Source organism: Stenotrophomonas rhizophila, assembly GCF_007667275.1.
GTDB classification, from domain to species: Bacteria; Pseudomonadota; Gammaproteobacteria; order Xanthomonadales; family Xanthomonadaceae; genus Stenotrophomonas; species Stenotrophomonas maltophilia_AE.
The window spans coordinates 170530-228200 of the sequence record NZ_VDQT01000004.1 but is presented as its reverse complement, the minus strand read 5'-3'; the positions used below and the strand labels follow the sequence as shown (position 1 = coordinate 228200).

53 protein-coding genes (2 of these 53 only partly in view) are annotated in these 57671 nt (G+C 66.4%); 20 read left to right on the top strand and 33 right to left on the bottom strand.

Annotation, left to right across the window (positions count from 1 at the left end; translation table 11 throughout):
- The 3 genes from FSZ13_RS14020 to FSZ13_RS14010 form a co-directional block, all read right to left on the bottom strand.
- A protein-coding gene (locus FSZ13_RS14020; protein WP_145480741.1) for a superoxide dismutase family protein crosses the window boundary here: on the bottom strand, positions 1–228 show its 5' portion. The gene continues 342 nt to the left of window position 1, outside the view; only the first 228 of its 570 coding nucleotides appear in the window; its start codon is at positions 226–228; its stop codon lies beyond the left edge, outside the window.
- 70 nt (positions 229–298) lie between these two features.
- A complete protein-coding gene (gene ntrC / locus FSZ13_RS14015; protein ID WP_145480739.1) occupies positions 299–1747 on the bottom strand; it encodes a nitrogen regulation protein NR(I) in 1449 nt (482 codons plus the stop codon).
- Entirely contained in the window at positions 1737–2798 is a 1062-nt protein-coding gene (locus FSZ13_RS14010) for a two-component system sensor histidine kinase NtrB (RefSeq protein ID WP_145480737.1), read from the bottom strand. The genes ntrC and FSZ13_RS14010 overlap by 11 nt, the downstream gene beginning before the upstream one ends.
- A gap of 100 nt (positions 2799–2898) precedes the next feature.
- Here FSZ13_RS14010 and FSZ13_RS18500 point away from each other — a divergent pair, with 100 nt between their 5' ends.
- Positions 2899–3993, top strand: a complete 1095-nt coding sequence (locus tag FSZ13_RS18500) for a hypothetical protein (protein WP_186308950.1) — start codon at positions 2899–2901, stop codon at positions 3991–3993.
- 163 nt (positions 3994–4156) lie between these two features.
- Positions 4157–5086 (top strand): polysaccharide deacetylase family protein, encoded by a 930-nt coding sequence (locus FSZ13_RS13995; RefSeq protein WP_145480732.1) that lies wholly within the window; start codon positions 4157–4159, stop codon positions 5084–5086.
- 5 nt (positions 5087–5091) lie between these two features.
- Here FSZ13_RS13995 and FSZ13_RS13990 read toward each other — a convergent pair whose 3' ends face one another.
- The 17 genes from FSZ13_RS13990 to glnA all read right to left on the bottom strand — a co-directional run bounded on the left by FSZ13_RS13990 (position 5092) and on the right by glnA (position 19318).
- Positions 5092–6027 (bottom strand): HAD family hydrolase, encoded by a 936-nt coding sequence (locus tag FSZ13_RS13990; protein WP_222116619.1) that lies wholly within the window; start codon positions 6025–6027, stop codon positions 5092–5094.
- 211 nt (positions 6028–6238) lie between these two features.
- Positions 6239–6778, bottom strand: a complete 540-nt coding sequence (locus tag FSZ13_RS13985; RefSeq protein WP_145480730.1) for a hypothetical protein — start codon at positions 6776–6778, stop codon at positions 6239–6241.
- 10 nt (positions 6779–6788) lie between these two features.
- Positions 6789–7937, bottom strand: coding sequence for a murein transglycosylase A (mltA, locus tag FSZ13_RS13980; RefSeq protein ID WP_145480728.1), 1149 nt, complete (start codon positions 7935–7937; stop codon positions 6789–6791).
- Position 7938: 1 nt separating this feature from the next.
- Positions 7939–8679 (bottom strand): N-acetylmuramoyl-L-alanine amidase, encoded by a 741-nt coding sequence (locus FSZ13_RS13975; protein ID WP_260844188.1) that lies wholly within the window; start codon positions 8677–8679, stop codon positions 7939–7941.
- A gap of 39 nt (positions 8680–8718) precedes the next feature.
- The gene (locus tag FSZ13_RS13970; protein WP_145480724.1) at positions 8719–9168 is read right to left on the bottom strand and encodes a hypothetical protein; all 450 of its coding nucleotides are present in this window, start codon (positions 9166–9168) and stop codon (positions 8719–8721) included.
- Positions 9169–9353: 185 nt separating this feature from the next.
- On the bottom strand, positions 9354–9701 hold the full coding sequence (locus FSZ13_RS13965) for an immunity 8 family protein (RefSeq protein WP_145480722.1): 348 nt from the start codon (positions 9699–9701) through the stop codon (positions 9354–9356).
- A 229-nt stretch (positions 9702–9930) separates the two neighbouring features.
- The gene (locus FSZ13_RS13960; protein WP_145480720.1) at positions 9931–10467 is read right to left on the bottom strand and encodes an immunity 42 family protein; all 537 of its coding nucleotides are present in this window, start codon (positions 10465–10467) and stop codon (positions 9931–9933) included.
- A 582-nt stretch (positions 10468–11049) separates the two neighbouring features.
- Positions 11050–11499 (bottom strand): hypothetical protein, encoded by a 450-nt coding sequence (locus FSZ13_RS13955; RefSeq protein ID WP_145480718.1) that lies wholly within the window; start codon positions 11497–11499, stop codon positions 11050–11052.
- Between the two features lie 1138 nt (positions 11500–12637).
- Complete coding sequence (locus tag FSZ13_RS18895) at positions 12638–13060, bottom strand: DUF6911 family protein (RefSeq protein WP_429000003.1); 423 nt, start codon at positions 13058–13060, stop codon at positions 12638–12640.
- Positions 13057–13269 carry a cytidine deaminase-like fold-containing protein gene (locus FSZ13_RS18890; protein WP_429000002.1) on the bottom strand — a complete coding sequence of 71 codons (213 nt, stop codon included), beginning with the start codon at positions 13267–13269 and terminating at the stop codon, positions 13057–13059. The genes FSZ13_RS18895 and FSZ13_RS18890 overlap by 4 nt, the downstream gene beginning before the upstream one ends.
- A gap of 57 nt (positions 13270–13326) precedes the next feature.
- Complete coding sequence (locus FSZ13_RS13940; protein WP_145480712.1) at positions 13327–13698, bottom strand: hypothetical protein; 372 nt, start codon at positions 13696–13698, stop codon at positions 13327–13329.
- 3 nt (positions 13699–13701) lie between these two features.
- Positions 13702–13836 carry a hemagglutinin repeat-containing protein gene (locus FSZ13_RS18885; RefSeq protein WP_145480710.1) on the bottom strand — a complete coding sequence of 45 codons (135 nt, stop codon included), beginning with the start codon at positions 13834–13836 and terminating at the stop codon, positions 13702–13704.
- A gap of 75 nt (positions 13837–13911) precedes the next feature.
- Positions 13912–14295, bottom strand: a complete 384-nt coding sequence (locus FSZ13_RS13930) for a hypothetical protein (protein WP_145480708.1) — start codon at positions 14293–14295, stop codon at positions 13912–13914.
- A 133-nt stretch (positions 14296–14428) separates the two neighbouring features.
- Positions 14429–15001, bottom strand: coding sequence for a hypothetical protein (locus tag FSZ13_RS13925; protein WP_145480706.1), 573 nt, complete (start codon positions 14999–15001; stop codon positions 14429–14431).
- Positions 15002–15775: 774 nt separating this feature from the next.
- The gene (gene amt / locus FSZ13_RS13920) at positions 15776–17209 is read right to left on the bottom strand and encodes an ammonium transporter (protein ID WP_145480704.1); all 1434 of its coding nucleotides are present in this window, start codon (positions 17207–17209) and stop codon (positions 15776–15778) included.
- Between the two features lie 19 nt (positions 17210–17228).
- A complete protein-coding gene (locus FSZ13_RS13915; protein WP_145480702.1) occupies positions 17229–17567 on the bottom strand; it encodes a P-II family nitrogen regulator in 339 nt (112 codons plus the stop codon).
- Positions 17568–17908: 341 nt separating this feature from the next.
- Complete coding sequence (gene glnA, locus FSZ13_RS13910; RefSeq protein WP_145480700.1) at positions 17909–19318, bottom strand: type I glutamate--ammonia ligase; 1410 nt, start codon at positions 19316–19318, stop codon at positions 17909–17911.
- A gap of 254 nt (positions 19319–19572) precedes the next feature.
- On the opposite strand from glnA, the gene FSZ13_RS13905 reads away from it, so the two are divergent.
- Both FSZ13_RS13905 and FSZ13_RS13900 read left to right on the top strand, forming a co-directional pair.
- Positions 19573–20367, top strand: coding sequence for an undecaprenyl-diphosphate phosphatase (locus FSZ13_RS13905; RefSeq protein WP_145480699.1), 795 nt, complete (start codon positions 19573–19575; stop codon positions 20365–20367).
- A gap of 71 nt (positions 20368–20438) precedes the next feature.
- Positions 20439–21275: an META and DUF4377 domain-containing protein gene (locus FSZ13_RS13900; RefSeq protein WP_145480697.1), complete on the top strand. Its 837-nt coding sequence runs from the start codon at positions 20439–20441 to the stop codon at positions 21273–21275.
- Between the two features lie 110 nt (positions 21276–21385).
- On the opposite strand, the gene FSZ13_RS13895 is transcribed toward FSZ13_RS13900, so the two are convergent.
- From FSZ13_RS13895 to FSZ13_RS13855, 9 genes are all read right to left on the bottom strand, one after another.
- Entirely contained in the window at positions 21386–21997 is a 612-nt protein-coding gene (locus FSZ13_RS13895; RefSeq protein ID WP_145480695.1) for a YbhB/YbcL family Raf kinase inhibitor-like protein, read from the bottom strand.
- A gap of 13 nt (positions 21998–22010) precedes the next feature.
- Complete coding sequence (locus tag FSZ13_RS13890; protein WP_145480692.1) at positions 22011–24080, bottom strand: tetratricopeptide repeat protein; 2070 nt, start codon at positions 24078–24080, stop codon at positions 22011–22013.
- Positions 24081–24144: 64 nt separating this feature from the next.
- A complete protein-coding gene (locus FSZ13_RS13885; protein WP_145480690.1) occupies positions 24145–25137 on the bottom strand; it encodes a YheT family hydrolase in 993 nt (330 codons plus the stop codon).
- Positions 25138–25141: 4 nt separating this feature from the next.
- Positions 25142–25933, bottom strand: coding sequence for a lysophospholipid acyltransferase family protein (locus tag FSZ13_RS13880; protein ID WP_145480688.1), 792 nt, complete (start codon positions 25931–25933; stop codon positions 25142–25144).
- 85 nt (positions 25934–26018) lie between these two features.
- Complete coding sequence (locus FSZ13_RS13875) at positions 26019–26453, bottom strand: hotdog fold thioesterase (RefSeq protein WP_145480686.1); 435 nt, start codon at positions 26451–26453, stop codon at positions 26019–26021.
- A gap of 26 nt (positions 26454–26479) precedes the next feature.
- Positions 26480–28582 carry a phospholipase D family protein gene (locus tag FSZ13_RS13870; RefSeq protein WP_145480684.1) on the bottom strand — a complete coding sequence of 701 codons (2103 nt, stop codon included), beginning with the start codon at positions 28580–28582 and terminating at the stop codon, positions 26480–26482.
- Positions 28579–29133 carry a YceI family protein gene (locus tag FSZ13_RS13865; RefSeq protein ID WP_145481187.1) on the bottom strand — a complete coding sequence of 185 codons (555 nt, stop codon included), beginning with the start codon at positions 29131–29133 and terminating at the stop codon, positions 28579–28581. The genes FSZ13_RS13870 and FSZ13_RS13865 overlap by 4 nt, the downstream gene beginning before the upstream one ends.
- Positions 29134–29208: 75 nt before the next feature.
- Positions 29209–29685 carry a SixA phosphatase family protein gene (locus FSZ13_RS13860; protein WP_145480682.1) on the bottom strand — a complete coding sequence of 159 codons (477 nt, stop codon included), beginning with the start codon at positions 29683–29685 and terminating at the stop codon, positions 29209–29211.
- Between the two features lie 16 nt (positions 29686–29701).
- Positions 29702–30331, bottom strand: a complete 630-nt coding sequence (locus FSZ13_RS13855) for a ParA family protein (RefSeq protein WP_145480680.1) — start codon at positions 30329–30331, stop codon at positions 29702–29704.
- Between the two features lie 130 nt (positions 30332–30461).
- Between FSZ13_RS13855 and FSZ13_RS13850 the strand changes: the two genes are divergently transcribed.
- On the top strand, positions 30462–31946 hold the full coding sequence (locus tag FSZ13_RS13850) for an AAA family ATPase (RefSeq protein WP_145480678.1): 1485 nt from the start codon (positions 30462–30464) through the stop codon (positions 31944–31946).
- A 21-nt stretch (positions 31947–31967) separates the two neighbouring features.
- On the opposite strand, the gene FSZ13_RS13845 is transcribed toward FSZ13_RS13850, so the two are convergent.
- Positions 31968–32888, bottom strand: a complete 921-nt coding sequence (locus FSZ13_RS13845) for an AEC family transporter (RefSeq protein ID WP_145480676.1) — start codon at positions 32886–32888, stop codon at positions 31968–31970.
- 73 nt (positions 32889–32961) lie between these two features.
- Entirely contained in the window at positions 32962–33600 is a 639-nt protein-coding gene (locus tag FSZ13_RS13840; RefSeq protein WP_145480674.1) for a tetratricopeptide repeat protein, read from the bottom strand.
- 161 nt (positions 33601–33761) lie between these two features.
- Between FSZ13_RS13840 and FSZ13_RS13835 the strand changes: the two genes are divergently transcribed.
- The 5 genes from FSZ13_RS13835 to FSZ13_RS13815 all read left to right on the top strand — a co-directional run bounded on the left by FSZ13_RS13835 (position 33762) and on the right by FSZ13_RS13815 (position 42134).
- Entirely contained in the window at positions 33762–37460 is a 3699-nt protein-coding gene (locus FSZ13_RS13835; protein WP_145480672.1) for an indolepyruvate ferredoxin oxidoreductase family protein, read from the top strand.
- A gap of 259 nt (positions 37461–37719) precedes the next feature.
- Positions 37720–38157, top strand: coding sequence for a helix-turn-helix transcriptional regulator (locus tag FSZ13_RS13830; RefSeq protein ID WP_260844187.1), 438 nt, complete (start codon positions 37720–37722; stop codon positions 38155–38157).
- Positions 38154–39431, top strand: a complete 1278-nt coding sequence (locus FSZ13_RS13825; protein WP_145480668.1) for a type II toxin-antitoxin system HipA family toxin — start codon at positions 38154–38156, stop codon at positions 39429–39431. The genes FSZ13_RS13830 and FSZ13_RS13825 overlap by 4 nt, the downstream gene beginning before the upstream one ends.
- A 136-nt stretch (positions 39432–39567) precedes the next feature.
- Positions 39568–40485 carry a hypothetical protein gene (locus FSZ13_RS18760; protein WP_260844186.1) on the top strand — a complete coding sequence of 306 codons (918 nt, stop codon included), beginning with the start codon at positions 39568–39570 and terminating at the stop codon, positions 40483–40485.
- A 17-nt stretch (positions 40486–40502) separates the two neighbouring features.
- Positions 40503–42134 carry a phospholipase effector Tle1 domain-containing protein gene (locus FSZ13_RS13815; RefSeq protein WP_145480666.1) on the top strand — a complete coding sequence of 544 codons (1632 nt, stop codon included), beginning with the start codon at positions 40503–40505 and terminating at the stop codon, positions 42132–42134.
- A 48-nt stretch (positions 42135–42182) separates the two neighbouring features.
- Here the strand turns inward: FSZ13_RS13815 and FSZ13_RS13810 are convergent, their stop codons facing one another.
- Positions 42183–42800: a DUF938 domain-containing protein gene (locus tag FSZ13_RS13810; RefSeq protein ID WP_145480664.1), complete on the bottom strand. Its 618-nt coding sequence runs from the start codon at positions 42798–42800 to the stop codon at positions 42183–42185.
- Between the two features lie 113 nt (positions 42801–42913).
- Between FSZ13_RS13810 and FSZ13_RS13805 the strand changes: the two genes are divergently transcribed.
- The 9 genes from FSZ13_RS13805 (at position 42914) to FSZ13_RS13765 (ending at position 55443) form a co-directional block, all read left to right on the top strand.
- Positions 42914–44542 (top strand): TldD/PmbA family protein, encoded by a 1629-nt coding sequence (locus tag FSZ13_RS13805; protein WP_186308949.1) that lies wholly within the window; start codon positions 42914–42916, stop codon positions 44540–44542.
- Positions 44543–44672: 130 nt separating this feature from the next.
- Positions 44673–46307 (top strand): TldD/PmbA family protein, encoded by a 1635-nt coding sequence (locus FSZ13_RS13800; RefSeq protein ID WP_145480662.1) that lies wholly within the window; start codon positions 44673–44675, stop codon positions 46305–46307.
- Between the two features lie 21 nt (positions 46308–46328).
- Positions 46329–47663, top strand: a complete 1335-nt coding sequence (locus FSZ13_RS13795) for a TldD/PmbA family protein (protein WP_145480660.1) — start codon at positions 46329–46331, stop codon at positions 47661–47663.
- Between the two features lie 43 nt (positions 47664–47706).
- Entirely contained in the window at positions 47707–48408 is a 702-nt protein-coding gene (locus FSZ13_RS13790; RefSeq protein ID WP_145480658.1) for a DUF4159 domain-containing protein, read from the top strand.
- Positions 48409–48473: 65 nt separating this feature from the next.
- Positions 48474–49460, top strand: coding sequence for an AAA family ATPase (locus FSZ13_RS13785; protein ID WP_145480656.1), 987 nt, complete (start codon positions 48474–48476; stop codon positions 49458–49460).
- Between the two features lie 7 nt (positions 49461–49467).
- Complete coding sequence (locus FSZ13_RS13780; RefSeq protein WP_145480654.1) at positions 49468–50358, top strand: DUF58 domain-containing protein; 891 nt, start codon at positions 49468–49470, stop codon at positions 50356–50358.
- The gene (locus FSZ13_RS13775; RefSeq protein WP_145480652.1) at positions 50355–51458 is read left to right on the top strand and encodes a BatA domain-containing protein; all 1104 of its coding nucleotides are present in this window, start codon (positions 50355–50357) and stop codon (positions 51456–51458) included. Before FSZ13_RS13780 ends, FSZ13_RS13775 begins: the two co-directional genes overlap by 4 nt.
- The gene (locus FSZ13_RS13770) at positions 51455–53617 is read left to right on the top strand and encodes a DUF4175 domain-containing protein (protein ID WP_145480650.1); all 2163 of its coding nucleotides are present in this window, start codon (positions 51455–51457) and stop codon (positions 53615–53617) included. The genes FSZ13_RS13775 and FSZ13_RS13770 overlap by 4 nt, the downstream gene beginning before the upstream one ends.
- Positions 53614–55443, top strand: a complete 1830-nt coding sequence (locus tag FSZ13_RS13765; RefSeq protein ID WP_145480648.1) for a hypothetical protein — start codon at positions 53614–53616, stop codon at positions 55441–55443. The genes FSZ13_RS13770 and FSZ13_RS13765 overlap by 4 nt, the downstream gene beginning before the upstream one ends.
- A 21-nt stretch (positions 55444–55464) precedes the next feature.
- Here FSZ13_RS13765 and FSZ13_RS13760 read toward each other — a convergent pair whose 3' ends face one another.
- Positions 55465–55905 (bottom strand): hypothetical protein, encoded by a 441-nt coding sequence (locus FSZ13_RS13760; RefSeq protein WP_145480646.1) that lies wholly within the window; start codon positions 55903–55905, stop codon positions 55465–55467.
- 179 nt (positions 55906–56084) lie between these two features.
- On the opposite strand from FSZ13_RS13760, the gene FSZ13_RS13755 reads away from it, so the two are divergent.
- On the top strand, positions 56085–57671 hold the 5' portion of the coding sequence (locus tag FSZ13_RS13755) for a DEAD/DEAH box helicase (RefSeq protein WP_145480644.1). Its footprint extends 891 nt past the window's final position; 1587 of the gene's 2478 nt are visible here — the first part of the coding sequence; its start codon is at positions 56085–56087; its stop codon lies off the right edge, out of view.

Here is a 57671-nt window from a genome sequence, read left to right as displayed (position 1 = left end):
CAGTCCACCGATGGTGCCGGTGATGTGCACGCCGCTCGCGTCCGGCACCATCACCAGGCGCCCGCTGACGATGCTGGCCGACGCCGGCGCCAGATTCGCTTCAGCTTGTTTGGCAGTGCTCACCACCGGCACGCTGGGTGCCGGCGCAGGCGCCTTCTGCGGGGCGCTGCCACAGGCGGCAAGCACCAGCAGGGTCGGCGTGAGCAGGGCGATGTGGGAACGGCGCATGGGTACTCCTTGGATCTGCAAACTAGCGTTGGGGTCGTCCACACACCATGAAAGGCGGTGAACGCGGGGTTCATCCGCCGCGTCGGCGCCCGGCGCCGAGCTTGCGGGTCAGGGTATTGCGGCCCATGCCCAGCCGTGCGGCGGCTTCGGCACGTCGGCCGTGGGTGATCTGCAGCGCCGCTTCCAGCAGCGCCTGGTCCACCCGTTCACGCACCTGGGCATGCAGGCCCTCGGCGCCTTCGGCCAGGCGTTGCCGGGCCCAGGCCGAGAGCAGGGCTTCCCATTGGCCGGGATCGCCCTGCGCGCGGGTGCGCGGGCCGGGGCCGCGGTGCAGCGCGCTGTCCACGTCGGCCACGCCGATGGTGTCGGATGCGGCCAGTGCGGCCATGCGCCAGCACACGTTCTCCAGCTCGCGCACATTGCCCGGCCAGTCGTGCTCGCGCAGCGCCTGCAGCGCCGCGGCGGTGAGCCGCTTCGGTGGCGTGTCCAGCTTGTGCGCGGCGGCGGCCAGGAACGTCTCGGCCAGCTGCGCGATGTCGTCGCGGCGCTCGCGCAGTGGCGGCAGCCGCAGCCGCACCACGTCCAGCCGGTGCAGCAGGTCGGCGCGGAAGCGGCCCTGGGCCACCAGCGTTTCCAGGTCCTGGTGGGTGGCGGCGATGACCCGCACATCGACCCGGATCAGCTCGCGGCCGCCGACGCGGAAGAACTCGCCTTCGGCCAGCACGCGCAGCAGCCGGGTCTGCAGCGGCAACGGCATGTCACCGATTTCGTCCAGGAACAGCGTGCCGCCATCGGCCTGCTCGAAGCGGCCCACGTGCCGCCGTTGCGCACCGGTGAACGCACCGGCCTCATGACCGAACAGTTCGCTTTCCAGCAGCTCGGAAGGAATGGCCGCCGTATTGAGCGCCACGAAAGGCCCCTGCGCACGCGGCGATTCATGGTGCAGCGCGTGCGCCACCAGTTCCTTGCCGGTGCCGGTTTCACCATTGATCAGCACCGACAGCGGCGCCTGCGCCAGCCGCCCGATGGCACGGAACAACGCCCGCATCGCCGGGGTGTCGCCCACCAGCTGCGGGCGCTGGTCGGGGGCCGCGTCCACCGCAGCGGCGCTGCGCTCGGCCACGGCGGTATCCGGGGCCGGCAGCACGCGCTGGGCCAGCGCCACCGCATCGTCCAGGTCGAACGGCTTGGACAGGAATTCCTGCGCACCACCGCGGAAGGCGCCAGCGGTGCTGGCCACGTCGGTATAGGCCGACATGACGATCACCGGCAGTTGCGGGTGCGCGGCTTTCAGCTTGTCCAGCAGGACCAGCCCGTCATCGCCGGGCATGCGCACGTCGGTGAACAACAGGTCGGGCGGGGGCTGGCTGCCCAGCATGTCCAGCGCAGCGGCGGCGCCGTCGAAGCCTTCCACCGCATAACCGGCGTCGCGCAGCGCCGTGCACAGCACGAAGCGCACCGCGCGGTCGTCGTCCACCACCCACACGCGCTGGGCGCTGCTCGGGTTGTCATCCGCCATGCGCGGTTTCCTCCATGGCAGGGGTGCCGTGCCCGATCGGCAGTTGCACAGTGAATACGGTATGGCCCGGGCGCGAGCGGTAGGTCAGCGTGCCGCGGTGTTCGCGCGCCACCTGCTGGGCCAGTGCCAGGCCGAGCCCGGTGCCTTCGGCGCGGCCGCTGACCAGCGGCAGGAACAGGTGTTCGGCCAGCGCCTCGGGCACGCCGCGCCCGTCATCGGCGATTTCCAGGCGCAGCGCCATCGGCTGCAGCTGGTCGCCGATGCGCACCCCATGTTCCACCCGGGTGCGCAGGGTGACGGTGCCGGCGCCGGCCTGGATCGCATTGCGCACCAGGTTCCACACCGCCTGGGTAAGGCGGTCGGCGTCGCCGTCGAATTCGGGAATGCTGGGGTCGTAATCGCGCTGCAGCCGCACCGCCCAGCCACCTTCGCTTTCCGCCAGGCGCAGCACGCGCTCCAGCGACGCGTGGATGTTGAGCGGCGCGTGCGGGGCCGCCGGCGCCGGCGACAGCAGCTGTTCGAGCAGGCCGTTCAGGCGTTCGATCTCCGAGCCGATCAGCTCGATCAGTTCGCGTTCTTCCGGGTCGCGCTGGCTGCTGCGCCGGGCCAGCAGCTGGGCCGCACCCTTCAGGCCGGCCAGCGGATTGCGCAGCTCATGCGCCAGCCCTTTCAGCGCCGCGCTCAGCGCGCTGGGCAGGGCTTGCGTAGGGTCCAGCCCGGGGAACTCGTCCACCGGGTGCGCCTCCAGCAGCCAGCCATCTTCGTCATGCCGGCTCAACCAGCCTTCGGCGAAGCGCGGGGCCTCGCCGGGCAGGGCAAGGGCCAGCCGATGCAGGCGCAGGGTGTCGCGTTCGCCGCGCGCCAGGAAGTGCGCCAGCGCCTCGCCCTGTACCTCCAGCGAGGCCAGCGGCTGACCGAGCAGGCGCCGCACGCTTACTCCCAGCCAGCGTGCGAAGGCCGGGTTGCAGCCGGCCACGCGGCCTTCAGCGTCGGCCCAGGCGACCGGAGTGCCAAGGACTTCAAGGGACGGAGACGGTGGTGCGGGGGTCATTGCACCAATGTAGTGCAAATGGGGGGGCGTGGCACGCTAAAGAACACCTCGCACAGGCCGTTGTATCTTGCTTGCCTTTGCTCTCCGAATGGACTCGCTGATGCCCTCACTCTGCCTCGTTCCTCACGGCCGACTTTCCTACCGCCTTGGCCTGCTCGCCGCCATGCTGCCAGGCTTCTCTGCCCCGGCCATTGCCCAAGCACCGGTTGAGGGGCTGGAAATGCATCGCATGGGGGCCGGCACGTTGGGGCCGGACGGCTGGACCACGGCAACGTCCACGAACGGCGGCTACTCGGTTCGACTGCCGTGCCTGTTCAATGACTTCACGTTCCGGTCCAGAACTGAGAGCGTGACGCAGGCCGACATGCTGGGCTGCGGCCACGACGGCATGAAGTTCATGGCCATGCGAGGTCAGGACCGCGACGCCGCAACAGGACAAATGAATTTCGAGCGGCCTGTCCCGGGCGCGACTTCCAGCCGCATTACTTATCGAGGGCTGCCTGGGGTCGCCCACGACATACAGACCCCGACCTCCTGCGCGGCGAGCCAGAGCGTCCGCACGAAGGCGGGCACCATTCTGCTTTCGATTGAGACCTCCCTGTCGAAATGCGAGGCAATGAAACAGGCGGCCGCCACCTTCTTCGGCTCGCTTGAGCCGGATGCGCACCCTGTGGTCGCCGTGCCGCTTGCGGACTTGCCCGTCCTACCGGAGTGCCCCTTGGCCGCGGAGCTCTCGAAGGTCCAGCTGGTTGCGGCCTTCAATGCGCTGCCGCGTGATGCCGAGGACCTGATGCCGGCCGACACGTGCCTTCCCGCGACATCCACCCACTTATTGTCCGCGCGCGAGGGTGTCTGCATGATCGGCACAACGCGCATGAAGGTTGCGAGCCTCTCGACCCTGGCCACGAGTGGCGAGCCCATTGCTACATCTTTTATGGGAACGTACGCAGAAGCCACGCATTCGGCGTTGAAGACGCTGCTCGAAGCGCGCTATCCGAGGCAACCGCTTGCGGCGTACGGGCCGCACGCTTCCCACACCTGGGACGTCACCACGGTGGTCGCCCATCCAGGTGGCCCACTGGTGATTCTCTCGAAGCCTTCGGAAGGCTCGAACGGGGCGGCGCTTTCCCTGGTCCGCCAGTACCGGGCAGAGCACACCAGACTGGTCAATCGTAATCTCAACGATTGCCGGTAGCGTCTTACCTTCGACCCGGTAGCTTGGCGTGATTCTTGCCGGTCGGGGCGATCACCAGCACCGGCATCCGCGAAGCGATGCGCCCTATACTTCACGATCATCGCGACGGAGGTGGAGCGTGGGTAAGGGAATACTTCGGTGGGGCGTCCTGGCCTTGTTCTGCGTGGCAGGAATTGCACAGGCCAGCGAGCCGGACCGACGCATCGCGCTCACCATCGACGACCTGCCCTGGCAGCGGCTCGGCGAACGCGCCGAGGCCGACCTGCACGCCCAGCACGCGCGCCTGATCGGCGCCCTCAAGCAGACCGGCGTGCCCATCGTGGGCTTCGTCAACGAAGGCAAGCTGGAGGTCGACGGGCAGGTGCAGCCGGATCGGGTGCAGATGCTTCGCGACTGGCGCGACGCCGGCTTCGAGCTGGGCAACCACACCTTCAGCCATGTCTCCATGCATGCGGTGCCGCTGGACACCTACCAGCAGGACATCCTGCGCGGCGAAGTCGTCCTGCGCCCCCTGCTCGCCGAGAGCGGGCAGACCCTGCGCTGGTTCCGGCACCCCTACCTGCAGGCAGGAAGATCGCCAGAAGCACGCGCCAAACTGGCGACATTCCTGCAGCAACACCAGTACCGTATCGCACCGGTGACCGTGGACAACGCGGAATGGATCTGGGCATTCGCGTACGACCAGGTGCGCGATACCGAAACCGACCCTGCCGTGCGTGAGGCGCGCCTGCGCCAGCTACGGCGCGGCTACATCCCCTACATGCTCAACAAGCTGGACTACTACGAGCAGCGCTCGCAGCAGTTGCTGGGCAGGCTGCCCGCACAGGTGTGGCTGATGCATGCCAACGCGCTGAATGCAGACAGCGTGGAGGAACTGGTGGCGGCGACCCGCCGCCGGGGGTACCGCTTCATCACCCTTGAAACCGCGATGGAAGACCCGGCTTACCTGCGCGCCGAAGGCTACAACGGCGGGGCGGGCATCAGCTGGATCCAGCGCTGGGCCATGGCCGACAAGATGCCGAAGACGTTCTACCAGGGCGAGCCGGCCGTGCCTGCTTGGGTGATGCAGCTGGCGGGCCAGGAGTCGGAGTAAGCGCGTCAGTCGACGAACACGCGCGACCAGTCCTCGCGCACGCTCACCAGCGGCCAACCGTGTTCGGCGGCCATCGCCACCGACGTCTGCGCGCCGGAGGTGTAGGCGATATCGCGCTGGTCATCGTCATGGGTGACCAGCAGTGCCAGCGAGGCGCGCTTGCCCTGGGTGGCGAACTGCAGCATCTGGATGTCGCCGTTGGAGTTGCCGGCGGCAAAGATCGGGCGCGCGCCGATGCGGCTCCATATGCGCACTACTTTGTTCGGGCCGTCGTCGAACACCTCCAGTTTCGAGGTGTGGACCAGCGTGCCGATGCCCTGTTCTTCGCGGTACTGCAGCGCGACGCTGGAGCCGACCACGCGCTCGGGCGGAACGCCGTACAGCTCCTGGGTGATCGGCCGCATGAAATCGCGCCCGCCGCCGGACACGATGTAGTTGGTGAACTGGTTGGCTTCCAGGTAGTGCAGCAGCTCGCGCATGGGCGCGTAGGCCGTCTTCAGGTAGGGGCGTTTCAGCACCGGATTCTGCGCGCTGCGCAGGAACTGCTCTGCCTTGCCGGCAAAGTCTTCCACCTCGTCCTCGGCATAGGCCGAAAGCAGGCCGGCGGCCATTTCCTTGAGCGTGCTGTCGTCGCCCTCGTAGTGCCGGGTGATCACGTCGCCCAGCCACGCCTGGTCCTTTTCATGCACGGCCTTCCAGGGCTGCCGGTCGCGTAGCGCCGGGTCTGCTTCGGCCTGTTCGGCGATACGGCGCAGCAGGAAGTCGGCCTGGATCGGCATGGGCTTTTCGCACCACAGGCAGCCGTCGTTGTCGAACACCGCGATCCGTGCGGCCGGCGGCACGTAGTCGGGGCCGTCCTCCAAGGTGACCCGTGCAACGAAGGCGATGATGGCCTGGCGCGTGGCGCCGGCGTTCCAGCTTTTGAGCAGTCCTTCGTGCATGGGTATGACTCGACAGGGCTTGAAGCTGGAATGCTAGCCCGGGCGCGCGGCCCCTACCTGCGCAGAATCACTGCGTTGGGCGCAGTAGTTTTACTGGGTGCGGGCTGCCACGCAGGGCGTGGCACTACGGCTTGCGCGTGGAAGCCATTTCGAGCCACGGCGTATGACCCAGGCGTAGTGCCACGCCCTGCGTGGCAACCTCAGCGCAGGGTCACCTGGCACGCCTCAACGTCATGATCGCTTCCGGCAGCTCCACGCGCATCTGTTCGCGCAGCGCTTCAGCCACGCCGTGGTAGCGCCGACGCTGGAAGAGGTAGCAGCCGACAAACAGCCCCAGCATCATCAGCATCGGCCAGGCGGCCGTAACCACCAGGGGCATCGCCACGCACAGCCCGCCAATGGCCAGGGTCATCCAGTTGCAGATGCCTTCCACGCGGACCTGGTTGCGCTTGGCATCGACTACTACCAGCCCACGCATCACCGGGTAGTAGCGCCCGGTGAAGTTGATGCCGAAGCTCTCGCGGAAGGCCATGCGGCCGTCGGGAAGCGCGCGGAATACCAGCGGCAGCCACCTCTGGGTGGCTACATCGCGCTCCAGGCAGTTCAACACCAGCCTCTCGCGCATGGCGGCGTTGGCGGGAATGCGCTCGTTGAACAGGCGGATGCCGGTTACGAAGTAAAGCGGATTCCAGGTCAGCTCCAGGATGATCTCCAGCACCATCACGCCGACCACTACGTAGAAGATCGCCATGGGTGTGTCCTCAACCGCCCGTAGTGTTGCTGGGCAGGGCCGCACCCTTGGGCCACAGCAGCCACAGGTTGCCCTTCTGCTTCATGTCCCCCGCCAGCTTGCCGGCGGCGTCGCCGGTGCCCCAGTACAGGTCGGCACGCACTTCGCCGGCAATGGCGCCGCCGGTGTCCTGCGCGGCCACCGGGCGCACCACCGCGCTGCCGTCCGGGCGCGTGGTGGACAGCCACAACAGGCTGCCCAGCGGCACCACGGTGCGGTCCACCGCCACGCTGTAGCCGGGGGTGAGTGGCACGTTCAATGAACCGCGCGGGCCTTCGTCGCCGTCCGGGCCTTTGCTGAAGAACACGTAGCTGGGGTTGCTGGCCAGCAGCTCGGGAATGCGGGCCGGGTGCGCGTTGGCCCAGCTGCGGATGGCGTCCATGGTGACGTCTTCCTTCTTCAGCTCGCCCTGCTCCACCAGCCAGCGGCCGATCGGGCGGTACGGGTGGCCGTTCTGGTCGGCGTAGGCGATACGCAGCTGGCGGCCGTCGTCCAGGCGGATGCGGCCCGAGCCCTGGATCTGCAGGAACTGCAGGTCCATCGGGTGGGTGAGCCAGGCCAGCACCGGTGCGTTGACGCCCTTGGTGCTGATCGTCGCGGCGTCGTCGTACGGGCGAAGCACGCGCCCTTCCACGCGGCCGCGCAGGCGCTTGCCCTTGAGTTCGGGGTACAGGCTATCGAGCTGCACGCTGACCATGTCGGTCGGCACGCCGTAGACCGGCACGGTGGCCTTGGCGGTGCGGGTGAGGCTGCCGGGGTAGACCGGCTCGTAATAGCCGGTGATGAGGCCATCGGCACGATGGCCCCCGGCGCGCAGGGCATACACCTGCAGGGTGTCCTGCAGGAACTGGCGGATGGCCGTGGGGGTGGTCGCCACACCCGCCGCAGCCGCGCAGGGCGCTGCCCACACCGCGTCGCTCTTCAGGCGGGGGCAGGCGCTGCGCCAGGCGCCGAAACCGGCCTGCAGGTCGCTGTCGCTGACGGCAGGAAGTGCGGCCCAGTCGGACTTCGCGTAGGTGGTGGTTACGCTGGCGGCCGGGGCGTCGGGCTTCGGCGGGCTGACGCTGCAGGCGGTCAGGAAGGAAAGGCCCAGGAGGGCGAACGCAGAGTGTCGGGTCATGTCACCGGGTCTGTTGCAGCAGCGAATACAGGATGCGGGCGTCTTCGGCATCGAGCGTGGGCGGCAGGTCGTCGCGGCCGCGGAAGCGACGGTGGAAGGCACCCACGGCAGCGGTGCGGTCCTCCAGCGCGTACCCGAACGCCTGCAGGCTCAGCCATGGGTCGAAGCCTTCCGGCGCGGGGCCGTCGCTGGCACGCGGCCACAGGCCGAATCCCGCGTCGGCAAGCTGCTGCCACGGGAAGTAGCGGCTGGGATCCTGCTTGCGCGACGGGGCCAGGTCGGCGTGCGCGATGATCTGGCTGCGCGGGATATCCAGCCGGGTACACAGGTCGCCCAGCAGCCGGATCAGCGCGGCAATCTGCGCCGGGGCGAACGGGCTGCTGCCGTTGTTGTCGATCTCGATGCCGATCGACGCCGAATTGAGGTCGGTAATGGTGCCCCAACGGCCGCCACCGGCATGCCAGGCACGGCGGTTGTCGGCCACCAGCTGATAGATATGGCCATCCGCGCCCACCAGGTAATGCGAACTGACCCGCCCGCCGCTGTTGGCGGTGCGCAGCGTCTGCAGGCTCTGCTGCACGCTGTCCTGGTCGGTGTGGTGCAGCACGATGATGACCGGGCTGCGCACGTTGTGGTTCGGCGACGGTACCCAGGTGGCCAGCGGGCTGCGTACGTCCGTGCTGGCGCAGGCGGCGAGCAGGAGGGTGGCGAGCAGCACGAGCGGGTGGCGGAATCGGCGCATGGCTCGATTGTGCGTCATTCGGCCCCGCCGTGCGTAGCTCTACCAGCGCTCGCGGGGTATGGCGCGATCAATGAGCGAGACCATACCCATGTAGAGCAGACCACTCAGAAGGCCGATTATCGAGAAGACCGCGATCCTTCTGGGTGCCCAGGTCATCCAGAACGTCCGGCTCGTCCAGATGGCGTCCCACGCGCCACTGGCGAATGCTCCCTCCATCAGGAGCCAGCCCAATACGGCGCCGACAGCGCCAAAAATCACATGTCGAAACCGCCAGCGCTCGAACATTCCATCGATCAGGCACACCAGTGGGCATCCCACGATCAGACCGATCACGGCGCCTATGATGAGGAAGAGTGGCAGCGCCTTGAACGCGTCATCCAGCGGGATGTTCGCGGCATGGAGCCACAGTGCCAGAAAGACAACGCTTCCGGCGACAGCCGTGCTGACGGGCACCGCAATCATTCTTGCGGCCCAGTTCCAGGTACTCATTTGCATACCTGACCTTCCTTGAGCGGGTGGTTCATGGCCAAGTTCTGCATGCCTGATGGTCCGCATGAAGCGTCGTGCTCGAGACCCTTGATACGCCTTCCTCCCAGACGGATGGACGCTCGGCTTGCCAACAGCCTGTCACGCGCGTCGCCTATAGCAGTCCTCCCCCCAAGCAACTGCCCAGGTTACTGAACGTAGTCTTCGAACTCCCACATCAAGGTCCGGGAGAGTTTGACTGCAATTTCGATCCAAGTGTCACCCTGACAAGCGGCAACATGCGCCGATATCTCCTTCTCAATTGCAGCGAAATCGTACTCTGCAACGATCAGCAAGCCACGTCCCCACCGGAAGCTCCACGACGTCTGCGCCAACCAGCTGGGGCTGCACACTTTCAAATCAAAGTTATCGGCGCCATCAGACCCCTCCGCGCCAATCTTCAGCAGGAGGTCAAGCGCGAAGCATTCTGCATCTTCCGGACTCCATGTCCGGATATTGAACGTGTCGCTTGAAATACTTCGAAGTATGGCTTTCATAGGGTTTCCTGGTCGGTGTTGCAGAAGTGTCGGCTGCAGTGCGCCTTTGCGCATCCGCGAACATAAGCTCACTGTGACTGCATCTGTCATGGCAATGGCGCCGCACTGGGAGACATCTATCGCCTTTCCCTGCGAATCCGAGTCAAGGCGCCACCAGAGGCTTCGCCACGATCCAGGAAACCCAAGACCGACCACTCGGTCGCAGGGATCGCGCAACTGCTGGAGGCAGCTAGAGTCTTCGATTCTTGAAGGCTTCTTTCGCAAGATCAATAATTTCCGCGAGCTCCTTCACATCGATCCACGCCTCGGATACATCCAACAAGCGCTTACCACCAGCAAGGGGGTCCAGCACGATCTCCGCTGCGAGCACCCTGACCTGATGGCCAACCTTCATTGCAAAGGCGAAGCAATTCTCATCCTCCAAATTGTTCGTCGAGGCTTGGTAGGTATAGTCAGTCTGGAAGTTATCGGGGATCTCATCTTCATCCATAAGGATGTAGGGAAGCATTCCATTCAGCAGAAAGCGGAATGCATCATCCGCACCAAGACTTGACACATCGGGATTCTCTGGAAGATCCACAAGAGCATTACCGGGCGACAAGCTACCGATGTCTGCCGAGAGCGCTGAAACCCTCGCTCGTCGTGGGAATAGCCGACCATCTACAACGAAGTGAAAAATGCCATTCCCCAGGCCAGGCCTTTCGTTCCAGGATTGGACGCTCGCGGCAATGAGTGCGAAATTGTTTGGGTCGCCAAAGACAGTCATGTACGGTCAGTAATTTAGGCAAGAATGATCATCGGGAACTCGACGATTGGAGATGATTAGGCGTTGGGAACTAAGACCTTATGAAAGACATGTTGTATAGGAATAGGGTAACGACAACGATCGCCAGGAAGACCTCCAGGAGCCTAGTCCATTTCCAGTGCCGCAAACGAGCGACGAGAACGCAGAGAAGGACTGGAAGAGACAGGCATGACACGACGACGGCGAGCCGGACCCAGTCCCCGTAAGGTCCCAAAAGAAGTTGAGGCATCAATCTCAAGCCCCTATTCCAATGGGAATAGGCAGAAAGTAGCTCGACCAGCGCACATAGCGCCCAGAGGCAAAAGTACGCAAGGTGAATCAGGTTGTACTTCGCTCCTGCCATGATCACGCTCCTGACTCATGCAATCCATTCACCACGATCTAGACACAATTTTACTCCAGTCAATTATTGCAGCCGCCCGCACAGCCGGGGTCTCACGAGGCTTCAGGACATCCCCTGATCAGCGGTGGTGCCGTCCGCGGCACCAACTCGCCACCCGCCACGCTAGTCTCGAAATACTTACTGTCACTCGACCAGCCCTTCTACCTGTCCTTGGCCGCTGTCAGCTTTCGTAGCAAGCTGGGCCAGATGAAAGAGTAAAGGATGCCCGCGAGCAGACCTATGATCGCAAACACTGCAAGTCGCCTGGGCGCCCATTCAATCCAGAAGGTGCTGCTTGCCCAGATGTTGTTCCAGGCGTCACGCGCAAAGGCGCCCTCTACTATGAGCCAAGCGAGCACCGCACAGAACGCGCCCAACGCGACATGGCGGAACTTCGCGTGAGGTAGTACAGCATCAACAATGAGAATCGCTGGGAAGCCAACCACCACGCCGAAGATAGCTGCCACCATGCCTATGATCGAAGAGAAGTAGACCGTCTCAATTGCTGTCCCTGCGTTGACGCTCAGTGGTAGGCCGATCAGAAGCAACCCGCAGACGCCGGCGCTGAGCGCAACCGCAAGAATCTTAGAAAGCGCAAGACGTTGGTTCACTGGCAGACCTCTATCGATTTTCCCTGCGAATCGCGAATGGTCATGCACTTTTGCCTTGATTGGAAGTCACTCCACCGCCACTGAAGCTTGTGGACCTGCTCACCTATGTCGCGAGCATTGGGCACCACACAAAGTCATCAAGCCAGATACTAGAACTACTGAACGGGCTGCTGACTGTACCCCAACCCCTTGGTACACACGGAAAGCCCACCGTACACATTCGCCCAAACCTATCCAAGGAATCGAAACGCGACATGGGAACCATGCGCGCGGACTGCGCGGCTAGCTACGGCGTCAAGGACGTCCATATCCTCTCGATTTGAAAACTCCATTGTCCCTAGCGCGGTGTAGAGGGCCTTGCTGCAGGCCGCGTCCCTCAAGAACGCAGACTCAACCAGCACACAGAGAACCCATAGGCACAAGCAAGAGAGCCGAAGGATGTTCTGCTTGGTCGCTTTCATCGTCTCCCGAGTTCAGCGCCAATGGCTGCAGTTCGTTGGAACCAAGATGCTCACGTCACGCACTACTCCACACCTGGCTCAGAACTCCCAGCAAGGCAGTTGGACAGGCAAGGTCTGGCCGGAGGAGCCTCTTCGATTGGGCCGAAGCGGCATTCAATCTTCCTGCCGCTCCGTTCGATCGCCATCACGCACTCGGCTTAGAACCCCCAGCGAGGCAAAAGAGAATGCACTTTCCTCCGTCATTGCCGACGAGACTGATCGGAAAGCTCTCTTCGCCTGGCCCAAACGCAATCTCAACCTTCAAGTCTTGATTCTCGAAAGTGCGAAGCTCCTCAATCAAACCTCGGACCGTCTTCCCCCTGCTCTCCCATCCATGCACTGACATTATTAGCTGTCTCCGATCTTGTTCCGATTTGGCTCATCTCGAGCGGACGCCACGCCGCGACCAACACGTGCGGCCGGTCTGCGCGGCTGGGCCGTCGCGGCGGCCGTGGTTGCCGTGGTCACGACCGGTGGCTGGTGGAGCTACGACCGGCAGCGCCCGGCCGCCCAGGTGCGTACGCTGGTAACGGCGCTTGCCAATCGACGAGCTTGCAGTGCACTTCGCAGCGCCGCAAGTTCACCCATGCTGACCACGGCATTCGTTGGCCTGACCTTGACCGATCAAGTAGCCGAAGTTATGGGGAGCCGGCACCCTCGTGAAGTTTCAGCGACGCCGATTGGACGTTTCCAGTAGAGGCGAATTCATGAAAGCACCTTCTTACCGGCTCGATGTCACGTGTCGTCATGCATCGCTGATACAGGTCCCCAAGGATTTCAATCTCCCCTTCGCCCGCAGTGGGATTTGTGATGGTATCTACCTCGTGATCTCCGCCGTCGGTGCAGCGACTAAGCATGAGCATGAAGTTTCCGCTGTCTGCATATAGTGCCAGTTCGTAGACTCCGACCTCAGGCACGGGATCTTCACTCAGGCTAACAATTCCGCTCATTGCCGAGAATAGCTGCAGCGCAGCGTCAATCTCTTCATTGGAAGGATCATTCCGAACTGCCAGCTGCGTGCGCGCAGTATCCGAACTTACGTAGAATCCGGCTAGCTTCACGATTTCTTCTCTCTGATTGAGCGCATACCCTGGGTCCAATAGTAGGTCTTTGGTAGACCGGTCTTGTTGTCAACCGCTCTGACACTAAGGGAATTCAAGCCAGCAGCCTGGGCCGCCGCAGCGATGTCGCCCTTACAGAATCCGCAGACGTCTTTTCCGGAGACAGAGATGCTCATGTCCGCACCGACCGCAAGCCAAGCATCATGCACCTTCTGGATATCCTGCTCGCCGGGACAGACTTCGCCACGATCCGAAATTTGGATTAGTCACGATGATTTCGGTCGCCATAGGCCCAGGATCTTCAAGTCGCAAAGAAGCTCAGATGCCCCGTCGGCATCAAGGAGTTGATGGATCCCGTTCCCTCCAACACGATCGAGAAGCTGCGCAGCGCGAGACAGCTGAAGCTCGCGTATTTTTGGCGGCTCTCGTCCGGCTGCAGAGATAAGGCAAACAACTTCGAGCATTAGGTTCTCAATGTCGGAGTCGAATACCCCGTCAAGCTGGTCACGTGCAAAGCCTGCCGACGTCTCGCCTTCAATCCAACCACGAGTTCCCATTGCTTTGACCCTGCAATACTCATACGCCAATCCCAAGAACTCATCTCGCAACTGGGCGTATCGATAACGATTACTTTCCACGCTCTAGTTCCTCGGGGGACAGTCTTCTGCAACGTCCTGCAGCGATTCAATGGTGAGGGTGCCACCGGTCTTGATGTCGATCCGGTCGGCGGTTGCGGTGGCGCCGCGCAGGGTGGTGTCACCCTCCGTAATGCGCATAGCGTGAAGACACACAGCAGTGCCAGTTCAGTTGCTCACGTTGCAATTTCCACCATCTGACCGCCTTGTTGGAATTCAGCCTTCAGGCATTGGACCTACGAACCTTAGTCCATGCTCGTCCCTGACTGCATAAAGAGTCTCGAACTGGAATGACAAGATGAACTTGAATGGATGTGACGCCGCATAGCAACGGACAAATTCAGAGATGTCCTCCCAACTCTCATGAAGGCTATCTGCTCGGTAGTGAAAGGACCCCCGGACGCCGACGCGCCAATCCACTTCCACTACGTCGACCAGCACTTCTTCAGGTGAAGCGTCATATCGGAACATGAACTGGCAATGAGATCTGTTGAAGAAGCCAGAAGCGCCATGGTCGATGGGCTCCATCTGGATGTCCATGGGCACTAAAGTGCTTGAGATGCCTTGAATGCTCGCACCAATCTCGATCTCAATCCACATTGTAAGACTCACTGGCCGACCCTTATCACGTTGATCTCTCCATTTTTCATGATGTAGACCGCGCTAAGGCTTGGGACCGCACTGGCGCCTTGGCGACGCTCAGGTCAACCTGCAGCAGCTGCCATTGATAACCTTAGAGCGGCAACCCGCGAGTGATGTCCTGGTGGATCGCCCTTGCCCTGAGACTTGCCCATGCATCGGTACGTAAACGAGTCACAGCGATATCTGCAATGTCATGATATTGACGCGCCGCTTCAATTGAGGCGCACGATTGCGGGTCCCTAAGGAACGCATCCAGAGATCCAGCATCACTTTTTCCTTCAGGATCCTGAGCGGCGTCAACCGCATTTGCGAGCTCGACTGCGATCATCAGAACTCTCTCCGGCGGGATGGTTTGCTCACCCAGCGCTTCCTTTGTCATCAGAATCGAATCTGTCGCCATGACTACCAGCTCATCAGCCAGAGACTCCAGTTCGAACTCGTCTGGGACGGATAACTGCATGGGTTCCATAGGCTTGCGGTCCCACATGGCGTCCAGCAAGTCTCTCAGGCGAGATGGATCACAAGCGTCGCGAGTATCGGAGCGAGAAATCACAAAAAACATCCGCTCGCACGCAGACAGCATTACTGCGACCCCGGAATCTTGATCCAGGGACGCAAGGTTTTTGGTCAGATTTTCAATGTATTGATCATACAAATCGATCATTCGGATGTTTTCTTTCGTGGGCGCTGATGGAGCCTTGAGGGCGTTTCTGGAGGATTGATCGGGCGGGTCACTTTCCCTCCGTTCTGGGAAGCAGCGCCGGTCGCGCTGCGAACTCCAGCTCCGGCTTGCGCTCCCTCACAACTTCCGCAAGCGTAGTGACTCGATGCCTGTACGGTTCCCGCCGGGTTCTCAATTGCCTGCATGCCTCGACGTTCGGCGTGGTTACCCTTCTCGCCTGGTGCATTTGTCCGTGTTGTCCCTCTGACAAATACGACGCTGTCTCCAAAGATCTCCCGAGCCAGCTTCTGCTGTGCGATCGACGGAACGGAATTGTTGTTGGATATGACCGAGACGATCGTCACCTTCCTCGCGCGTACAGATGGAGACCCGAGAACTGCGTGGAGAGCGTCGACCGCATCCTGCAACTGTCGATTGGTGAATTCTCCCGCGACAGGGTGGAGCGTGCGGACGCCCTCTCCAGAACCGGGGATCCCCTTCAGTCCGCCTCGCGAGATGGACTGCATGCCGCCGCGCCCACCGACTACAGAACGGCCGGCGTTCGGGCGGGATACTTTAAAGGAATAAAGGGGATCGGGAACAGGCGGAATTCTCTTACCTCGTCGTAGGTAAGGTCTGAGGTGCGCACGAAAGTGTGACGTCGCCCTACACACTTCAGGCATAAAAAAACCGGCGGTCCGAAGACCGCCGGTCGCAACGTCAATGATCAACGCGCGTTACCGCAATGGTGTAGCCCCGAAGAAACTGTGAAGTCGATCAGACCTCGTAGGCAGACTCGCCGTGCGAGGTGACATCCAGGCCGGTGCGTTCGGCTTCCTCGGTCACCCGCAGGCCGAAGACCAGGCGTACCACCAGCAGGATCACCACGGTCACCACGGCGCACCAGGCGATGGTGAAGCCCACGCTGACCAGCTGCACCCAGACCTGGTGGCCGATGTCGAGATCGGCCTTGGTGCCGCCCAGCGACTGCGCACTGAATACACCGGTGAGCAGCGCGCCAACGATGCCGCCCACGCCATGCACGCCGAACACGTCGGCGGTGTCATCCACCTTGAGCAGGCGCTTGAGACCGGTGACGCCCCACACGCAGACCACGCCACTGACCAGGCCAATCACGATCGCACCCAGCGGGCCGACGGTGCCGCAGGCCGGGGTGACACCCACCAGCCCGGCCACCGCACCGGACGCTGCACCGAGCGCGGAAGGCTTGCCCTTGCTGACGGCTTCGACCAGGGTCCAGCCCAGCACCGCGGCGGCGGTGGCGAGGATGGTGTTGATGAAGGCCAGCGAGGCGACGGTGTCGGCGGCAGCGGCCGAGCCGGCGTTGAAGCCGAACCAGCCCACCCACAGCAGCATCGCGCCGATGTAGGTGAACGGTACGTTGTGCGGCTTCAGTGCGGTCTGGCCATAGCCGATGCGCTTGCCTACGAAGTACGCCGCGACCAGGCCGGCCACGCCGGCGTTGATGTGCACCACGGTGCCACCGGCGAAGTCGATCGCGCCCATCGCACCCAGGTAACCGCCGCCCCACACGATGTGGGCCATCGGGATGTAGCTCAGGGTGAACCACAATGCCGAGAACAGCAGCACCGCCTTGAACTTGATGCGCTCGGCGAACGCACCGACGATCAGCGCGGTGGTGATGCCGGCGAAGGTGGACTGGAACGCTACGAACAGGTAGTCGGGCAGGCCCTTGATCGGCGTGTTGCCCACCGAGTCCGGGGTGAAGCCCTTGAGGAAGGCGAACTGGGTGAACGAGCCGAAGAACTGGTTGCCTTCGCTGAACACCGCGCTGTAGCCGTAGGCGACCCACAGCATCAGCACCAGCGAGAACACCACCAGGATCTGGCTGAGCACCGAGAGCACGTTCTTGGAACGCACCAGGCCGCCATAGAACAGCGCCAGCCCGGGCACCACCATCAGCAGCACCAGCAGCGTGGACGTCAGCATCCAGGCGACATCGCCGCGGTCGAAGCTGGGCGCGGCCGCTTCTGCCTCCGCTGCAGCGGCAGGCGCCGCATCGGGCGAGGGCAGTGGCTCGACGGCGACGGTTTCGGTCGGGGCCGGCGACACTTGGGCCTGTGCGTGTGCGGTGCCGGAGAAGGCACCCACGGCCAGCGCGCTGAACAGCATCAACAGGCACACGGCGTGGAACCGGGCCTGCCATCCGGTGAACAAGGAAGTCTTCATTGGGGGGCTCCGAGTGGGGTTAGAGCGCGTCCGCGCCGATTTCGCCGGTGCGGATGCGGATGACCTGTTCGACGGCGGTGACGAAGATCTTGCCGTCGCCGATCTTCCCGGTCCCGGCGGCGGTCTGGATGGCTTCAACCACCGCATCCAGGCGTTCGTCGGTGACGACCGTTTCGATCTTGATCTTGGGCAGGAAATCGACGACGTACTCGGCGCCGCGATACAACTCGGTGTGGCCCTTCTGGCGGCCGAAGCCTTTCACTTCGGTCACGGTGATGCCCGACACGCCCGCATCGGAGAGGGCCTCGCGGACCTCGTCGAGCTTGAACGGCCGGATGATGGCGGAGATCAGTTTCATGCGCATGTCCCGATGGTGGATGGAACCGGCCCGAAGACGCAGGCCGATGTCAGGTCAACCGGCGGCCACTTGCACATGGCCGCCGGTCGTTGCGCCGGACGTTGCATGGACCGCGATGACGCGGGAGGGAGGTGTGGCCCATGCTGCGCGTCCGGTCTCTCTTTTCCCCTGGTGGTGCGGCAGAAGCAGCCGACTAACAGTCGGCTCTACCGGGTGGTGCGTGCGGATTGCCGCGTGGTGCGTGTTGCCGCGTCGTGGCTCCCCAGCCGTGGCGCGTTGGTGCAGAAGCGGTGGCGATGCAGAAGGTGGGAGGGAAGTCCTTCGGCATCGCCACCTGTTGCTCAGACCGCGTAGTACATCTGGTACTCAAGCGGGTGGGTGGCGGCGCGGAAGCGGGTCACTTCCTGCATCTTCAGCGCGATGTAGCCGTCGATGAAGTCGTCGGTCATCACGCCGCCGGCCTTGAGGAACTCACGGTCCTTGTCCAGTGCTTCCAGCGCCTGGTCGAGGCTGGAACAGACCTGCGGGATCAGCTTCTCTTCTTCCGGCGGCAGGTCGTACAGATCCTTGTCGCTCGGTGCGCCCGGGTCGATCTGGTTCTTGATGCCGTCCAGGCCGGCCATCATCAGCACGGTGAAGGTCAGGTAGCCGGACTGGATCGGATCGGGGAAGCGCATTTCAATGCGGCGCGCCTTCGGGTTGGACACCCACGGAATGCGGCACGAGGCCGAGCGGTTGCGGGCCGAGTAGGCCAGCATGACCGGGGCTTCGAAGCCCGGGACCAGGCGCTTGTAGCTGTTGGTGCCGGAGTTGGCGAAGGCGTTGATGGCCTTGGCGTGCTTGAAGATGCCGCCGATGTACCACAGCGCCATCTGGCTCAGGCCACCGTAACCGTCGCCGGAGAACAGGTTGGTACCGCCCTTGGACAGCGACTGGTGCACGTGCATGCCGCTGCCGTTGTCGCCGACGATCGGCTTGGGCATGAAGGTGGCGGTCTTGCCGTTGCGGTGGGCGACGTTCTTGATCACGTGCTTCATGCGCAGCAGTTCGTCGGCCTTCTGCACCAGGGTGCTGAACTTGGTGCCGATTTCGCACTGGCCGGCGGTGGCCACTTCGTGGTGCTGCACTTCCACTTCGATGCCGACCTGTTCCAGGGTCTTGCACATTTCAGCGCGCAGGTCGTGCAGCGAATCGGTCGGCGGAACCGGGAAGTAGCCGCCCTTCACTGCCGGGCGGTAGCCGCTGTTGGCACCGTCGTACTTGTCGCCGGTGCTCCAGGCGGCTTCTTCGGATTCAATCTTGAAGAAGGTGTTGCCCATGTCGTTGGCGAAACGGACCGAGTCGAAGATGAAGAACTCCGGCTCCGGACCGAAGAAGGCCTGCTCGGCGATGCCGGAGGACTTCAGGTAGGCTTCGGCGCGCTTGGCGATGCCGCGCGGGCAACGACCGTACGGCTGCATGGTGGCCGGGTCGAGGATGTCGCAGGTGATCACCAGGGTCGGGTGCTGGTAGAACGGGTCGACGTAGGCGCTGGACGGGTCCGGCAGCAGGACCATGTCGGACTCGGCGATACCCTTCCAGCCGGCGATGGAGCTGCCGTCGAACATCTTGCCTTCCTCGAACAGCGACGGTTCCACGATGCTGACCGGGAAGGTGACGTGCTGCTCCACACCGCGCATGTCGACGAAACGCAGGTCGATGAACTCGATCTGGTTGTCCTTGATCAGCTTCTCAACGTTTTCCACGGACATCGGTGAAACCTCGGATGGGTAATTGCCTGTGTTGCATGAAGCAATCCCCGTGCCAACTTTTTGCGACGCACAAGTGGTTGATTTCACACGGCGTGCACTGCGACGGGCGCTGAACGGAGTGCACCAATACGGTGCAATGACCGCAACACGCACACAATTGGTGCGGCGGTTGATGTTTTATGATCCCCAGCAGCCGGGCGTGGTCCGGTACAACCCACCCTGCCGGGCAGCGCCCGGCGCCGACGAGTTTTACGATGTCCGACCTGTTCTCCGCCCTGCTGTTGGGCATCCTTGAAGGCCTTACCGAATTCCTGCCGATCTCCAGCACGGGCCACCTGCTGATCGCCCAGCACTGGCTGGGCGCCCGCTCGGACTTCTTCAACATCGTGATCCAGGCCGGCGCGATCCTGGCCATCACCCTGGTGTTCCGCCAGCGCCTGTGGGCACTGGCCACCGGCCTGCACGACCGCGCCAACCGCGACTACGTACTGAAGCTGGGCACCGCCTTCCTGGTCACTGCGGTGGTCGGCCTGCCGGTACGCCTGGCCGGCTGGGAACTGCCGGAGACGGTCACGCCGATTGCCTGGGCCCTGATCATCGGCGGCATCTGGATGATCCTGGTGGAAATGCGCGCTGCGCGGCTGCCGGACCGCGATGAGGTGACCTGGAAAGTGGCGGTGCTGGTTGGCCTGGCCCAGGTGGTGGCCGGCGTGTTCCCGGGTACCTCGCGGTCAGCCGCGGCCATCTTCATCGCCATGCTGTTCGGCCTGAGCCGGCGTGCGGCGGCCACGGAATTCGTGTTCCTGGTCGGCATTCCCACCATGTTCGCCGCCAGTGGCTACGCGTTCCTGGAACTGGCCAAGGACGGTAAGCTGGCCACCGAGAACTGGACCGACGTCGGGGTGGCCTTCGTTGCCGCCGTCATCACCGGCTTCGTCGTAGTGAAGTGGTTGTTGGGCTACATCAAGGCACACCGCTTCACCGCGTTCGCGTTCTACCGCATCGCGCTGGGCGCTGGGCTGCTGCTGTTCCTGCCTGCCGGTAACTGAACGGCCCACCGCCGCTGCAACCCCACCGGGGCCGCTGCCGCGTTCTTCCCCGGGTTCCCAAGGAGATGTCCATGAAAACCACCCGCAAGCTGATGCTGACCCTGCCCCTGGCCCTGCTGGCCGCGTGCAGCAACCCGTCCACGGACGCCCCGGCCGTGTCCGGTCGCGACGACCTGGCCCCGGCGCCGACCGCGGCCGCCGACCAGAAGGCGGTGGCGCAGCTGGATGCGCAGCGCCTGCAGGGCAACCACTGGGTGCTCGACAGCGCCACCGACGCCAGCGGCAAGCGCATCGATGCGCTGTTCGCGCGCGCCGACAAGCCGGTGACCCTGGATTTCGTCGACGGCCGCCTGGCGGTCAGCAACACCTGCAACCGCATGGGCGGGGGCTACACCCTGGCCGACGGCACGGTGACCGTTTCGCCGATGGCCTCGACCATGATGGCCTGCACCGACCAGGCGCTGATGGCGCTGGACAAGGCGGTGGGTTCGCGGCTGGAGGGGGCGCTGAAGACCGAGCTGGGCGCCGAAGGCCAGCTGACCCTGCGCACCGCCGCGGGCGACGTGCTGGTGTTCAGCCCGCAGCCCACGGCTGAAACCCGCTTCGGCGGCCCGGGCGAGACGGTGTTCATTGAAGTGGCTGCGCAGACCAAGCCCTGCCCGCACCCGATGATCCGCGACAAGCAGTGCCTGCAGACGCGTGAGATCCAGTTCGATGACAACGGGATCAAGCAGGGCACGCCCGGCGCGTTCGAGAATTTCTACGACGTGATCGAGGGCTACACGCACGAAGCGGGCACGCGCAATGTGCTGCGGGTGAAGCGCTTCAACGTGGCCAACCCGCCGGCGGATGCGTCGTCGAAGGCGTATGTGCTGGACATGGTCGTCGAGTCCGCGACCGAGAAGTAAGCCGGGAGCGGGCGGCCAGCAGGTCGCCCGTTCAACATCGTACCGACCAACGGTCGGTACCTACCGGCGTACGAACGGTAGGTGCCGACCGTTGGTCGGCACGCCGTGGATCACGCCAGCGCCGGGTTCAAGGTGTACGTGCCGTGCAACGCGGCTTCGGCCAGCACGTGGCCGTGCATCGCCTTGTGCACGTCGGCGGCAGTGAACCGGGCGGGCAGGTCGAGCGTGGCAACGTCCAGCGCGAACAGACGGAAGAAATAGCGGTGCACGCGCGCGTCGTTGAACGGCGGGTATGGGCCATCGTAGCCGAGGTAATCCCCGGCCATGTCCGGGTTGCCGGCGAACCAGCCAGTGAAATCGTTCAGGCCCTGGCGCGCGCCGGCCGGACCCGCCGGGTGCGCCTTGCCTTTCGCAGTGAAGCCATCGCTGCAGCTGCCTTCTGCGATCTCGCGCAGCTCGGCCGGAATGTCGGCCATCGCCCAGTGGGTGAAGTCGGCACGCGGCTGGTCGACGGGCACGCTGCAATCGGTACGGCCGACCGTTGCGGGAACGGTCGGCACGTCGGGGTCGATGCACAGCAGGGCGAACGAGCGGGTGCCGGCGGGCACCTCGCTCCAGGCCAGGGCCGGGTTGCGGTTGGCGGCGAAGCCATTGGCGTCGCCGGCGGCGAAGCGGCTGTCGATCGGTGCGCCATTGCGCAGGCCGGTACTGGTGAGTTTCATTGCTGCACGCTCCTCATGCTTCGACATAGCCGAGCCGCACCGCGACCGGGGTGAGCTGGTCAAACGCGGCCGACAGGACGTCGCGGTAATTCCGCCAGTGGCCGGCCGGGAAGCGGGCCGGGCCCAGCGTCTGCGCGGGCGGGAAGTTCACCCCGAACAGGCGGCCAAGATGGTCGGCCATGGCCGCCGGGTCGTTGCCGATGTCGTCGATGCGGACCAGCGCATGCGGGTACAGGTCCTGTTCGTGCAGGGTGGCAACCTGCGCCAGTGCACGCACCAGCCATTCGGTCGCTTCGTTGACCGAGGTCACCGCGAACGGTGCCGGCGCGCCATGCGCCAGCCACTCCAGCAGCATGTCGCGCGGATCGCGCACCACCAGCAGCAGACGGCCCTCGGGCAGCTGCGGGCGCAGTGCCCACAACAGCGCGTTGTCCCACCACAGCAGCCAGTCGATGACGTTGGCATCGGCCAGGCCGCGCGCCGGGAGCTGCGCGCGCCACTGCGCCAGCATCTGTTCCGGGGTGAGCTTGCCGGTGGAGAGGTCCTGCAGTGCGTGGTAGCTCTGGAAGGCGTCGTCCGGCGGATTGGCACCGAAACGATCGCCGCGCAGCACCGGGCTGGCGGCGGCGATGGCGGCGATCACACGTTCCACGCCCGAGCCCGGTGCGCCCCATACGAACATGGGACGCGCGCCGACACCTTCGGCAATCTCCCCCAACTCCGGCCAGCTCAACGGCGCTTTGGCCTGCGGCGGCAGCGGCAGGCGCGTGGGCGCTTCGCTGGCATGCAGGCTGGTCCAGGTCGCCAGTGCGGCATCGCGCTGCCCGGCGCGGTCCTGGACCGAGCCGAGCCATGCCCGCAGGCCCGGTTGAGCTTCGGCCGGCGCCTGCGCGACCAGTGCCTGCACGTGCGCCACGGCGGCGGCGGGATCGCGCGCCAGCAGCGCATCGACCACCCGCGCTTCGCCACTGCCACGGCCCGGTTCAAGGGCGATGATGCGGCGGGCCACGGCTTCGGCGGCGTCTGCCTCACCGGCCATGTCATGCACGCGCATGCGGGTTTCCAGCGCCGCCAGGTGGCCCGGCATGGCCGCCACCCAGCGGTCGGCCACGGCGGCGGCATCGCTGCCACCGACCGGGTCGATCGACAGGCGCGCCAGCCACAGGTTGTGCTCTTGCGGGTGCGCTGCCAGCGCCGCGTCCAGGGTCTCGCGCGCCTGCTGCTCGCGGCCCAGGCGCTGCCAGGCCATCAGCAGCAGTTGCAGGGTCTGGCGGTCGGCGGGGGATTGCTCGAACACCGGCAGCAGGTGCTCCAGTGCCTGCAGCGGCCGCCCGGACTGCAGCTCCAGTTCGCCGGCCAGCCGGCGCATGGCCGGGGTTGCGGTGTCCGGGTTGTCCAGGACCTGGCGCAGGGTATCGGCCGCGCCTTCGGTGTTGCCCTGGCGCAACGCAAGCTGCACCAGCAGGCCCTGCAGCGAGGTCAGGCCGGGATTGAGTTCCAGCACGCGGCGGAACGCCTGTTCGGCGAAGGCCAGCATGCCCTTGCCCAGGTAGGCGAAGCCCAACGCGTAGACGATGCGCGGGTCGTTGGGCAGCGCCTGGCTGGCCGCCGACAGCAGTGCCAGCGCGCGCTCGGCGTCATTGCGGCGCAGCGCGACCATGCCCTGCAACGCGACGACTTCCGGGTTGCCGTCGTCGACCCGGGCAGCGGTGCGGGTGATCCGCTCCGCCTCGTCCACGTCGTTGCGCGACAGCGCCAGGTGGGCCTGCATCAGGTAGGCGCCCAACTCGTTGGGATTCAACTCGGCGGTGCGGTCCAGCGCCGAGCCGGCGGCGTCGAACTGGCGCAGGGCCAGCAGCAGGCCGGCGTGCTGCAGGTGCATCTCGGCATTGTCCGGGGCCAGTTCCAGGCCGCGCTGCAGGCTGGCCAGGGCGGCGTCGTGCTGGCCCTGCTGCTGCAGCGCCAATGCCAGCAGGCGGTGTGCCTGCGGCTGCTCCGGTTCGGCCTGGATCCATTCGCGCGCCAGCTGCGCGGCTTCGTCCGCTGCGTTGCGGCGCAGGGCTTGGAGAATCGTGTCTTGCATGACGGTCCAGCTCGGGGTCAAACCCCGATTGTAGAACACCGGCGCCGCTGCGCCGGGGCGGCGCTCAGCGCAGCGCTTCCAGGCCCAGGCGCTGGGCCACCCAGCGTTCGGAGAAGCCGTCACCGCGCCAGTTTTCCAGGAAGCCGCAGTGACCTCCCCAGGGCGCGATCTCCAGACGGGCGTGCGCCGGCAGGCGCCAGCCGTCGAAGGTGGCGTAGGGAATCACCGGGTCGTCCTGGGCCATCAGGATGTCGGCCGGTATTTCCAGCCCGGCCAGGCGATCGCCGGCGATCGAATAGCCGTCGAAATAGTCCTGCAGGGTGCCGAATTCGGTGTGGTGCTCGACCAGCCACGCGGTCAGCGCGCGGATGTCCAACTTCAGCACGCGGTCGTCCCAGTCGCCCAGCTCGGGGAACAGGTCGCGCTTGCGGCGCAGCGAGCCGGTCCACTTGCGGCGGAAGTACCAGTCGTACATCGCCGGGCCGTTCTCGATGCTTTCCATGGTGATGGCCGGGTCCAGCACCGGGCATACCGAGGCGACCCGGCGCAACGGCACCCCGGCCGAGGGCGCCCGCAGCGCCAGCCGAAGCACGAAGTTGCCGCCCAGCGAGTAACCGGCCGCCACCAGCGGCAGCTGCGGCCAGCGCGCGGCGATGTCGCCGGCGGCCTGCACCACTTCATCGATGCGGTTGGAGTGGAAGATGCCGGGATTGAGATGGTGGGTGTTGCCGTGGTCGCGGAAGTTCAGCCGCACCACGTCGTACCCGGCGTCGAGCATGCGCGCGGCAGTCATGCGCATGTAGCTGGACTCGGAACTGCCTTCCCAGCCGTGCAGCAGCAGCGCCATGCCGACCGGTTCACGCCCTTCGATGCGGCTGTGCCAGCCCTGCAGGCGCACGCCTTCGCCCCCGTCCAGGATCAGTTCGTCGGTGACCGCGCCGGTAGCCGCAAGCAGCGCGAGCCCGCGCTGCATGCGCATGCGGCTGGAGCTGAGCATCGACTGCAGGTGCGGGTTGCGCAGCCAACGCGGCGGACAGTAGTCGGCAGCGGTCAACATGGCGCTAGGGCGCGGTCATGGCCGCCACGATGCGCGCACGCGAGGTTTCCGCGATGCGGCGACGGCCTTCCAGGTCGTGGCTGCCAATGGGCGCGAGGAAATGTACCTCGGCCCGCCGTGCCGGTTCCCCAAGCAGGCGCAGGAAGTTGGCGAAGAAGCTCTCGCGGGCGCCGAATGCAACGATGGTCTGTGCATTGCCCCGCTCGCCATAGCGCAGCGCCACCGGTTGCACCGGGACATGGGTTTCCACCGCGGCCTGGAAGATGCGGGCGTGGAACGGCCCGACGTCCTGGCCGCCGCGGGTGCGGCCTTCGGGGAACACGCCCACCGCCTTGCCTTCCTGCAGCCGTTCGACCATGACCTGCATGACTCCGCCCAGCGATTCGGTACTGCCACGCTGGTGGAAGATGGTCTGGCCACGTGCGGCCAGCCAGCCCACCACCGGCCAGTCGGCGATCTCGCGCTTGGCCACGAAGCCCATCATGCGCTGGCTGTGCAGCATGCAGATGTCGACCCAGCTGACATGGTTGGCCACGAACAGCACCGCGCCCGGCAGCGGCGTACCGATGCGGTGCAGGCGGAAGCCGAAGATCCACATCAACCCGGCGGACCAGGTGTTCACCAGCAGGTGCTCAAGCGTACGACTGCCCACGCGCAGGTTTCCCCACGGCGGCAGCATGCCGATCAGCAGCAGCGGCAGGAACAGCAGCAGGTGGATGAGCAGCAGGGGAGCGCGGTACAGATAACGGCATACGCGCGCCACGCCGCCACGCGAGGCCGAAGGGGGGGAAGTCATCCGCGAACGATACCCCAGCGCTGCGGGGTCTGCCAGCGGACCGGACGCAATGACCGGCCGATGCCCGGCCAACCGCCAGCGGGGGTCAAGGACGGACCGCCGGCACCACCGCGAGGGTCAGCCGCGAGGTGCAGACCAGCTTGCCGGCCTCGTCTTCGATGCGGATGTCCCACACCTGCGTGCTGCGGCCAACGTGCACGGCCCGCGCGGTGCCGGTGACGGTGCCGCCGCGCTGGGCACGGATGTGGTTGGCGTTGATCTCCAGCCCCACGCAGACCTGCTGGGTGGTGTCCACGCACAGATTGCCGGCACTGCTGCCCAGGGTTTCGGCCAGCACCACCGAGGCGCCGCCATGCAGGATCCCGTATGGCTGGCGGGTGCGCGCGTCGACCGGCATGGTCGCGCTGACCCAGTCCTCGCCCGCGGCAGTGAACACGATGCCCAGGTGTTCGATCAGGGTGTTGCGGCTGAGCGCGTTGAGCGCCTCGATCGAAACCGGTTCGCGGAATACCTGGGCCATGCGGTGTCTCCGTGCAGCGAAAAGAATTACAGGATGGGAACCAGGCCGGCGCCGAACGCGGTGAGCATGCGCACCAGCAGCCACTTCGGGCCGACGTTGACCTCGGGGAAATCGCCCACGGCGGTGTAGCAGCTGTGGAACGCAGGGTCCTGCCGACGCAGCGGTTCGGGGCAGTCCGGGCCCGGCTGGAATTCGTAATCGGTGGCGTAACGCCACGGCCAGAAGTCGAGCACCGGCAGCGCTTCGGAGGCCTTGCCCACGCTGTAATTCAGGCCCGACAGCACCGGCGGCTTGGTGCGCGGCGCCACCACCCAGGAGTTGCTGGGGTGGATGTCGCGCAGGATGCTCTGCGCCAGCGCTTCAGCGAAGGCGGGGTCGTCGATGATGACCGCACCTTCAGTGTTGTAGTTCTCGCTGCGCGGATCGAAGTTGTGGGTACCGATCACGCCGATTCGGCGGTCCACCACCAGCGACTTGGCGTGCAGGCCCATGCGCGCGCCGCTGCGGGTCACCGGCAACGGCTTGTTCACCGCCTTGGTGCCCAGGAACGAGGGGCGGGTTTCGGCGCGCAGCACGCGGCGTTCCACCACGCTGCCATCGGTACGCCGGCGCGCGGCCGGGCCGGGGGTGGGCTGGGGCCGCACGGCCTCGGCGCCGACGCTGGCGTCGCTGGCCTCGACGGCCTCAACGGCCTGGCCGGTGTCCGCGACGGGGCTGTCGGCGTTGCGCCGGTTGCTGCCCCGGCTACCACTGCTGCGTGCGTTGCTGCCCGCCGCGCTGCCGCCCAGCAGGCCGCTGCCGCGGTCGCTGCTGCTCGGCGGGGTGCCCAGCGGCGCCGGCACCAGGTTGCGGTAGTCCACCGGCGCATCCAGCGGGAACGGCTTGTATTCGTAGATGTTGAAGCCCAGCTCGCGCATGTTGCGGCGCTTGTACTTGTAGGACAGCGCGTAGACGATCGGGTTGTCGGTCGCGGCCAGGCTGTTGGTGGACACCACCACGCGCGGCGGCTGTTCGCGTTTGCGCAATGCCTCGAACAGCTTGCGCGCCGGCTTGGACAGCACCAGGTACGGCGTCTGCAGCAGCACTTCGGTCTGCGCGCCGGCGATCAGCGAATCCAGTTGCGGTTCGGTGACGTGCTGGCCGGCCGCCGGTTGGCTTGCCGTTTCGCGGCGGTGCTTGCGCGGCAGGTCGGCCACGTAACGCACCGGGCCTACCCGGAAGGCGGTGTCGACGAACATGCGCTGGATGTAGGCCGGGTCCACGGCCTCGTCCAGCACCTGCTCGACCCGCTCGGGGCGGCGGTACACGGCCGGCGGCATGGTCGGTGCGCCCTGCTTGAGCAGGGTCCGCCCGACGTCGTTCAGGCGCTCGGCCGGCACGCTGCGCGGAGCCTTCCAGAAAGCTTCGAAGTTGGCGGCCATGCCCCGTGCCACCGGGCCGGCCACCACCACGTCGCGGTCGCGGAAGTTGTATTCGCTGTCCCAGTCGTAATAGTCGTCCTGGTAATTGCGTCCGCCGACCACGCCGAGCGCGTCGTCGATCACCAGCAGCTTGTTGTGCATGCGCTGGTTGAAGCGGCGGAAGCAGCACAGCACGCTGCCGGCGTAGTCGGCGTAGTTCAGCTTGGCCTTGCCGAAGGTCGGGTTGTAGACCCGCAACTCGAAATTCTGGTGGCTGCTGGCCAGCGCGCCCAGGATTTCCAGGTCGGAGATCGCCGAGAGCTGGTCGATGAGCACGCGCACCTTGACCCCGCGCCGGGCGGCGGCCAGCAGCTCGTCCAGCACCAGCCGGGCGCTGTCGTCCTTGTCGAAGATGTAGGTCTGCAGGTCGATGCTGCGGGTGGCGCTGCGGATCAGGTTCAGCCGCGCCACCAGGGTGGTTTCGCCCTCGTCCAGGATGGTGGCGTAGTGCCGCGGGGCCCCCTGGGCGGATTCGCTGAAGGCCTGTCCGCCCAGCGCGCGTAGCGGCGAATCCAGGGCGCAGCGGTCCGGTTTGTCGCAATCCACCAGCTGCGAGCGGGCCTGCTGGGCGATGCCGGCCGCCCGGTCGCGCTGCGCGTTCGACAGCGACGCACAGCCGCTGCCAAGCAACAGCGTTGCCAGCAGCAACAGCCGCAGCAGGGGGTTCACGGTTTCGGCGCCTCGAGGAGGCGGGCACGCAATACGAAGGTCACTCGATCACTCAGGGCTAGCTGCCAGCTGTCCATTCCATACCGGCCACGCTGCACGGTACCGCGGCTGACTACGTCGCAATCATACCCGGCCCGGGGGCAGGCCGCCGGTTCCACCCTCAGGACTTCCGGGTGGGACACCCCGCGCAGGATCAGCTGGCCCTCGATCACGCCGCCCTGGTGGACCGGGTCGGGCCAGTAGGGCTTGGAGTCGAACTCGACCACCGGGTAGCGGTTGGCGTCGAAGAACTCCTCGCCACGCATCCAGGCGGTATAGCGGTCCTTGCCGGGAATCTCCACGTAGCGGCTGAACATGCGCAGATGGACCTGGTGGCGGCCGTCCTGCAGCACGTCGACCCGGCCTTCAAAACGCGGGAACACGCCCTCGATCCGCTGGCCCAGGCGGGTGCGGATCTCGAAGCCGAAGTGGGACCGCGCCGCATCCACGTGCAGCACCTGCTGGGGCGGCTGGGCGGCTGCGGCCAGCGGATTGGTGGAAGCACCGGACATCGGCGGTTCGGCAAAGGCCGGGCCCGCCGCCAGCCCGAGCAGACAGCCCAGCAGGATGCGTACTGCTTTCACGGCTTACGGCCACCAGAATGCGGTCAGCTCGGCTACGCCCGGTTCGATGCTGCGTTCCTTCGGGAATTGCAGTACAGCGACCCCGCCCGGGGCCATGCCGCGGTAGTCCCCGGTCCTGCCGTCGGCCATCAACGCCACCAGCTGTTCCAGCCCGGGGTTGTGCCCGACCAGCATGAGCCGGTCCACGTCGCGATGGGCGTCGACCAGCTCGGCCAGCGTTCCCGGGGTGGCCTCGTAGACCCGGTCTTCCAGTTTCTGTTCCACGTAGCCGGTGATGCCCAGTACCGCTTCCAGCGTTTCGCGGGTACGTCGCGACGGCGAACTCACCACGCAGTCGGGCAGCAGATTGTTTTCTTTCAACCACTTGCCGGCGCGTTCGGCTTCGGCCAGCCCGACGGGTGACAGCGGGCGGTCGAGGTCGGCCTGTCCGGTACTGGCCGGTTCGGCATGGGCGTGGCGCAACAGGATCAGTTCTCGCATGGGGTTCTCTTCTGGCTCAGGCTTTCTTCAACCACTGCAGCAGTGGCTCCCAGTCACTCTGGTGCTCGCGCACCTGCGCGGAGCGGTAATCGAACAGGCTTCGGCCCAGGCCGGTCATCACCACGTACCCCTGGGTGTCGCGCAGCCGCGCCACCACCGGGTAGGGCCATTCCTCGAGCATCTGCTCGGCCTGGCGTGAGGTCTGGGTCCACGGTTTGGTGCGGTTGAGCACCAGCCCAACCGGCAGCTTGCGCTTGTGCACCCTCGGCACCTTGGACAGGCTGTTGAGGAAGCCGACGATGGCTTCGATGTCCAGCGCCGACGGCAGCACCGGCACCACCACCGCGTCGGCGACGTCCAGGAAGCCCTCGAGCTCACCCGCGCGGGCCCCGGCCGGGGCATCGATGATCAGAACCTCGGTGTCGTCGGGCACCTTCTTCAGCGGGTTCCTGCCGCTGGCGTCGATGGGCAGTACCGCGCTTTCCAGCCCGGCGCGACGTTCGGCCCAGCGGGTGCTGGAGCCCTGCGGGTCGGCGTCGGCCAACACGGTCCGTTTGCCGGCCAGGGCGGCCTGCGCCGCCAGGTGGGTGGCAATGGTGGATTTGCCCACCCCACCCTTGGAACCGGCTACCAGGATCGTCTTCATGCCAGCCTCGCTTCCGGGGAACGAGTCCCGAGCGTACACCGCCGGTTGTGATGGAGATAGTCGCGCGGCTGAACCCCTGCACCGCCCGGTGCTTTGCTATCGTGCGCGATCCAAAGGAATGCATGCCGGCATGAGCGAGTTACAGGACCTGAGCGCGTTGATCCGCGCCAACACCCCGCTGATCGTGATCGAGACCCAGGATGAGGGTCGCATCGTGGACCTGTTCCGGCAGACCCTGATGCACGTGTGGCGGGCCCTGCACCGCTGGTCGATCACCGAGGGCCTGCGCCGGATCGACATGGACCGCGAGGATGACGCGGTGGGCCCGCCCGACGCCAGTTCCGCGCTGCAGATGATCCGCCAGGCCGACCAGCGCGGTATCTACCTGCTGCTCGATTTCCACCCGTACCTGGGGTATGCCAGCCACCAGCGTGCGCTGCGCGACCTGATCCAGCGCCGCCACTGCGAGGCCCACGTGCTGGTGCTGGTGGGCGCCAAGGTGGAGTTGCCGGCCGAGCTGGAGGCCCTGGCCACCCGCTTCAACCCGCGCCTGCCCGACCCCAACGCCCTGCTGAAGATGCTGCGCGAGGAAGTGGCGGACTACGCGCGCGAGAACGGCGGCCGCCGCGTGGAAGTGGACAACGACGCGGTCAGGCAGATCCTGCACAACCTGCGTGGCCTGAGCCTGGTCGATGCGCGCCGGATCGCCCGCCAGCTGGTGTTCGCCGACGGCGCGATCAGCCAGGACGACCTGCCGCAGCTGGCCAGGCTGAAGTTCGAGCTGCTCAACCGCGCCGGGCACCTGCATTACGAATACGACACCACCCGTTTCTCGGACGTGGCCGGGGCCAACCGGCTCAAGCGCTGGGTCAACCAGCGCCGCGCGGTGTTCTTGGGCGGCCAGGGCCCGGCCGGGCTGGACCCGCCCAAGGGCATGCTGCTGCTGGGCGTGCAGGGCTGCGGCAAGTCGATGCTGGCCAAGGCCACCGCCGCCGGCTTCGGGGTGCCGCTGCTGCGCCTGGACTTCGGCAGCCTGTACGACAAGTTCCACGGCGAAACCGAGAAGAACCTGCGCGATGCGCTGGCGTCGGCCGAGCAGCTGGCGCCGTGCGTGCTGTGGATCGACGAGATCGAGAAAGGCCTGGCCAGCGGGGGCGAGGACGGCGGGGTGTCGCGGCGGGTGCTGGGGCACCTGCTGACCTGGCTGGCCGAGCGCAAAGGCATGGTGTTCATCGTGGCCACCGCCAACCAGGTGCATGAGCTGCCGGCCGAGCTGCTGCGCAAGGGTCGCTTCGACGAAATCTTCTTCGTTGACCTGCCCGACCCCAACACCCGGGTGGAACTGCTGCGCCTGCACCTGGGCCGGCGCCAGCTCAACGCCGACGACTTCGCGCTGTCCGCGCTGGCTGCGGCCAGCGACGGTTTCTCGGGTGCGGAGATCGAACAGGCGGTGGTGGCCGGGCTGTACGCGGCGCATGCCGAGCAGCGCACGCTGGACACCGACCTGCTGATGGCCGAGATCCGCGGCAGCCGGCCGTTGTCGGTGCTGATGGCCGAGCAGGTGACCGCGCTGCGCGAGTGGGCCCGGGGCCGTACGGTAAGCGCGGACGAATGACGCGCAACCCGGCAGGGCCGGTCAGGAACTCGCGATGCGATCCAGCACCCATACCCACGCCGGCAGCGTCGCCAGCGACAGCAGGATGCCGTACCCCACCATCGCCGCCGCCAGCCGCGGAGCCAACCGGTGCGAGATCGCCAGCGCGGCGGCGGTGATCATGCTCGGCATCGCCGATTCCAGCACGTTGACCTGCAGCATCTGCCCCTGCAGCCCGAACGCCCACGCGATCGGCAGCGCCAGCGCCGGCATCACCACCAGCTTGAGCAGCAGGCCGACGCCCAGCGGCGTGAGCTCGTCACGCGACAGCCGCAGGCGGATCGACAACCCCACCGCCAGCATCACTAGCGGCAGCATCGCGTCAGCCAGCTGCTTCAGGCCGGCGCCGATCCACGCCGGCGGCTGCACCGGCATCAGCGTCAGCGCGAACAGCAGTGCCCACAGCGGCGGAAACCCGGCGATGCGTTTCAGGACCTGGCGTGCGCTGGGCGGCGTATCGCCGCTGTAGCGCGCGATCACGTACAGCCCGAACGTGGACAACAGCACGAAGGTGCCGAACTGGTCGTACACCACTGCGTAGGGCAACGCGTGGTCGCCGAGCAGCGCGCGCACCATCGGGTAGCCGATGAAACTGGAATTGGCCAGCGCCACGCAGATCAGCAGGACAGCATGCACGTCGCGGGCGAAGCCGAACACGCGCGTGGCCAGCCCCACCAGCACCAGGGTGGCGACCATCAACAGCCATGGCGTGAGCATCAGCCCGACCAGGCTGGTGTCCAGCTGCAGGCGTGGCACGTAGGTCAGCACGGCCGCCGGCAGGCACACCAGCAGCACCACGCGGTTGAGCACTTCGGCACTGCTGTCGGGCAACGCGCGCAGGCGCGAGAACAGCATGCCCAGGCCGAGCATGGTGAGGATCAGGGCGAATGCATCGAAGGCCATCGCAGCAGCCTAGCCGAACCCGGCGCGGCACCGGCCTCGACCATGGTCGAAGCCGACGCGGGCAATCAACGCATCACGGCCAGGCCGGGGGTTGCGCCGCCCACGCCTGCTGTACTTCGGCCAGGCTGGCGCGCTCACTGTCGCGCCAGGTCGGCAGCAGCTGCGCGTACGCCGTGCTGGTGCTCCAGCGCTGCGGTTCGGTGCGCACGGCTGCGGCATACCACTTCACCGCCTCGTCCTTGCGACCGAGCGTCCACAACGCCAACGCATAGGTCGGCGGCACCCAGGACGCATTGCCACGCAGACCCTGCTGGGCGCTGTGCCACTGCGCCAGCGCCGCTTCGGCATCGCCCTGGCGGAACAGGTCCCAGCCATGGTTCCAGCGCACCATGCGCCCCGCCGTCGTAGTAAGCGATGTGTTTTTTTCGGCATCGGCATACAACTCGCGGCCCAACTCCGGACGGCCCTGTGCGTAAGCCACGCTGGCCAGCTGCACGGTGGCGTCGAGCGCCTTGCGGCCGCGTTCGCGCTGCTTCATCAGCTGGTCGACCAGGTCCGCGCTGTCGGCAGACACGACCACCGGCGCAACCGCCGCCACGTCGTCGTCGAAATAGAACTCCTGCAGCGTCGGCAGCGATTGCGCCGACACCCCGAACACCGTCATCCCCGCCGCCAGCACCATGCCGGTCAGCCTGTTTCTTCCCACTGCCATAAAAACTCCCCCAGGTTGTCACACAACCTCCCGTCCCGATCCTAACCCCAGCACGGCCCTGGATGCGAGTCCTGAAGGGTGGAAATTGCCCGACTGTTACAATCCCACCCCTTCCGGCCGCCCTTCGCAGCGGCCCTGCCAGCCGTCAGCACGGGCCAGCCATGACCAGTACCGCCGAACTCACCTCGCCTTCGTCCGCCAACCTGCCGGCCCCGCCGCTGGACGACAGCTACACGCTGGACCACAAGTACACCCGTACCGATGGCCGCATTTACCTGAGCGGGGTGCAGGCGCTGGTGCGCCTGCCGCTGATGCAGCAGCTGCGCGACCAGGCTGCCGGGCTGGACACCGCCGGCTTCATCAGCGGGTACCGCGGCAGCCCGCTGGGCGGTTTCGACCTGGAGCTGTGGCGGGCACGCACGCACCTGGAGGCGGCCCGGGTCAAGTTCACCCCTGGCCTCAATGAAGACCTGGGCGCGACCATGGTCTGGGGCACGCAGCAGACCAACCTGTTCCCGGGCGCTAAGGTCCAGGGCGTGTACGGCATGTGGTACGGCAAGGGCCCGGGTGTGGACCGCTGCGGCGATGTGTTCAAGCATGCCAACGCCGCCGGCACCTCGGTGCACGGCGGGGTACTGGCGCTGGCGGCCGACGACCACGCCTGCCGCAGTTCGACCCTGCCGCACGGCAGCGAGGATGAGTTCGTCAGCGCGATGATGCCGGTGCTGAACCCGGCCGGCGTGCAGGACATCCTGGACATGGGCCTGCTCGGCTGGGCGATGAGCCGCTATACCGGGCGCTGGATCGGCTTCAAGACCATCGCCGAGACGGTGGAGTCGTCCGCATCGGTGCAGGTGGATCCGTTCGCGCGCCGCATCGTGCTGCCCGAGGACTTCGAGATGCCTGCCGGCGGCCTCAACATCCGCTGGCCCGACCCGCCGCTGGACCAGGAAATGCGCCTGCACCGCTATGCGGTCAAGGCCGCGCAGGCGTTCGCGCGCGCCAACGGCATCGACCGGGTGGTGATGGATTCGCCGCGTGCGCGGCTGGGCATCGTCACCACCGGCAAGAGCTACCTGGACGTGCTGCAGGCGCTGGAGTACCTGGGCCTGGACGAACGCGCCTGCGCCGACATCGGCATCCGCGTGTACAAGGTCGGCATGACCTGGCCGCTGGAACCGGAAGGCATCGCGCGTTTCGCGCAGGGCCTGGAAGACATCGTGGTGGTGGAGGAGAAGCGCGCCTTCATCGAGCGCCAGATGAAGGAGCAGTTCTTCAACTGGCCGTCCAGCTGGGGCCAGCGCCCGTCCATCGTCGGCAAGTACGACGAAGCGGGCCAGTGGATCCTGCCGTCCACCAACGAACTGACCCCGGCGACCATTGCCGGGGTGATCGGTCGCCGCATCCAGAAGTTCTTCAGCAACGAATCGATCGAACAGCGCCTGCGCTGGATGGACGCCAAGGAAGCCGAGCTTGCGTTGCCGCGCGCCAGCTTCCCGCGCGTGCCGCATTACTGCTCCGGCTGCCCGCACAATACCTCCACCCGGGTGCCGGAAGGCTCGCGTGCGCTGGGCGGCATCGGCTGCCATTACATGGTCACCTGGATGGACCGCAGCACCGACACCTTCACCCACATGGGCGGGGAAGGCGTCACCTGGGCCGGGCAGGCCGCGTTCACCGATACCGAGCACGTGTTCCAGAACCTCGGCGACGGCACCTATTTCCACAGCGGTTCGCTGGCGATCCGCCAGGCGATCGCCGCCGGGGTCAACATCACCTACAAGATCCTCTACAACGACGCGGTGGCGATGACCGGCGGCCAGCCGGTGGACGGCACCCTGACCGTGCCGCAGATCGCCCACCAGATGCGCGCCGAGGGCGTGCAGACGATCGTGCTGGTGAGCGACGAGATCGGCAAGTGGAACAAGCGCGAGCTGTTCCCCGAAGGCGTGGAATTCCACGACCGCGCCGAGCTGGATGCGGTGCAGAAGCAGCTGCGCGAAGTGAAGGGCACCAGCATCCTTATCTACGAACAGACCTGCGCCACCGAGAAGCGCCGCCGCCGCAAGCGCGGCAAGCTGGTCGACCCGCCCAAGCGCGTGGTGGTCAATTCGCTGGTCTGCGAGGGGTGCGGCGACTGCGGGCAGAAGAGCTTCTGCGTGTCGGTACTGCCGAAGGAAACCGAGTTCGGGCGCAAGCGCGACATCGACCAGTCCAACTGCAACAAGGACTATTCGTGCACCACCGGCTTCTGCCCCAGCTTCGTCACCGTGCACGGCGGCAAGCCGCGCAAGGGCGCGCGCAGCGACCGCAGCGACCTGCTGCAGAACCTGCCGGCGCCGACCTTCCGCACCGCCCTTGAGCAGCCCTGGAACATCCTGATCACCGGCGTCGGTGGCACCGGCGTGGTGACCATCGGTGCACTGCTGGGCATGGCCGGACACCTGGAAGGCAAGGGTGCCAGCGTGCTCGACCAGACCGGCCTGGCCCAGAAGGGCGGCGCGGTCACCACCCATATCCGCATCGCACGCACGCCGGAAGACATCCACGCGGTGCGCATCGCTGCCGGCGAAGCCGACCTGGTGCTCGGCTGCGACATGGTGGTGGTCAACGACTACTGGGCGCTGTCGAAGGTCCGCGCCGAGCGCTCGCAAGTGGTGCTCAATACCTATGAAGCCATGCCGGGCACCTTCACCACCCGCCCGGACATGCAGTTCCCCGCCGCCGACATCATCGCCGGCATCCGCGTGGCGCTGGGCGGGCGCGAGCCGCTGCTGCTGGACGCCACCCAGCTGGCGACCGCGCTGCTGGGCGATGCGATCGCGTCCAACCTGTTCATCCTGGGCTATGCCTGGCAGCAGGGCCTGGTGCCGATCTCGTTCGAGGCGCTGATGCGCGCGGTAGAGCTCAACGGCGCGGCGGTGCAGATGAACCAGCAGGCGTTCGCCTGGGGCCGTCTGGCCGCGGTGGACCCGCAGGCGGTGCAGCAGGCCGCCGGCCTTGTCCGCAACGGCCACACCGATGCCGAGCGCACCCCGGGCCCGCTGCACGACCTGCCGCCGGGCGAGTGGGAGGGCAACGAATGGGGCGCCACCGCCGCGCCCCGCGAGACCGGCGACGAGCGCGAACTGCGTGGCCTGCCCGGGCATGGCGGCGGTGGCGAGGTGGCGTTCCTGCCGCTGGACGACGAACGCCTGTCGCGTTCGCTGGACGAGCTGGTGGAGCGCCGCGTGCGCTTCCTCACCGAGTATCAGGATGCAGCGTATGCCGCGCGCTACCGCGCGCTGGTCGACCGCGTGCGCGGGGTGGAATGGGACAAGGCCGGCAGCACCGCGCTGACCGAGACCGTGGCGCGTTATTACTTCAAGCTGATGGCCTACAAGGACGAGTACGAAGTGGCGCGCCTGTACACCAGCGGCGAATTCCAGCGCCGGCTGCAGCAGCAGTTCGAGGGCGACTTCGAAGTGCGCTTCCACCTCGCCCCGCCGCTGTTTGCGAAGAAGGACGAGCAGGGCCGGCTGATCAAACAGGAATACGGGCCGTGGATGCTCAAGGCGTTCGGCCTGCTGGCGAAGTTGAAGTTCCTGCGCGGTGGCACGTTCGACATCTTCGGGCGTACCGAAGAGCGCCGGGGCGAGCGACAGCTGATCGCCGATTACGAGCAGACCGTGGCGTTGCTGCTGGAAGGGCTGAGCGACGACCGCGTGGCGCTGGCGGTGGAGATTGCCAGCATCCCCGAGCACATCCGCGGCTATGGCCACGTCAAGGAAGCGCACCTGCACAAGGCCAAGGCACGCGAAGCCACGCTGCTGGCGCAGTGGCGCAACCCGAAGGCACTGCATATCGTGCAGGTGGCTTAGCGCGCTGGGGAAGGCAACGCATACGTTGCGTATGCGGAAGGCAATCTACAGGTTGCCTCATGCCCCCGATACCTTCATCGTGAAGTCACCGAACGCCGACATTTTCTCCATGTCGTCGTTCGGTGACTCGTGGCTCACTGTAAGCGATCGGCTACATAACGATAGCAAGTACAGATGAAACGGCCCGTCTTAATTGACATGTAAGCGTTCGCATACACTTGCAAAGGTGTGTTCGCTCGCTTACATTTTCGACATGCCTATGTTCAAGACCCCAGAAGATGTCGGCAATATCATCCGTCAGCGTCGCAAGGCGCTGGGATGGGACCAAGCGCGCCTGGCCGCCGAATCCGGCGTCAGCCGCCAATGGGTCGTGGATATCGAGAAGGGCAAGCCGCGTGCAGAGCTGCAGCTGGTGTTGCGGGTAATGAACGTGCTCGGCCTGAGGCTCGCAGCCGCAGATCCGCAAACGGAAGCCGCCCGCATCGCCATCCCGGCCGCGGGGCTGGACGACATCCTTGACCGCCACCGCGCGGTTCCTGCGGCATCACAACAACAGAAAGACCCGCATCGCCTGCCGCTGTCGTATGCCCAGATCCTTGAACGCGCACGCGCTGCCACCGGCCACCAGGGCACGGCGGAACCACCGAGCGTCCATGAAACGCCGCAGTTGTACGCCGGCAAGCGGAAACCAAAATGAGCCTTCACGTTCTGATGCAAGGTGTACCCATGGGTACGTTGCGTCAGGATGCGCACGGCAACCCGCATTTCACGTACACCCCTGAATGGCAGGGCGCGGACGGTGCCTTCCCGCTGTCGCTGTGCCTGCCGCTCACCGCAGCCACCCACGCGCCCGGCACCGTAGCGGCGGTGACGTGGGGACTGCTGCCCGACAACGACAACACGCTCCAAGGCTGGGCGTCTCGTTTCCACGTATCGCCACGCAATCCGGTTTCCCTGCTTGCACACGTGGGCGAAGACTGCGCAGGCGCTGTCCAGTTCGTCGCATCCGAGCGCGTTGAAGCGGTCATCGCAGGCGAGGCCGACGGCATCGAACCCTTGAGCGATGCGCAGGTCGCCGCGCGCCTTTCGCAGGTGCGGCGCGACGTCGGCAGTGGTCGCTGGCTTGGCGATATTGGCCAGTTCAGTCTCGCCGGCGCGCAGGCCAAGATTGCATTGCTGAAAACGGCGGACGGCTGGGCGGTGCCCAGCGGACGTATTCCCACAACGCACATCCTCAAGCCCCCCGGCAGTGACTACAACGGCTTCGTCGAGAACGAGATGTTCTGCCTGCGCCTTGCCCGCGCCATGGGCATGCCGGCGGCGTTCTCCGAGAAGATCGAGATGGACGGAGAATCCGCCATCTGCGTGGAACGCTATGACCGCAAGCGTACCGCCGACGGATGGATCCGCATCCACCAGGAGGACTTCTGCCAGGCGCTTGGCGTCATGCCGCAGATCAAGTACCAGAACCAGGGCGGACCGGGCGCCGCTGACCTTGCAGATGTCCTGTGGCAACACGCCAGCCATCCGAAAGAAGACGTGGAGATGCTGTTCCGGGCCTTGGTGTTCAACTATCTGATTGGCGGAACCGATGCACACGCCAAGAACTACTCGCTGCTTCTGGATAGCGAACAGGTGCGCCTGGCGCCGCTTTACGACATCTCCAGCGCACTCCCCTACCCGCAGTTGCAGAAGCGGAAGATAAAGCTCGCCATGAAAGTCGGCAGCCACTATCGCTGGTGGGACATCACGCTTCGCGATTGGCAGGCTACCGCCACCGCCATGCGCCTGACCCCGGCCGTTGCGATGGAGATGCTGGCCAGCATGGCGCTCGAACTTCCCCGCGTGGCCGAGGAGCAGCGCCTGCAGTTGGAAGACGAGGGCATCCTACACCCCGTTCTGGAAACACTGGTCCAGGAGATCGCCTCCAGCTGCCAGCGCTGCCTGGCCAGATTTTCCACGGAAGCCTGATCGCCCGCAGCGCCACGCGCGGAGGCCCATCGACCGGCAATGCCAGCCGATCGAGGTCGAATGCGTCAGCCAGTAACACCGGCGGCCGCAGGCTCGTCTATGATCGGGCGACGACAGGGATGATCGGAGGCGGGCGATGGACGACGACAGGAAACTGCGCGGGCACCGGGTCCTGAAGCCTCAGGACGCCTTACACGACGCCCAGCTGCTCCGCGACGTGGCAATCATCAACACACAGACGAAAGAAGCACTCGGGGCACTGCCACCGGGTGGTTTACCGATCCTGCGCAAACGCAGGCCGCTTCCGCTGTTGCCAGAAGCACCGATGCCCGCTGGCCGCGATGATGAGGAAAGTGCGATGCCGAAGATTCCGATGCAGGTTGCCGCCGTCGCCAGCCTGGCGCTGGCCGCCTGCGCCACGCCCGGGGCAGCAACGCCCACGGCCACACAGATGCAGGAGGACGTGCCGGTGTCGTCAGTCCGCTATACCTATCCTGAGACGCCGGTATTGACCAGCGGTGAGCTGGTGTCCGAGGGCGATCCCGCCATCTCGGCGAAGATGAACTACAAGCCGGTGGAATGGCCGCTGCGCTTTGAGAAGCATAGCTTCGGCCCGCGCTGCTACGACACGCTTGAATGCCATGTGATCTACGACAACTTCAAGTTTGGCGGGGACAAGCCTACGAGGTCATCGGCGTCCTATGGCCCAGATTACCTCAAGGGTTGGAACGGCAGCTACGGCGCGGTTCCCAACTTTCCGTCTGCCGCCAAGGTGATCTGGCGTTCCAAGGATGGAAGTGCGCACAAGGCCGAGATTGATATTGGAGAAATCTTCAAGGATCAACTGATGCGCCATTTCGTACCTCGTGAGGAAGCCGCTGATCTGCCTAATGGAAAGAATGAAAGCCCGCCGTCAATCCTCCTGGAGGTGAATGATCGCGTGATTCGCGTTTACATGGTGGCGTCAGTGCCAACGAAGCACCTTCAGACGCCCGGCAATCGATACAGCACCTCGCGCCGCGACCTTGTATTGGTAAAGACGTATACCTATTGAGCAAATGGAGTGTTGCCGTGGGCAAGGTTAATTCCAGCGCAGGTAGTCGTCCTGCGACCGCAGATGACTTCCGGATGCAGCAGGATGTCCGGCAGCAGTTGCAACAACTTTCAGTCCCTGTTCTCCAGCGCAATGCCACTGCAAATGAGTATTTGTTCTTCGCGTTCCTGGATGGAACGGGTCAAGACCTGAACAATCCGAGGCTTGGCCCAGCTACCACTGTCGGGACGCTGTATGAGCAAGCGCTGGCTAAAGCGGACGAGCCAGACAGCCGCATAGGTGCGCACTATTCAAGAGGCATTGGAACCCAGCCGAGGACGATGGCCCGTGCATGGGACGGCATGCTTGCATACACGTGGGAAGATGGAATCAAGGACGCGTATCGCGACCTTGCAATTCAGGCTAGTGCCTGGGTCAACAACGATCCTCAAGCCGAAATCCGCGTTGTTGGCATTGGCTACAGCCGTGGCGCGGTGCAGACGGCCGGCCTGCTCCGGTTGATTGATGAGTACGGCATCGTTCCTGAAGAGGGCCTCGGGTTTGGCCATGACAAGAACGGCAACATCAGCGTCATCAGCCGATTGCCACCGCTGGTGCCGCCAGGCCAGACCGCACAGGCCACCCTGTTGCTGGACCCAGTGGCGACCAACATGCCCGCCAACTTCGACGCGCGCCTGCCACCGAGCGTGATATCGCGCGTGGCGATCATGGCCGCCCATGAGCAGCGCGAGCTGTTTCCCCACCAGGCCATCAACGATCCCGGGATGACGCCGGATGGACGCGCTATCAACGTAGCCGCGCCAGGAGGCCATTCCAACGTGGGCGGCGGGAACCGCGATGCGGGCCTGGAAATCCTCACCGGCAACGCTGCCATCGACTATCTGAATACGTTGCGCGACCAGCCGCTGTTCGAGAAGCGCGCCGTGCCGATGGACCTGGACACGATGACGCTGTACCAAGCCGGCGGCGCGACCGCGCTGTACGGGTTGAAGATCGACCGCGATGGCGAACGCAATCTGCGTGAGGCACTGGCCAACTGCAAGGTCGTCGATCCGTGCAACGATTCCGAGCCGATCGACCAGGCACTGGCGGCGCGGTTCGAGCACCGCTCCATCCAACCCGATCCGGCGGAACAGGCGCAGCTTCAAGCCCTGGTGGAGCTGGCCACGCAGCGCGAACACCGGACGGCGCCGGACGACCCCGGCCACGCGCAGAACCCAACGCTGACCCGCATCCGGGAAGGCGTTCAGACCGCCGAGGACAAGGGGCAGGTCAGCTTCGCGAACGGGCTGGAACGGGAGCAGTTCTGCCGCTCGGCGCTGGCCTGCACGATGGACAACCGGGAAACGCGCCAGGCGTTGTACCCCGGAAGCATCACCGGACCGCTTCACGGGAGCGAGATCTCCCGCGTCGATGACGTTGTGTTTGGATCGAAGGGCTACGCCTTCCTTGTCCAGCACGGCAGCGGACCGCATGACCAGCAGCGGGTGCCGTTTGACATCGAACTGGCCAAGCAGACTCCCGTAGCGGTTTCGGACCAGAAACTGGACGCCGCCGCCATTGAGATCGAGCAGCAGCAGGCGATACAGTTGCAGCACGCCGTCCCGCAGCAGGCCCAGGAGCCTGCGCTGGGTGGATTCGCGCGGTAACTGGCGTAGGGACACGCCACGCGTGTCCGCGGCGACCCGACCTGCCGGTCACCGCCGCCAGACACGCAGCCGGTTGTTGGCCGGCATCGCCACATCGTCCACCAGCCGCAGGCCCTGCGCTGCCGCCAGCGCATCCACCGCCTCCGCATCCCGGATGCCCGACGCCGGATCCCGCGCCTTCAGCCACCCATCAAAATGCCGGTTGCTGTCGCTGCTGTAGTTACCGTTGTAATTGAATGGGCCATATACGCACAGCAGGGCATCGTCGGCCATCACCGCCTGCAGCCCGGCGAAGAATGCCTGCACGTGCGGCCAGCTCATGATGTGCAGGGTGTTGGCGCTGAATACGGCATCGAAGCCCAACGGTCCATCCGGCAGGGGGGCGAGGCCCGCCGACGGCGCAAGCACCGCCTGCAGCGGCCACGGCGCCGGTGCGTTGGGCAGGCCCGCCTCGGCCAGGCGCTCGCCGATGCCCGGCAGGTAGTCCGGATGGTCACTGGCCTGCCACAGCAGGTGCGGCAGCTGGGCGGCGAAGTATTCGGCATGCTGGCCGGTGCCGCTGCCGATCTCCAGCACGCGCTGGCGGTCCTGCAGCAGGCGGCGCAGTACCGCCAGGATCGGGTCGCGGTTGCGCTCGCAGGCCTCGGACCAGCGTTGTTGGCTCATGACGTTCGGAAATGTCGGATCAGCGCACATCCAACCATGACCGCAGTCACTTGTGCCAGCACCGGGTCGCAAACGACAGTCGAAGGCTGATCGTTCCCGGGGAATCGAACGCTGTGCAACGCCGTGAGTTTTTGACGCTGTCTGGCATGGGCCTGGCGGGCCTGATGGTGCCGCACGCCCGCCTGATCGCCGCCGAGCAGCTGCTCGAGCCGGCCAACGCGGTACGCAACAAGGCCCTGGCCGAGGCCGCACTGGCTGCCGCCAACCGTGCCGGGGCCAGCTACTGCGACGTCCGCATCGGCCGCTACCTCAACCAGGCGGTGATCACCCGCGAGGCGCGGGTGCAGAACGTCACCAACAGCGAGTCCTCGGGCATCGGCATCCGGGTCATCGTCAACGGCGCCTGGGGCTTTGCCGCCACGCACCAGCAGACACCGGCCGCGATCCTGGCTGCCGTGGAGCAGGCTGCGGCCATCGCCCGAGCCAATGCCGGCATCCAGACCCGCCCGGTACAGCTGGCGCCGGTCAAGGGGGTGGGCGACGTGAGCTGGAAGACGCCTATCCGCAAGAACGCCATGGCGGTGCCGATCAAGGACAAGGTCGACCTGCTGCTGAGCCTGAATGCGGCAGCGACCAATGCCGGCGCCGACTTCATCAACTCCACCCTGTTCCTGGTCAACGAGCAGAAGTATTTCGCCTCCAGCGACGGCTCGTTCATCGACCAGGATGTGCACCGGATCTGGCTGCCGTTCACCGCCACCGCCATCGACAAGAGCACCGGCAAGTTCCGCACCCGCGCCGGCCTGTCCTCGCCGATGGGCATGGGCTATGAATTCCTGGATGGCGAGGCCAGCGGCAAGATCCAGCTGCCCGGCGGGATCACCGCCTACCGTGACTCGTATGATCCGGTGGAGGACGCCATCGCCGCCGCGCGCCACGCCCGCGAAAAGCTCAAGGCGCCGTCAGTCAAGCCCGGCAAGTACGACCTGGTGCTGGACCCGTCCAACCTGTTCCTGACCATCCACGAGAACGTGGGCCACCCGCTGGAGCTGGACCGCGTGCTCGGCTACGAGGCCAACTACGCCGGCACCAGCTTCGCCACCCTGGACAAGCGCGACGCCGGCTACCGCTGGGGCAGCGAGCGGGTCAACTTCTTCGCCGACAAGACCGCACCGGGCAGCCTGGGCGCGGTGGGCTACGACGACGAAGGGGTCAAGACCAAGCGCTGGGACCTGGTCAAGGACGGCATCCTGGTCAACTACCAGGCCACCCGCGATGAAGTGCACCTGCTGGGCGAAACCGAATCGCACGGCTGCAGCTACGCCGACTCCTGGTCCAGCGTGCAGTTCCAGCGCATGGCCAACGTGTCGCTGGCGCCGGGCAAGACCCCGCTGAGCGTGGCCGACATGATCAAGGACGTGGAGAACGGCATCTACATCCACGGCCGCGGCTCGTACTCCATCGACCAGCAGCGCTTCAACGCGCAGTTCGGCGGCCAGCTCTACTACCAGATCAAGGACGGCCAGATCGCCGGCATGGTTGAAGACGCGGCGTACCAGATCCGTACCCCGGAATTCTGGAACGCCTGCAGCGCGATCTGCGATGAACGCGATTTCCGCTTCGGCGGCTCGTTCTTCGACGGCAAGGGCCAGCCCGGGCAGGTGTCGGCAGTGTCGCACGGCTCGTCCACCACCCGCTTCGACGGCATCAACATTATCAACACCGCACGCAGCCTGGGCTGAGAGGCCCGGCCACCGTGCCAAACGTCACTACCGTTGGACCGCCGCGCCCGCAAGAATCGATCCACCGCTGTTGCCGTACCGCTGATCCCGCCTTGTTCCTGCCACCCCCACACCGACGTGGAGAGCTGCCTTGCAAAGACGTGACTTCCTTGCCCTGACCGGGCTTACTGCTGGCGGCCTGATCGTGCCGTCGTTCTTCGGCAAGGCGATCGCCGCCGAGCAGCTGCAGACCACGCTGGATCCGGCGCTGAAGAAGCGCCTGGCTGACGCTGCCCTGGCGGCGGCCCGCCAGGGCGGCGCCACTTACTCCGATGTGCGCATCGGCCGTTACCTGCGCCAGTTCGTGATCACCCGCGAAGACAAGGTGCAGAACGTGGTGAACACCGAGTCCACCGGCGTGGGCATCCGCGTTATCGTCAATGGCGCCTGGGGCTTTGCCGCCACCAACCAGCTCAACCCGACCGACGTGGCGCGCGCTGCCCAGCAGGCGGTGGCCATCGCCAAGGCCAATGCCGGCGTGCAGACCGCCAAGGTGCAGCTGGCCGCCGCGCCAGGCGTGGGCGAGGTGAGCTGGAAGACGCCGATCCGCAAGAACGCGATGGAAGTGCCGATCAAGGAAAAGGTCGATCTGCTGCTGGACGTCAATGCCGCCGCCATGGGCGCCGGGGCCAGCTTCGTCAACTCGATGCTGTTCCTGGTCAACGAACAGAAGTACTTCGCCTCCACCGATGGTTCCTACATCGACCAGGACGTGCACCGCATCTGGGCGCCGATGACGGTCACCGCCATCGACAAGGCCAGCGGCAAGTTCCGCACCCGCGAAGGCCTGTCCGCGCCGATGGGCATGGGCTACGAATACCTGGACGGCGCTGCGGCGGGCAAGGTGCTCACCCCCAACGGCGTGGTCAACTACGGGTCTTCCTATGACATGAAGGAAGACGCCATCGCGGCAGCCAAGCAGGCGCAGGAAAAGCTGAAGGCGCCGTCGGTGAAGCCGGGCAAGTACGACCTGGTGCTGGACCCGTCGCACACCTGGCTGACCATCCACGAATCGGTCGGCCATCCGCTGGAACTGGACCGCGTGCTCGGCTACGAAGCCAACTACGCCGGCACCAGCTTCGCTACCCTGGACAAGCGCGAGCAGCGCTTCCAGTACGGCAGCGACCTGGTCGACATCTTTGCCGACAAGACCCAGCCGGGCAGCCTCGGCGCGGTGGCCTACGACGATGAAGGCGTCAAGACCAAGCGCTGGGACCTGATCAGCAAGGGCAAGCTGGTGGATTACCAGACCATCCGCGACCAGGCCCACATCCTGGGCAAGACCGAGTCGGACGGCTGCTGCTATGCCGATTCCTGGTCCAGTGTGCAGTTCCAGCGCATGGCCAATGTGTCGATGGCACCGGGCAAGACCCCGCTGAGCGTGTCCGACCTGATCAAGGACGTCGAGAACGGCATCTACATCATCGGCGACGGTTCGTTCTCGATCGACCAGCAGCGCTACAACGCGCAGTTCGGCGGCCAGCTGTTCTACGAAATCAAGAACGGCCAGATCACCCGCATGCTCGAGGACGTGGCGTACCAGATCCGTACCCCGGAGTTCTGGAACGCCTGCAGCGCCGTGGCCGACGAACGCGACTACCGCCTCGGCGGCTCGTTCTTCGACGGCAAGGGCCAGCCGGGCCAGGTCTCGGCGGTCTCGCACGGTTCGTCCACCGCGCGCTTCAACGGCATCAACGTCATCAACACCGCGCGCAGCCTCGGCTGACCGGTCAGGAGCCCTTATTCCATGAGTATCTTCACCGAAGCGCAGGCCAAGGCCATCCTCGACAAGGTCATCGCGCTGTCCAAGGCCGATGAGACCACCGCCGTGCTGGCCGGCTCGATCAACGGCAACATCCGTTTCGCGCTCAACAACGTGTCCACCAGCGGCATCGTGGACAACACCGAACTGGCCGTCACCGTGTCCTTCGGCAAGCGCACCGGCACCGCCTCGATCAACGAATTCGACGATGCCGCGCTGGAACGCGTGGTCCGCCGCGCCGAAGACCTGGCCCGTCTGGCCCCGGAGAACCCGGAGTTCATGCCGGCCATCGGCAAGCAGACCTACACCGCCAGCCCGACCTTCAGCGAATCCACCGCCGCCATCGACCCGGCGTTCCGCGCCAAGGTGGCCGCCGATTCGATCGCGCCTTGCCGTGGCAACGGCCTGATCGCCGCCGGTTTCCTAGAGGACGGCCAGGGCTTCTCCGCCACGGCCAACAGCAAGGGCAACTTCGGCTACCAGCGCACCACCAACTTCGACTACACCTGCACGGTGCGCACCGAAGACGGCCGTGGTTCGGGCTGGGTCGGCCGCAACCTCAAGGACGCCGCCGCCTTCAAGGCCGACCAGGACGTGCGCATCGCCATGCGCAAGGCGACCGAGTCGTCCGAAGCCAAGGCGCTGGAGCCGGGCAAGTACACGGTGATCCTGGAACCGGCCGCCGCTGCCGGCCTGATCAGCTTCATGATGAACTTCTTCGACGCGCGATCGGCCGATGAAGGCCGCAGCTTCCTGTCCAAGAAGGGTGGCGGCAACAAGCTGGGCGAGCAGGTCTACGACCCGCGCGTGAACATGTACGCCGACCCGTGGCACCCGGAGGCGCCGGTGCTGCCGTGGGACCAGCAGGGCCTGCCGCGCAACAAGCTGGCCATCATCGAGAACGGCAAGGTCGCCAACCTGGACTATTCGCGCTTCTGGGCGCAGAAGCAGGGCAAGACCGCCAACGCCAGCCCGGGCAACCTGCTGATGAGCGGGGGTGACAAGAGCACGGCCGATCTCGTGCGCGGCACCCAGAAGGGCATCCTGGTCACCCGTACCTGGTACATCCGCATGGTCGACCCGCAGACCGTGCTGCTCACCGGCCTGACCCGCGACGGCACGTTCTACATCGAAAACGGCCAGATCAAGTACCCGGTGAAGAACTTCCGCTTCAACGAGTCGCCGGTGATCATGCTCAACAACATCGAAGAACTGGGCAAGCCGGTGCGCGTGGCCGGTGACGAATCCAGCTTCGTGATGATGATCCCGCCGATGAAGCTGCGCGATTTCACCTTCACCTCGCTGTCCGACGCGGTCTGATGGAGGGTGGTATCCGCGGACGCTGTGGGGACCGCGCGCGGCGATGAACCGCGCGCAGTTCCTGCGGCTGATGCTCGGCGGCGCCGCCCTGGCGGCCCTGCCCTCGTTCGCCCGCGCGCAGGCGGGGCGTTACGACTTCTGGTTCACCCGCCTCAAGTACGACTCGGGCGACTGGGACGTGGACGCGCGCATGCCGTCCAACCTGATCACCTCGCTGATCGACTACACCACGCTGCGGGTCGATCCGACCGAACATGTGGTGGCGCTCTCCGATCCACGCATGCTGGAAGCACCGTTCTGTTACCTGGCCGGGCACAAGCTGGTGGAGTTCAACGCCGCCGAGCGGCAGAACTTCGTGCGCTACGTGCGCAACGGCGGGTTCGTGTTCGTGGATGACTGCAACCACGACATCGACGGGCTGTTCGCCAAGTCGTTCGAAGCGCAGATGGCCAGGCTGTTCGGGCCGGCCGCGCTGAAGAAGCTGCCCAACACGCATGCGCTGTATCGAAGCTTTTTCAAGTTCCCGGACGGGCCACCGGCCACCGGCTTCGAGCTCAACGGCTGGGGCGATGACCTCGTGCACGATTACCTGAAGGGGATCAAGGTCGATGGTCGGCTGGGCGTGCTTTACAGCAACAAGGATTACGGTTGCGAGTGGGATTACGACTGGCGCAACAAGCGCTTCCTGGCCGAGGACAACACCCGGTTCGGGGTGAACATCGTGATGTATGCGTTGAATAACTGATTCTCTTTGTTTTTCCGTGCAGCCACGCAGGGCGTGGCTCTACGCCCTCTTTCTGCGAGCGTGCCATGCAAAACGAAAGCCCTGTTGATGACCTTCTTGCCAAACTGCAGCCCCTGCGCGATGCGCTGGGCAAGGCGGTGGTCGGCCAGAATGAGGTGGTGGAGCAGTTGCTGATCGGCCTGCTGGCCGGCGGCCATGTGCTGCTGGAAGGCGCGCCGGGCCTCGGCAAGACCCTGCTGGTGCGCTCGCTGGGGCAGGCGCTGGAGCTGCAGTTCCGGCGCGTGCAGTTCACGCCCGACCTGATGCCGAGCGACATCCTGGGCACCGAACTGCTCGAGGAAGACCACGGCACCGGCCACCGCCATTTCCGCTTCCAGCAGGGCCCGATCTTCACCCACCTGCTGCTGGCGGACGAGCTCAACCGTACGCCGCCCAAGACCCAGGCCGCGCTGCTGGAAGCCATGCAGGAGCGCACCGTCAGCTACGCCGGTACCACTTACCCGCTGCCAGCGCCGTTCTTCGTGCTGGCCACCCAGAACCCGATCGAACAGGCCGGCACCTACCCGCTGCCCGAGGCGCAGCTGGACCGCTTCCTGCTGCACGTGCGGGTGGATTACCCCACCGAGCAGGAAGAGCGCGACATCCTGGTACAGACCACCGGCAGCAATGCTGGCGCGGTGCCGAAGGTGATGCACGCCGACGATGTGCTGGCGCTGCAGGCGGCCGTGCGCCAGGTGCATGTCAGCGATGACGTACTGACCTGGATCACCCGCCTGGTCCGCGCCAGCCGTCCGGGTGCCGGTGCACCGGATGCGGTCAACCACTGGATCAAGTGGGGCGCCGGCCCCCGCGCCGGGCAGTCGCTGGTGCTGGCCGCCAAGGCGCGCGCGCTGCTGCAGGGTCGCTTCGCCGCCACCCGCGAGGACGTGCAGGCGCTGATCGCGCCGGTGATGCGCCATCGCCTGCTGCTCTCGTTCGCCGCCGAAGCCGAGCAGAAGGGCGCCGACGATGTGATCGCCGCACTGCTGCAGGCCGTGCCTTTCCCCGCCTGAGCCCGCCGTGAGCCCGCACGCCCCGATCGCCATTCCTGCCGATGTCCGCAGCCGCCTGAAGGCGCTGCGGCTATTGCCACGGCGTGCGATCGGTGCGCAGGGGATCGGCCAGCATGCCAGCCGCAGCCGCGGCGCCGGGCTTGAGTTCGCGCAGTACCGTGCTTACGAGCCAGGCGACGAGCTGCGCCAGATCGACTGGAAGCTGTACGCGCGGTCGGACCGCTTCTTCGTGCGCGAATCCGAACGTGAAAGCCCGGTGACGATCTGGACGCTGGTCGATGCAACGGCGTCCGCGCGCCAGCACGACCTTGCACAACCAGGGCGTTCGCGGCTGGACCATATCTGCGCCACCGCGGCCTGTATCGTGGAATTGGCCTTGCAGCAGGGCGACCGCTTCGGCCTGGTAGCCATCACCGGCGAAGGCGTGCAGCTGGTTCCCGCCGGCAGCGGCGCGCGCCAGCGCGACCGCATCCACCTGCTGCTGCACCGCTTGCGCGCCAGCGGTGCGTGGCCGGCGGCGGAGGCGCTGCGCCCGGTCTGGGAGCGGGTGCAGGCCAACGACATGCTGCTGGCGCTCGGCGATGGCTTCGACGAAGCCGGCACGGTGTTGCTGGAACGGCTGGCCGCCGCACGCCGCGACGTAGTACAGCTGCAGGTCCTGACTGCCGATGAACGCGACTTTCCCTTCATCGACGGCCACCGTTTCCGCGACCCGGAAACCGGCGAGGAACTGCTGGGCGATGGCCGCGCCATCCGTGATGACTACCTGGCCCGTTTCGCCGAGGCGCAGCGCGTGCTGCAGGCACGGCTGCAGCGCGGCGGCGTGGCCCACGTGGTGACCCATACCGACCAGCCACTGGATGCACCGCTGCGGGTGTTGGCCGGGGACGCGCGATGAGCCTGGGCCTGCTGGCGCTGGCGTCGCTGCTGGTGCCGTTGCTGATCCACCTGGCCCGCCGCCATCACTACGCACCGCTGGAGTTCGCGGCGCTGCGCTGGCTGCGCGCCAAGGCGCGCCCGCGCCAGCGGGTCCGTTTCGATGAGTGGCCGCTGCTGCTGGTGCGGCTGCTGCTGCTGGCCGCGCTGGCGCTGCTGCTGGCCAGGCCGTTGCTGCATGGCGCGCCGGTCCAGACGCCGCCGTGGGTAGTGGTGGCGCCGGGGGTGGGCGTTCCTGCACTGCCGGCGGGCAGCGAAGGGCACTGGCTGGCACCCGGCTTCCCGCCGCTGCAGGACGCGGCACCCGTCGCCACGCAGCCGCTGGCGAGCCTGCTGCGCGAGCTTGACCAGACGCTGCCGGCCGGCACCGCGTTGACGGTCTATGTTCCCGATCCGATGCCAGGGCTCGACGGCGAGCGGCCGCGGTTGTCGCGTGCGGTGCAATGGAGACCGGTCGCTGCCCCGGTTGCCCCGGCGGTGCAGGACAACGCGCCGCAGCTGCGCGTAGCCGGTACTGACCAGGATGCGACGGCACTGCGCGTTCTCGATGCCGTGCAGCGTGCATGGAGTGGGCGGCCGCTGGGGGCACCGCTCGCCGCCGGGGCGGTACCCGAAGAAGGGCAGTTCGGCGTGTGGCTGGCCGATGCACCGCTCCCGCCCGCCTGGCACGACTGGGTAGCAGCCGGTGGACGGGTGTTAACCCGCTCCGCCAAGGTGGCGCAGGGCGATGGCACGGCAGTACTGCGGGATGCCAGCGGCCAGACTGCCCTGGTGCGGCATGCACTCGGCCGCGGCCAGGTGTTGCGCTTCACTGCGCCGCTGTCGCCCGATGCGCTGCCGATGCTGCGCGACCCGTCGTTCCCGCGCCGCCTGCTCGAGCAGCTGCAGCCGCTGTCGACGCCGCAGCTGGCACCGGCGGCGTCGCAGCGACCTTTGACCGGCGCCAGCGCCCCCGTGCAGCAACCTCGCGATCTGGCCAACTGGCTGCTGGTGCTGGTCGTGCTGCTGTTCGCGCTGGAACGCTGGATGGCCACCGCAAGGCGACGCGGAGCGGGGGCATGAACCGCGTCCACGCGGCATGGCAGGGCGCGCGGCGCCGGCAGTGGTGGATCACCGCGCTACTGCTGCTGCCGCCTGCGTTGGCGCTCACTGCGCTCGCGTCACGACTGGCCGGCACCAACATCGCGTCAGTGGTGCTGCTGGCCACCCTGCTGGTCGTCGCGGGCACCGCGACGTGGCGCGCGCGGCGGCTCGACCGACAGTGGCTGGTGCGTCGGCTGGATACCCACCCCAACGTGCAGGACAGCGCCGACCTGCTGTTCGCCGATGCAACCGCGCTCAATCCGCTGCAGCAGCGGCAGCACGCGCGCATCCGTGAAGCGCTGCAGGCGGCGCCACCTGATCTGCGCGCCGCCTGGCCCGCACGCTGGCTCGCCGCGTCGTGGTGTGGCGGGCTGTTGGCGGCGGCGCTGGCCGTGGGCTGGCCGGCAGCGGGCACCTCGTTGCCGGTGCTTCCCGGCACCCTGGCGCCTGCCGCCAGCGTGGCGCAGCCGCCCAGCCTGCAGTCGTCGCGGCTGCAGATCCAGGCACCGGTCTATACCGGCCAGGCCGTGCGCAGCCAGACCGCGCTGGACGCGAAGGTGGTCCAGGGCAGCGCGCTGGAGTGGTCGCTGCGTTTCAGCGCGCAGCCCACGCAGGCAGCGCTTCAGCTGCACGATGGCACCCGCATTGCACTGCACCGTGAGGGCGAGCTGTGGGAGGCACAGTGGAAGGCCACCCGCCCCACGCTGTATCGCATCGTCACCGAGCCTGCCTTGCGCGCGCCCAGGCTTTACCGCCTGGATGTGGTCGCCGACCGTGCCCCGACCGTGCGGGTGATCGCGCCGGATCGCACCCTGGTGCTGGGCACCCCCGGCCAGCGCCAATGGACGCTGCAGTTCGAGTCCAGCGATGATTTCGGGGTCGCCGCCAACGCCGAGCTGCACCTGACCCTGGCCCAAGGCAGCGGGGAGAACATCACCTTCCGCGAGCAGCGCATCACCCTCGCCGGCACCGGACCGGCCACGCAGCGTCGTTTCGCACGCACGCTGGACCTGGCCGCACTGGGCGCCGGGCCGGGCAACGATGTGATCGCGCAGCTGCAGGTGCGCGACAACCGCACGCCCACTGCGCAGACCGCACAGAGCACCAGCCTGATCCTGCGCCTGCCCAGCGAAGAGCAGGTGCTCGGCGCGGACCTCGAAGGCATGGTCAAGAAAACCCTGCCGGCGTACTTCCGCAGCCAGCGCCAGATCATCATCGACGCCGAAGCGCTGATCAAACTGCGCCGGCAGCTGCCTGCCGACGAATTCATGAAGCGCTCCGACGCGATCGGCGTGGACCAGCGCATCCTGCGCCTGCGCTACGGACAGTTCCTGGGCGAGGAAAGCGAGGGCGGCGCGACGCCACCGCCGACCAGCGACAGCCTGCCCACCAGCGACGTGCCTGCCGCCGGTCATGCTGACGAGCATGATCACGAGCACGACACTGCCGCTGCGCAGACGGGTCACGACGACCACGACCATGCGCCCGCCAAGGCCGACGGCGCGCCGACGTTCGGCGCCGCCACCGATGTGCTCTCCGAGTACGGCCACACCCACGACCATGCCGAGGCGGCCACGCTGCTGGATCCGCAGACCCGCGCCATCCTGAAGGCCGCGCTGGACCAGATGTGGTCGTCCGAAGGCGAGCTCCGCCAGGGCCGACCCGAGCGTGCGCTCCCGTTCGCGTACAAGGCGCTGGATTTCATCAAACAGGTGCAGCAGGCCGAACGCATCTACCTGGCCCGGGTCGGTCCCGAGCTGCCGCCCATCGACGAAAGCCGGCGCATGAGCGGCGACCGCAGCGATCTCGGCAGCCGCACCTCCACCCTCATCGCCGTGGACACGCCGGACCCGGCCATCGTCGCGGCCTGGCAGCAGTTGGCCGACACCCGCGCCGCGCCGGATCTGGACGCGGTGGGCCAGTGGCTCGGTCGCAATCAATCGCGCCTGGCCGACCCGCTCAGCCTGGCGGCAGCGGTCGAGGAGCTGCGCCTCGCCCCGGACTGTGCCCGCTGCCGTACCGCGCTGCGTGCACAGCTGTGGCGCGCACTGCTGCGTCCCATGCCGCAGCTTGAACGTCGCAGCGCGCCGGACCCGATGGCGCAGCGCTACCTGGACGCACTGGAGGGCACGCGATGAGCATGGCAGCGTGGATCGCGATCGCCCTGGCCCTGATCACCGTCGTGGGCAGCGTGCGCATCCTCCTCGTAGAGCCACGCCTTGCGTGGCTGCCTTCACCCAGGCGGACCGCATTGCTGGTGTTGCAGGCCCTGTCCGCCCTGTTGCTCTACTTCACCCTGCTACCGCCACCCCGCAGCGTGGACGCCGGCCAGCTGACCGTACTGACCGGCAACGCCGCATCCGCAGGCACCGTGCCCGTCGGCGCCACCGTGATCGCGTTGCCCGAAGCAGCACCCGGCGCAGAGGCGGTACGCGCCCCCGACCTGGCAACCGCACTGCGCCAGCATCCAGGCAGCACCTCGCTGCTGCTGGTCGGCGATGGGCTGTCCGCGCGCGACCGCGATACCGCATTGCCCGCGCGGGTGAGCCTGCAGTCCCCCGCCGCGCCACTGGGGTGGCTGGAACTTCAGCCGCCCTCCGCCACCGCGCCCGGCGCGCTGTTCGAGGTTGCCGCACGCGCGGGCGGTGTCACCGGCGCACGCGCCGAACTGCTCGACCCGGCCGGCGTGGTGGTCGACCGTGCGGCACTCGACGCGCAGGGCGGCGTGCGCCTGCACGGCACTGCACGTGCCGCCGGACGCAGCGAATTCACCCTGCGCCTGCTCGACGCGCAGCAGCATGGGGTGGACAGCATTCCGGTGCCCCAGCAGACCGTGGACGCCCCCGCGCCGCGCGTGCTGATCCTCGCCAGTGCGCCGGGTCCGGAGCTGAAGTACCTGCGGCGGTGGGCAACCGACACCGGACTGGCCGTACAGGCGCAGGCCAGTGCGGGGGGCGGGGTGGTGCTGGGCGATGCGCCGGTCGCGCTGAGCGCCGCACGACTGGCCGCCACCGACGTACTGGTGCTGGACGAACGCAGCCTGGCCGCACTCGGCGCTGACCAGCGCGCGCTGGTGCGGCAGGCGCTGCGCGATGGACTGGGTGTGGTCGTGCGCAGCAGCGGTGCGCTGGGCGACGGCGTGCGCCAGGCGCTGCGGGAATGGGGCCTGCCGGTCACCGGCGGCACCCGCGCCTCGCCGTTGGCGCTGCCCGCCGATCCGGACGCCGCACTGCTGCAGGCGCGTCGCGGACCGGTCCGCCCGGCGGCCAACCCCACCGCCTACATCGAGGAGGCGGATACCGCATCGCACAGTGCCGCCCCACCCGCGCTGGAGCGCTTCGACGTGAACGCGGCAGGCGCCGAAGCCCTGCTGCAGGACGCCCAGGGCAATGCCGTGGGCGGCTGGCGCAGCGTAGGGCGCGGCCGCGTCGCCGTGCTGCCGGTGACCGACAGCTACCGGCTGGTACTGGCCGGCCGCGATGATCGTTATGCCGAACTGTGGTCCGGCGTGCTGGCCACGGTCGCGCGCGCGCTGCCCGGCGCGCCCACGGTGCGCCTGGCTACCGCCACCCCGTGGGCGGGCGAGCGCCTGACCCTGTGTGACGTTCCCAGCGGCACCCAGGTCCGCAGCCCGGAGGGCCACAGGGTTACCGTGCAGGTCGACCCGGCCAGCGGCAGCCAGCATTGCGCCGGTTACTGGCCGCAGCAGCCCGGCTGGCACCAGCTGCAGCATGGCGACACCGTGCAGGCGTTCTACGTGTTCGATCGGGAATCGGCGCAGCCGTTGCACCGACAGCAGGTGCGGCTGGCCACCGAGCAGCGCCTGGCCGCGACGACCACCACCGCCACCGAGTCGCCCGGCAGGGTTCCAGGCCCACGCTGGCCCTGGTTGCTGGGCTTCATCGCTGTCGCAGGCCTGCTGTGGTGGCTGGAACGGCGTCGACCGATCATGCCAGCGGCGTAGCGCGCCCCGTCGTCGGGCGGCTTACTCCGGCCGTGGCGCGTCGCAACCCTGCAGCGGATCGCAGTACTGCAACGCACGGCGCTGCGCCGCTGCGTCCAGTTCCGGCGGCGGGCGCGCGACCGCGGACTGGATCTGGTCCGGTGCCCGGGTCAGGGTGTGCAGGCCCTGGGCGGTCCCAGCGATGGCATGGTTGATCCCCATCATCAGGTAGCCGCCGCGCATGCCCACCTCCTGCAGCGAGGGGGGTTCGCTCCAGGCGCGGTTGAAGGCATTGGGTTGGGGCTGCACCGGGGATTTGAAGCGATACAGGTCCACCGGCACTTCGTCCTCGGGCTTGAGCGCCCGGACCTCGCCCAGCGTGGTTACGTGGGTGTTCGCGCTGTCGGCGGGTCCGGTGGGTTGCTGCTGGGCGTGTGCCACGTTCGCCAGCAGCAGCCCGGCGGTCACGGTTGTTACTGCCATTCCTGTGTGCAATGCCACGTGTCGTCCTGTCATCAGCGTCCTGCGCAGAGGATAGCGAGGCGGCCTTCAGATTTCGTTGTGCGGGGAAGGCACTGAATCGTTCACCGACCCGGGCCGCGATGTCTCAACCCCTGAGACGCGTTTGTGCTTCCATGGCGTCCTTTGCAGACCGTTGTCCCATGGCCTACGAACTCGCCAAGCGCACCGAGGATGCCGAGCGCCGCCTCGCCACCACCGACGGGCTGCCCTCGCGCAACGGTGCGCTGCTTACCGCGCGGCTGCAGCAGCGCTACGCCGACCGCATCACCGGCAGCTTCACCCTTCCGGGCCGCGAAGGCCGCTACGCGCCCATCCCCGCCGATGTGCCGTCCGCGCTGACCAACGCACTGAAGGCGCGCGGCATCGAACAGCTGTACAGCCACCAGGCCGAAGCGTGGGACGCCACCCAGCGTGGCGAGCACGTGGCCATCGTCACCCCCACCGCCAGCGGCAAGTCGCTGTGCTACACCCTGCCGGTGGTCAGCGCCGCCATGCAGGGCAAGGCCAAGGCGCTGTACCTGTTCCCGACCAAGGCGCTGGCCCAGGACCAGGTGGCCGAACTGCTCGAGCTCAACCGTGCCGGCGACCTGGGGGTGAAGGCCTTCACCTTCGACGGCGACACCCCGGGCGACGCGCGCCAGGCGATCCGCCTGCACGGCGACATCGTGGTCTCCAACCCGGACATGCTGCACCAGGCGATCCTGCCGCACCACACCAAGTGGGCGCAGTTCTTCGAGAACCTGCGCTATGTGGTGATCGACGAGGTGCACACCTACCGCGGCGTATTCGGCAGCCATGTCACCAACGTGCTGCGCCGGCTCAAGCGCATCTGCGCGTTCTACGGCGTGGAACCGCAGTTCATCCTGTGCTCGGCCACCATCGGCAACCCGCAGGCGCATGCCGAAGCGCTGATCGAAGCGCCGGTCACCGCCATCACCGAATCCGGCGCACCGACCGGACCCAAGCACGTGCTGCTGTGGAACCCGCCGGTGGTCAACGCCGACCTCGGCCTGCGTGCCTCGGCGCGCTCGCAGAGCAACCGCATCGCGCGCATCGCGATCAAGTCCGGGCTGAAGACGCTGATCTTCGCGCAGAGCCGGTTGATGGTCGAAGTGCTCACCAAGTACCTGAAGGACATCTTCGACCACGACCCGCGCAAGCCCCCACGCATCCGCGCCTACCGCGGCGGCTACCTGCCCACCGAGCGCCGCGAGACCGAACGCGCCATGCGCGCCGGCAACATCGACGGCATCGTCAGCACCTCGGCGCTGGAGCTGGGCGTGGATATCGGCAGCCTCGACGTGGTGGTGCTCAACGGCTATCCCGGCAGCGTGGCCGCCACCTGGCAGCGCTTCGGTCGCGCCGGGCGCCGCCAGCAACCGGCACTGGGCGTGCTGGTGGCCAGCTCGCAGCCGCTGGACCAGTACGTGGTGCGGCACCCGGACTTCTTCGCCGATGCCTCGCCCGAACATGCGCGGACCGCACCGGACCAGCCGCTGATCCTGTTCGACCACATCCGCTGCGCCGCCTTCGAACTGCCCTTCCTGGCCGGCGACCCGTTCGGGCCGATCGACCCGCTGGTGTTCCTGGAAGCGCTGGCCGAGACCGAAGTGGTGCATCGCGAAGGCGACCGCTGGGAATGGATCGCCGACAGCTACCCGGCCAATGCGGTCAGCCTGCGTTCGGTGGCCGACGGCAACTTCGTGGTGGTCGACCGCAGCGACGGC

Bases quoted from the DNA above. Each gene is read 5' to 3' on its own strand.
- FSZ13_RS13975 (WP_260844188.1), bottom strand. From the start codon at position 8,679: ATGCGCCGATTCCGCCACCCGCTCGTGCTGCTCGCCACCCTCCTGCTC.
- FSZ13_RS13915 (WP_145480702.1), bottom strand. From the start codon at position 17,567: ATGAAACTGATCTCCGCCATCATCCGGCCGTTCAAGCTCGACGAGGTC.
- FSZ13_RS13985 (WP_145480730.1), bottom strand. From the start codon at position 6,778: ATGGCGATCTTCTACGTAGTGGTCGGCGTGATGGTGCTGGAGATCATC.
- FSZ13_RS13875 (WP_145480686.1), bottom strand. From the start codon at position 26,453: ATGGCCCAGGTATTCCGCGAACCGGTTTCGATCGAGGCGCTCAACGCG.
- FSZ13_RS13850 (WP_145480678.1), top strand. From the start codon at position 30,462: ATGAGCGAGTTACAGGACCTGAGCGCGTTGATCCGCGCCAACACCCCG.
- FSZ13_RS13830 (WP_260844187.1), top strand. From the start codon at position 37,720: ATGTTCAAGACCCCAGAAGATGTCGGCAATATCATCCGTCAGCGTCGC.
- FSZ13_RS13860 (WP_145480682.1), bottom strand. From the start codon at position 29,685: ATGCGAGAACTGATCCTGTTGCGCCACGCCCATGCCGAACCGGCCAGT.
- FSZ13_RS13775 (WP_145480652.1), top strand. From the start codon at position 50,355: ATGAGCCTGGGCCTGCTGGCGCTGGCGTCGCTGCTGGTGCCGTTGCTG.
- FSZ13_RS13845 (WP_145480676.1), bottom strand. From the start codon at position 32,888: ATGGCCTTCGATGCATTCGCCCTGATCCTCACCATGCTCGGCCTGGGC.
- FSZ13_RS13990 (WP_222116619.1), bottom strand. From the start codon at position 6,027: ATGCACGAAGGACTGCTCAAAAGCTGGAACGCCGGCGCCACGCGCCAG.
- FSZ13_RS13790 (WP_145480658.1), top strand. From the start codon at position 47,707: ATGAACCGCGCGCAGTTCCTGCGGCTGATGCTCGGCGGCGCCGCCCTG.
- FSZ13_RS13835 (WP_145480672.1), top strand. From the start codon at position 33,762: ATGACCAGTACCGCCGAACTCACCTCGCCTTCGTCCGCCAACCTGCCG.
- FSZ13_RS13865 (WP_145481187.1), bottom strand. From the start codon at position 29,133: ATGTCCGGTGCTTCCACCAATCCGCTGGCCGCAGCCGCCCAGCCGCCC.
- FSZ13_RS13930 (WP_145480708.1), bottom strand. From the start codon at position 14,295: ATGTGGATTGAGATCGAGATTGGTGCGAGCATTCAAGGCATCTCAAGC.
- FSZ13_RS18885 (WP_145480710.1), bottom strand. From the start codon at position 13,836: ATGCGCATTACGGAGGGTGACACCACCCTGCGCGGCGCCACCGCAACC.
- FSZ13_RS18760 (WP_260844186.1), top strand. From the start codon at position 39,568: ATGGACGACGACAGGAAACTGCGCGGGCACCGGGTCCTGAAGCCTCAG.
- FSZ13_RS13770 (WP_145480650.1), top strand. From the start codon at position 51,455: ATGAACCGCGTCCACGCGGCATGGCAGGGCGCGCGGCGCCGGCAGTGG.
- ntrC (WP_145480739.1), bottom strand. From the start codon at position 1,747: ATGGCGGATGACAACCCGAGCAGCGCCCAGCGCGTGTGGGTGGTGGAC.
- FSZ13_RS13810 (WP_145480664.1), bottom strand. From the start codon at position 42,800: ATGAGCCAACAACGCTGGTCCGAGGCCTGCGAGCGCAACCGCGACCCG.
- FSZ13_RS14010 (WP_145480737.1), bottom strand. From the start codon at position 2,798: ATGACCCCCGCACCACCGTCTCCGTCCCTTGAAGTCCTTGGCACTCCG.
- FSZ13_RS13795 (WP_145480660.1), top strand. From the start codon at position 46,329: ATGAGTATCTTCACCGAAGCGCAGGCCAAGGCCATCCTCGACAAGGTC.
- FSZ13_RS13905 (WP_145480699.1), top strand. From the start codon at position 19,573: ATGTCCGACCTGTTCTCCGCCCTGCTGTTGGGCATCCTTGAAGGCCTT.
- FSZ13_RS13960 (WP_145480720.1), bottom strand. From the start codon at position 10,467: ATGACTGTCTTTGGCGACCCAAACAATTTCGCACTCATTGCCGCGAGC.
- FSZ13_RS13880 (WP_145480688.1), bottom strand. From the start codon at position 25,933: ATGACTTCCCCCCCTTCGGCCTCGCGTGGCGGCGTGGCGCGCGTATGC.
- FSZ13_RS13765 (WP_145480648.1), top strand. From the start codon at position 53,614: ATGAGCATGGCAGCGTGGATCGCGATCGCCCTGGCCCTGATCACCGTC.
- FSZ13_RS18500 (WP_186308950.1), top strand. From the start codon at position 2,899: ATGCCCTCACTCTGCCTCGTTCCTCACGGCCGACTTTCCTACCGCCTT.
- FSZ13_RS13925 (WP_145480706.1), bottom strand. From the start codon at position 15,001: ATGATCGATTTGTATGATCAATACATTGAAAATCTGACCAAAAACCTT.
- FSZ13_RS13760 (WP_145480646.1), bottom strand. From the start codon at position 55,905: ATGGCAGTAACAACCGTGACCGCCGGGCTGCTGCTGGCGAACGTGGCA.
- FSZ13_RS13885 (WP_145480690.1), bottom strand. From the start codon at position 25,137: ATGTTGACCGCTGCCGACTACTGTCCGCCGCGTTGGCTGCGCAACCCG.
- FSZ13_RS13855 (WP_145480680.1), bottom strand. From the start codon at position 30,331: ATGAAGACGATCCTGGTAGCCGGTTCCAAGGGTGGGGTGGGCAAATCC.
- FSZ13_RS13785 (WP_145480656.1), top strand. From the start codon at position 48,474: ATGCAAAACGAAAGCCCTGTTGATGACCTTCTTGCCAAACTGCAGCCC.
- FSZ13_RS13840 (WP_145480674.1), bottom strand. From the start codon at position 33,600: ATGGCAGTGGGAAGAAACAGGCTGACCGGCATGGTGCTGGCGGCGGGG.
- FSZ13_RS13895 (WP_145480695.1), bottom strand. From the start codon at position 21,997: ATGAAACTCACCAGTACCGGCCTGCGCAATGGCGCACCGATCGACAGC.
- FSZ13_RS13965 (WP_145480722.1), bottom strand. From the start codon at position 9,701: ATGAAAGCCATACTTCGAAGTATTTCAAGCGACACGTTCAATATCCGG.
- glnA (WP_145480700.1), bottom strand. From the start codon at position 19,318: ATGTCCGTGGAAAACGTTGAGAAGCTGATCAAGGACAACCAGATCGAG.
- amt (WP_145480704.1), bottom strand. From the start codon at position 17,209: ATGAAGACTTCCTTGTTCACCGGATGGCAGGCCCGGTTCCACGCCGTG.
- FSZ13_RS13970 (WP_145480724.1), bottom strand. From the start codon at position 9,168: ATGAGTACCTGGAACTGGGCCGCAAGAATGATTGCGGTGCCCGTCAGC.
- FSZ13_RS13825 (WP_145480668.1), top strand. From the start codon at position 38,154: ATGAGCCTTCACGTTCTGATGCAAGGTGTACCCATGGGTACGTTGCGT.
- FSZ13_RS13900 (WP_145480697.1), top strand. From the start codon at position 20,439: ATGAAAACCACCCGCAAGCTGATGCTGACCCTGCCCCTGGCCCTGCTG.
- mltA (WP_145480728.1), bottom strand. From the start codon at position 7,937: ATGACCCGACACTCTGCGTTCGCCCTCCTGGGCCTTTCCTTCCTGACC.
- FSZ13_RS13890 (WP_145480692.1), bottom strand. From the start codon at position 24,080: ATGCAAGACACGATTCTCCAAGCCCTGCGCCGCAACGCAGCGGACGAA.